This is a genomic window from Enhygromyxa salina (assembly GCF_000737335.2).
GTDB lineage: Bacteria > Myxococcota_A > Polyangia > Nannocystales > Nannocystaceae > Plesiocystis > Plesiocystis salina_C.
Genome location: NZ_JMCC02000068.1, coordinates 1 through 51,969, shown reverse-complemented (window position 1 = coordinate 51,969; position 51,969 = coordinate 1). Strand labels below are relative to the sequence as shown.

Annotated in this window: 39 protein-coding genes and 1 pseudogene; 29 read left to right on the top strand and 11 right to left on the bottom strand. The window is 67.6% G+C overall.

From position 1 onward, the window contains the following. The first annotated feature begins 141 nt into the window (after positions 1 to 141). On the top strand, positions 142 to 2,109 hold the full coding sequence (locus DB30_RS24715; RefSeq protein ID WP_052553239.1) for a hypothetical protein: 1,968 nt from the start codon (positions 142 to 144) through the stop codon (positions 2,107 to 2,109). Here the strand turns inward: DB30_RS24715 and DB30_RS24710 are convergent, their stop codons facing one another. Together DB30_RS24710 and coaE are read right to left on the bottom strand one after the other, a co-directional pair. After that, positions 2,110 to 3,261, bottom strand: a complete 1,152-nt coding sequence (locus tag DB30_RS24710; RefSeq protein ID WP_052553236.1) for a CoA transferase — start codon at positions 3,259 to 3,261, stop codon at positions 2,110 to 2,112. Then, positions 3,258 to 4,547 carry a dephospho-CoA kinase gene (gene coaE, locus DB30_RS24705; protein ID WP_052553235.1) on the bottom strand — a complete coding sequence of 430 codons (1,290 nt, stop codon included), beginning with the start codon at positions 4,545 to 4,547 and terminating at the stop codon, positions 3,258 to 3,260. Before coaE ends, DB30_RS24710 begins: the two co-directional genes overlap by 4 nt. 574 nt (positions 4,548 to 5,121) lie before the next feature. On the opposite strand from coaE, the gene yihA reads away from it, so the two are divergent. The 10 genes from yihA to DB30_RS24655 all read left to right on the top strand — a co-directional run bounded on the left by yihA (position 5,122) and on the right by DB30_RS24655 (position 15,540). Further along, positions 5,122 to 5,826, top strand: coding sequence for a ribosome biogenesis GTP-binding protein YihA/YsxC (gene yihA, locus DB30_RS24700; protein ID WP_052553232.1), 705 nt, complete (start codon positions 5,122 to 5,124; stop codon positions 5,824 to 5,826). Next, a complete protein-coding gene (locus tag DB30_RS24695) occupies positions 5,823 to 6,260 on the top strand; it encodes a GNAT family N-acetyltransferase (protein ID WP_146660461.1) in 438 nt (145 codons plus the stop codon). Before yihA ends, DB30_RS24695 begins: the two co-directional genes overlap by 4 nt. 77 nt (positions 6,261 to 6,337) lie before the next feature. Further along, positions 6,338 to 7,138 carry a dihydroorotate dehydrogenase electron transfer subunit gene (locus DB30_RS24690; protein WP_146660460.1) on the top strand — a complete coding sequence of 267 codons (801 nt, stop codon included), beginning with the start codon at positions 6,338 to 6,340 and terminating at the stop codon, positions 7,136 to 7,138. A gap of 26 nt (positions 7,139 to 7,164) precedes the next feature. Next, positions 7,165 to 8,160: a dihydroorotate dehydrogenase gene (locus DB30_RS24685; protein WP_146660464.1), complete on the top strand. Its 996-nt coding sequence runs from the start codon at positions 7,165 to 7,167 to the stop codon at positions 8,158 to 8,160. Further along, positions 8,160 to 8,552 carry a P-II family nitrogen regulator gene (locus tag DB30_RS24680; RefSeq protein ID WP_052553228.1) on the top strand — a complete coding sequence of 131 codons (393 nt, stop codon included), beginning with the start codon at positions 8,160 to 8,162 and terminating at the stop codon, positions 8,550 to 8,552. The genes DB30_RS24685 and DB30_RS24680 overlap by 1 nt, the downstream gene beginning before the upstream one ends. A gap of 64 nt (positions 8,553 to 8,616) precedes the next feature. Continuing rightward, complete coding sequence (gene glnA, locus DB30_RS24675) at positions 8,617 to 10,038, top strand: type I glutamate--ammonia ligase (protein WP_052553227.1); 1,422 nt, start codon at positions 8,617 to 8,619, stop codon at positions 10,036 to 10,038. Between the two features lie 155 nt (positions 10,039 to 10,193). After that, entirely contained in the window at positions 10,194 to 10,976 is a 783-nt protein-coding gene (gene asd, locus DB30_RS24670) for an archaetidylserine decarboxylase (RefSeq protein ID WP_052553224.1), read from the top strand. Further along, a complete protein-coding gene (locus DB30_RS43435) occupies positions 10,973 to 13,096 on the top strand; it encodes a methyltransferase domain-containing protein (protein ID WP_052553222.1) in 2,124 nt (707 codons plus the stop codon). Before asd ends, DB30_RS43435 begins: the two co-directional genes overlap by 4 nt. Before the next feature lie 685 nt (positions 13,097 to 13,781). After that, positions 13,782 to 15,098 carry a sigma-70 family RNA polymerase sigma factor gene (locus DB30_RS24660; RefSeq protein WP_052553217.1) on the top strand — a complete coding sequence of 439 codons (1,317 nt, stop codon included), beginning with the start codon at positions 13,782 to 13,784 and terminating at the stop codon, positions 15,096 to 15,098. Positions 15,099 to 15,201: 103 nt separating this feature from the next. Next, positions 15,202 to 15,540, top strand: coding sequence for a hypothetical protein (locus DB30_RS24655; RefSeq protein ID WP_052553215.1), 339 nt, complete (start codon positions 15,202 to 15,204; stop codon positions 15,538 to 15,540). A gap of 4 nt (positions 15,541 to 15,544) precedes the next feature. On the opposite strand, the gene DB30_RS42435 is transcribed toward DB30_RS24655, so the two are convergent. From DB30_RS42435 to DB30_RS24640, 4 genes and pseudogenes are all read right to left on the bottom strand, one after another. Then, the gene (locus tag DB30_RS42435; protein ID WP_052553213.1) at positions 15,545 to 16,210 is read right to left on the bottom strand and encodes an FHA domain-containing protein; all 666 of its coding nucleotides are present in this window, start codon (positions 16,208 to 16,210) and stop codon (positions 15,545 to 15,547) included. A gap of 168 nt (positions 16,211 to 16,378) precedes the next feature. Next, positions 16,379 to 16,960: pseudogene (locus tag DB30_RS43165) on the bottom strand (zinc-ribbon domain-containing protein); the annotation flags it as partial. 7 nt (positions 16,961 to 16,967) lie between these two features. Next, the gene (locus DB30_RS24645) at positions 16,968 to 17,771 is read right to left on the bottom strand and encodes an FHA domain-containing protein (RefSeq protein WP_052553211.1); all 804 of its coding nucleotides are present in this window, start codon (positions 17,769 to 17,771) and stop codon (positions 16,968 to 16,970) included. Positions 17,772 to 18,068: 297 nt separating this feature from the next. Continuing rightward, positions 18,069 to 21,686: a tetratricopeptide repeat protein gene (locus DB30_RS24640; RefSeq protein WP_052553209.1), complete on the bottom strand. Its 3,618-nt coding sequence runs from the start codon at positions 21,684 to 21,686 to the stop codon at positions 18,069 to 18,071. Positions 21,687 to 21,901: 215 nt separating this feature from the next. On the opposite strand from DB30_RS24640, the gene DB30_RS24635 reads away from it, so the two are divergent. Further along, a complete protein-coding gene (locus tag DB30_RS24635; protein WP_146660455.1) occupies positions 21,902 to 22,318 on the top strand; it encodes an FmdB family zinc ribbon protein in 417 nt (138 codons plus the stop codon). Next, complete coding sequence (gene folD / locus DB30_RS24630; protein ID WP_052553204.1) at positions 22,315 to 23,175, top strand: bifunctional methylenetetrahydrofolate dehydrogenase/methenyltetrahydrofolate cyclohydrolase FolD; 861 nt, start codon at positions 22,315 to 22,317, stop codon at positions 23,173 to 23,175. Before DB30_RS24635 ends, folD begins: the two co-directional genes overlap by 4 nt. 39 nt (positions 23,176 to 23,214) lie before the next feature. Here folD and DB30_RS24625 read toward each other — a convergent pair whose 3' ends face one another. The 3 genes from DB30_RS24625 to DB30_RS24615 form a co-directional block, all read right to left on the bottom strand. Then, positions 23,215 to 23,937 (bottom strand): TIGR02266 family protein, encoded by a 723-nt coding sequence (locus DB30_RS24625; RefSeq protein ID WP_052553201.1) that lies wholly within the window; start codon positions 23,935 to 23,937, stop codon positions 23,215 to 23,217. A 132-nt stretch (positions 23,938 to 24,069) separates the two neighbouring features. Next, complete coding sequence (locus tag DB30_RS24620; protein ID WP_052553199.1) at positions 24,070 to 25,011, bottom strand: ParB/RepB/Spo0J family partition protein; 942 nt, start codon at positions 25,009 to 25,011, stop codon at positions 24,070 to 24,072. Continuing rightward, positions 25,008 to 25,784 (bottom strand): ParA family protein, encoded by a 777-nt coding sequence (locus DB30_RS24615; RefSeq protein ID WP_052553197.1) that lies wholly within the window; start codon positions 25,782 to 25,784, stop codon positions 25,008 to 25,010. The genes DB30_RS24620 and DB30_RS24615 overlap by 4 nt, the downstream gene beginning before the upstream one ends. A 261-nt stretch (positions 25,785 to 26,045) precedes the next feature. On the opposite strand from DB30_RS24615, the gene DB30_RS24610 reads away from it, so the two are divergent. Continuing rightward, positions 26,046 to 26,204 carry a hypothetical protein gene (locus DB30_RS24610; protein WP_153258398.1) on the top strand — a complete coding sequence of 53 codons (159 nt, stop codon included), beginning with the start codon at positions 26,046 to 26,048 and terminating at the stop codon, positions 26,202 to 26,204. Positions 26,205 to 26,303: 99 nt separating this feature from the next. On the opposite strand, the gene DB30_RS24605 is transcribed toward DB30_RS24610, so the two are convergent. Then, a complete protein-coding gene (locus DB30_RS24605; protein WP_052553194.1) occupies positions 26,304 to 27,611 on the bottom strand; it encodes a lamin tail domain-containing protein in 1,308 nt (435 codons plus the stop codon). Between the two features lie 36 nt (positions 27,612 to 27,647). Further along, positions 27,648 to 29,558, bottom strand: coding sequence for a sigma 54-dependent Fis family transcriptional regulator (locus DB30_RS24600; protein ID WP_052553192.1), 1,911 nt, complete (start codon positions 29,556 to 29,558; stop codon positions 27,648 to 27,650). Positions 29,559 to 29,754: 196 nt separating this feature from the next. Between DB30_RS24600 and lon the strand changes: the two genes are divergently transcribed. The 15 genes from lon to DB30_RS24525 form a co-directional block, all read left to right on the top strand. Beyond that, positions 29,755 to 32,124, top strand: a complete 2,370-nt coding sequence (lon, locus tag DB30_RS24595) for an endopeptidase La (RefSeq protein ID WP_052553190.1) — start codon at positions 29,755 to 29,757, stop codon at positions 32,122 to 32,124. Positions 32,125 to 32,319: 195 nt separating this feature from the next. Next, on the top strand, positions 32,320 to 34,254 hold the full coding sequence (gene dnaK, locus DB30_RS24590) for a molecular chaperone DnaK (RefSeq protein WP_052553188.1): 1,935 nt from the start codon (positions 32,320 to 32,322) through the stop codon (positions 34,252 to 34,254). A 148-nt stretch (positions 34,255 to 34,402) separates the two neighbouring features. Next, positions 34,403 to 35,269: a nitrilase-related carbon-nitrogen hydrolase gene (locus DB30_RS24585; RefSeq protein WP_052553186.1), complete on the top strand. Its 867-nt coding sequence runs from the start codon at positions 34,403 to 34,405 to the stop codon at positions 35,267 to 35,269. 17 nt (positions 35,270 to 35,286) lie between these two features. Then, positions 35,287 to 36,768 carry a dihydropyrimidinase gene (hydA, locus tag DB30_RS24580; protein ID WP_052553184.1) on the top strand — a complete coding sequence of 494 codons (1,482 nt, stop codon included), beginning with the start codon at positions 35,287 to 35,289 and terminating at the stop codon, positions 36,766 to 36,768. Positions 36,769 to 36,771: 3 nt separating this feature from the next. Then, a complete protein-coding gene (locus tag DB30_RS24575; RefSeq protein ID WP_052553182.1) occupies positions 36,772 to 38,274 on the top strand; it encodes an NCS1 family nucleobase:cation symporter-1 in 1,503 nt (500 codons plus the stop codon). A gap of 83 nt (positions 38,275 to 38,357) precedes the next feature. Continuing rightward, positions 38,358 to 39,857: a CoA-acylating methylmalonate-semialdehyde dehydrogenase gene (locus tag DB30_RS24570; protein ID WP_052553180.1), complete on the top strand. Its 1,500-nt coding sequence runs from the start codon at positions 38,358 to 38,360 to the stop codon at positions 39,855 to 39,857. A 104-nt stretch (positions 39,858 to 39,961) separates the two neighbouring features. Further along, a complete protein-coding gene (locus DB30_RS24565; protein ID WP_052553175.1) occupies positions 39,962 to 41,287 on the top strand; it encodes an aminotransferase class III-fold pyridoxal phosphate-dependent enzyme in 1,326 nt (441 codons plus the stop codon). A 127-nt stretch (positions 41,288 to 41,414) separates the two neighbouring features. Next, on the top strand, positions 41,415 to 42,329 hold the full coding sequence (locus DB30_RS24560; protein ID WP_146660453.1) for a penicillin-insensitive murein endopeptidase: 915 nt from the start codon (positions 41,415 to 41,417) through the stop codon (positions 42,327 to 42,329). A 223-nt stretch (positions 42,330 to 42,552) separates the two neighbouring features. Beyond that, positions 42,553 to 44,415, top strand: coding sequence for a serine/threonine protein kinase (locus DB30_RS24555; RefSeq protein WP_052553172.1), 1,863 nt, complete (start codon positions 42,553 to 42,555; stop codon positions 44,413 to 44,415). Between the two features lie 674 nt (positions 44,416 to 45,089). After that, complete coding sequence (locus tag DB30_RS24550) at positions 45,090 to 45,635, top strand: MerR family transcriptional regulator (protein ID WP_146660451.1); 546 nt, start codon at positions 45,090 to 45,092, stop codon at positions 45,633 to 45,635. Positions 45,636 to 45,962: 327 nt separating this feature from the next. Beyond that, entirely contained in the window at positions 45,963 to 46,340 is a 378-nt protein-coding gene (locus tag DB30_RS24545; protein ID WP_240480319.1) for a sigma factor-like helix-turn-helix DNA-binding protein, read from the top strand. Positions 46,341 to 46,544: 204 nt separating this feature from the next. Continuing rightward, complete coding sequence (purH, locus tag DB30_RS24540; protein ID WP_052553168.1) at positions 46,545 to 48,161, top strand: bifunctional phosphoribosylaminoimidazolecarboxamide formyltransferase/IMP cyclohydrolase; 1,617 nt, start codon at positions 46,545 to 46,547, stop codon at positions 48,159 to 48,161. Between the two features lie 15 nt (positions 48,162 to 48,176). Continuing rightward, the gene (gene purD / locus DB30_RS24535; RefSeq protein WP_052553166.1) at positions 48,177 to 49,472 is read left to right on the top strand and encodes a phosphoribosylamine--glycine ligase; all 1,296 of its coding nucleotides are present in this window, start codon (positions 48,177 to 48,179) and stop codon (positions 49,470 to 49,472) included. Positions 49,473 to 49,517: 45 nt separating this feature from the next. Then, the gene (locus DB30_RS24530) at positions 49,518 to 50,840 is read left to right on the top strand and encodes a DUF1015 domain-containing protein (protein ID WP_052553164.1); all 1,323 of its coding nucleotides are present in this window, start codon (positions 49,518 to 49,520) and stop codon (positions 50,838 to 50,840) included. A 10-nt stretch (positions 50,841 to 50,850) separates the two neighbouring features. Beyond that, a partial coding sequence (locus DB30_RS24525) for an ATP phosphoribosyltransferase regulatory subunit (RefSeq protein WP_052553162.1) occupies positions 50,851 to 51,969 on the top strand: 1,119 nt, incomplete at its 3' end.

Genomic DNA, 51,969 nt, shown 5'->3' with positions numbered 1-51,969 from the left:
GGGAGCGAGCGAAGCGAGTGACCTGCGAAGTGCGAAGGCGGCTGTGGGGGTCTAAGAAGGCCTGCGAAGTGCGAAACTGGCTGTGGGGGTCTAAAAGGTCCCGGGTTGACAGTGTGGTGGGGGCCGACGCACCGTCTAGCCATGCAAGCCCGGTTTGGTGAACGCGCGCGGTGGTCGGTACTGATCGGGTTGGCGACAGCCGCGTGTCTGGTGGTGGCGCCCGGCTGCAAGACCACCAAGCGGGCGGAGGACAGCAAGCCGCTCGTCGACGGTATCGCGCTGCCGGAGCTGAGCAGCAAGCAGGCCGAAGAGGTTGGCGCTTGGGTCGCGGCGGCGTACGCAGGGTCGGGTGGGGAGGCGCCAGCGGTGCTCCGCGAAGGGCAGGGCAGCGCGTACGTGGCGTTGCGGGATCGGGGCAAGCTGCTCGCCGAGGCCTGGGGCCCCGACGGTGATCTCGCCAACAGCCTGTCCAAGGCGCTCGCTAGCGCGAAGGCGGGCGTGCCAGCGGGTGCGAGTCCGGACACTGTCGAGATCGATCTTGCCCACTCGTTTCGCACCGTTGAGAAGCCCAGCAAGAAGGAGCTGTACCGGGCGGCCTCCGGCAAGCGCACGGGGATCCGCGGGCTCGAGCTCAGCCACGGTGAGCACACCGAGCGCACGGCTCCAACCAAGATGCTGGCCGCTGGCGAGGGCTTCAAGCAGGTCGTCAATCGCTTCTTCAAGCAGGCCGGCGTCGACCACGACGGCTTCGCGGCGGGCGGCAAGGCCCGCGTGTTCGAGAACCAGCAGCTGCTCGTCAAGCTGCCCTCGGGCGAGGGCATCAAGCTGCTGCGCGGCAACGTCTACGTCGAGCCGCGCGAGGTGACGCAAGCCAACACCCAGGCCACCGTTGATCTGTTGATCGGCTGGATGCTGACTCACCTGCACGAGGACGGCCGCATGACGTACATGTGGCTGCCAACGATCAGCGGCGAGAAGCCCAACGACAACAACATGATCCGCCAGTGGATGGCGACCAACGCGTTGATCAAGATCGCCGAGCGCCGCGACGACCCGCAGCTGTGGGCCCGGATCGCCAAGAACATCGACTACAACCTCGAGCATTTTTACAAGCAAGAGGGCGAGTTCGGGACGATCGAATTTCAGGGCAAGGTCAAGCTCGGCGCGGTCGCGCTGGCCGCGATGGCGATCGTCAACCACCCCGAGCGGGCGCGCTGGCAGACCCAAGAGCACGGCCTGCGGCGAACGGTCAACGAGCTGTGGTCCGAAGACGGCTCGTTCAATTGCTTCTTCAAGCCCCGCACCAACGGTGGCAAGAACGCCAACGTCCAGAACTTCTACCCCGGTGAGACGCTCTTGCTGTGGGCGCAGCTGTACCGGGAGAGCCGCGATCCGGAGCTGTTTCGCCGGTTCGTGACCAGCTTCCGCTACTACCGGGCGTGGCACCTGGATCCCAGCGATCCCAAGCGGCGTCGGCCCTCGTTCATCCCCTGGCACACCCAGGCCGACTTCATCTTGTGGGAGGCCCTCCGCAGTCCGCCCGCGGATCCGCCCGCGGTCGAGCCGACGCCAGAGGGCGGGGAGCCGCCCGTCGCTGAGGCCGCGCCGAAGTTGACCCCTGAGGGCTGGCCGGTCGGGACGACCCCCGAGACCCCAGTCGAGTTCGCGCCCGAAGAGCTCGTCGCCTTCGTGTTCGAGATGAACGACTGGCTGATCGACAAGATGGAGGTCTGGGAGGAGTCGGCGTTCGACGACGAGAAGGGCCGCTTCTACTCGCGCGAGACCGACTACGGATCTGCCCACGCGTCGTCGACGGGGGTCTACATCGAAGGGATCATCGACGCCTACGAGATGGCCAAGATCGTCGGCGACAAGCCCCGCGAGGATCGCTATCGCAAGGCGCTGTCGCGGGCGATCCGCAGCGTCATGCAGATCCAGTTCGTCGACGACGTGGACATGTATTACGTGACCGATCGCGAGCGCACCAAGGGCGGTCTGCGAACAACGGTGATCCGCAACGAGATCCGGGTCGACAACGTGCAACACGTGCTGATGGGCGTGCTCAAGGTCGTCGACCGCTTCGCCGCGACCGACTACGGCACCGACTGATCAGGGCTGCGCTTGGTTGGGCTCGGCCTCGAGCTCGCGGAGGATCGCGTCGTCGTGCTCGCCGAGCCGGGGCGCAGCGCGAGCGGGGGTGCGGCCGATCGACGGCAGCGCCGGGCCGGGGACCGTGAGCACGCCGCCGCCGGGCATGGGCGTGTGCTCGAGCAGGCCGGCCGATGCGATGATCGGCTCGCTGCGGGCGTCGTCCAGATCGTGTACGGCGGCCACCGGGAGATCCTTGTTGGCGAAGGTGGCGAGCCACTGCGAGCGTGGTTGGGTCGCAAACAGCTCGGCCACGGCGTCGGCTGCGGCGCGCCCACGCTCACCAAGATCGAGGCCCGCGGAGGCGAGCTCGGGCCGGCCGATCGCTTGGCACAAGCCCTGCCAAAATTTTGGCTCGAGACATCCAACGCTCAGCAGCTTGCCGTCGCCGCAGCGATAGCAGCGGTAGCACGGCACGCGGCCGGCGAGCACGGTCTCGAGCACGCCATCGCCACCAGCGGCGCGGTCGGCCCAGGGCCAGGTGAGCAGGGGCAAGCTACCCGACAGCAGCGGCTGGTTGAGCTTGGCCCCGCGACCGGTGGTAGCCCGACCGACGAGGGCGGCGAGGACCGAGGACGTTGCGAGCAGGCCGGTGTTGATGTCGGCGACCAACACCCGGGGGATGTCTTCGCCGCCGCCGTGCGTCAGGCGTGAACCTGGCAGCTGCCCGAGCAGGCCCGTCAGCCCGGTGAGGTTGAGATCGTGGGCGACGCGCCGATCATCGTCGGCGTAGCCAGGCAGTGAGCAGCTGATCAGACGCGGACACTCGCGCTGCAGCTGGTCGAGATCCAGGCCCCAACCCTGGAGGGTCCCTGGGCGAAAGCTCTCGAGGAACACGTCGGCGCGGTGCAGCAATCGCCGCAGGCGCGCGAGCCCTTGGGGCGTGCGCAGATCGAGGCGCAGCGACTCCGCGCCGCGGTAGTACACGCAAAACCCGACACCGATCCCACCGACCAGCGGCGGGGCGTGGCGCATCATGTCGCCGTGGCGATCCTCGATCTTGATCAGCCGCGCGCCAAGATCGATCAAGCTGCGGGCCAGCACCGCTCCGGGGAGCATGCGAGTGCAGTCGACGACGAGTGTGCCCGCGAGCGCGCCAGCGCTCTCGCTCACGTGGGCTCCTCGTCGTTGCCAGCGTTGTGACCGCTCCGCTCGCCGAGCAGATCCGGATTGAGCGCCTTGGCGATGTCGGGGGCCGACAGCTGGGGGCTCGTGGACGCGCGTGGACGACCGCTGCGCGTCGCTGCCACCGGTCGCGCGGACGAGTCCTGGTCTCGCGTGGTTCCGCTGGTGGGCGCCGGGATCACGGGAGGCGCAGGGCTTGGGGATGGGCGCTTCGAGGCAGCGGTGGGCCCACCAGCGGGAGCAGCGGGAGCGGCGGGAGCAGGCGCCGGACTGGCACCCTGGGGGGCGACGGGCGTCGCGGGGATCCACGAGCTCCCGCTACGATGTGAACCCGCCGTGGGGATCGGTGTCGTAGGTTGGAGCTCGACCTCGAGCTGGGGCACCGAGCCCGCTGCAGCGGTGGGCACCGGCGCAGAACCCGGCGCGTGTTCGCTGGTGACCGAGAGCTCGAGGTGATCGACCGAAGGGGAAGGGGAAGGGGAGGGCGCGGCTTCGGGTGACGCGACGCTGATCGGGCTCGTTGGCTCGTTGGCGACCTCCTCGGGGGACAAGGTGTCGATCTCCGCCTCGTCGAGCACCTCGTCGACTTCGACGACCTCGAGCTCGGCGTCGAGCACCTCGACGACCTCGAGCGGATCTTCTCCGGTGTGCACGCGCTGCTCGGCGCGCAGCGGAATTCGCAAGAAGCGCGAGAGCAAGTATTCGACCTCGCGGCGGAGGTCGTCGAGGTCGCCGTCGTTGTGCACGACGTAGTCGGCGCGCTCGCGCTTCTCCTCCTCCGGCATCTGCGTCCGCATGCGGGCGAGCACGTCGTCGGTCGTGAGCGCGTCGCGGTCCTTGACCCGAGCGATGCGCGTGTCAGCCGTGGCCGCGACCAAGATCACCGCTTTCATCTCGTCTTGCTGGTCGAGCTTCTTCTCGAACAGCAGCGGGACCTCGTAGACCATCACCGGATGGCCAGCCTTCTCGAGCGCGTCGAGGACTTGCTCGTAGCGCTCGCGGATCCGCGGGTGCAGGATCGCCTCGAGCTGTCGGCGCCGCTCTGCCGTAGCGAACACGATCTTGCCCATCTTCTTGCGATCGAGCTCGCCGCGCTCGTCGAGCACCTCGGGGCCGAACGCGTTGACGACATCCGCGAGCCCGGGGCTGCCCGGCGCCACGACCATGCGCGAGAGCTCGTCCGCGGACACGACCGGGATCCCGTATTCCTCGAGCATGGATGCGACCGTGGATTTGCCGCTGCCGATCCCCCCGGTGAGTCCGTAGACCTCCATCGGGCCTAGAGTAACGCTTTTTTTGGACCCCCACAGGCGGCTTCGCACTTCGCGGGTCACTCGCTGCGCTCGCTCCTGGGGGGGCGTTTGTTCGCGGGGGTATGTGTGGCCCCCTAGGAGGGGGCTCTTGTCTGGGCACCTGTAGCCACCGGGTACCGCTCCATTTGCGTGACGTCCTTTGTAAACTGGCGGAGCCGTCCGTGATCCCACATGTATTTTAGACTGCGCCGACTGCAGCCGCTTCGCGTCTGGTCGCTGGCGCGTCTGGTCGCTTCGCGTCTGGTCGCTTCGCTCCTCGGGGCCAGTTGTGTGCAGGCGTATGTGGCCCCCTTCCGGGACTGAAACGGGCTCGCGGCGTCCGCGAAACCACGGCGGTTCATGTTGGGCCCATACGCGACGCCAGCGTCCGCCGAAGTCACCCGAGCCCCCTCCTAGGGGGCCACACATACGCCTGCGCACAAACGGCCCCGAGGAGCGAAGCGACCAGACGCGTCAGCGGCTGCAGTCGGCGCAGTCTAAGGTGCATGTGGGGGTCAAAACTAGACATGGGTGGAAGGGTGGCCGACTCTCGGCCGTGGCCAAGTCTGGCAAGACGCTTCGTCCCCCGCGGTGGCAGGTCAGCCGGGCCGCGTTCGAGCTGAGCGCGCCGGGGCTGAAGCAGTGTCCCGAGGCGACCCTGCCGGAGATCGCGGTCGCGGGGCGCAGCAACGTTGGCAAGTCCAGCTTGCTCAACGCCTTCACCCAACAGACCGGGCTCGCGCGGGTCAGCCGGACGCCGGGGCGCACCCGACTGTTGAACTTTTTCAAGCTGCAGCTGCGCGGGCCGGCCAAGCGCACGGTTGATCTTCGCTGGGTCGACTTGCCCGGCTATGGCTTCGCCAAGGCGCGCCGTGAGGTCCGCGATACGTTTGGCCCGATGATCGAGGGCTACCTGCGCGAGCGGGACAACCTGCGTGCGCTGCTGGTGCTGGTCGATGCCCGTCGTGGGCCCCTGGACGGGGACTTCGAGCTGCTCGAGTTCTGCGCCTCGGTCGAGCTGCCGTGCTTGGTGTGCGTGACCAAGTCCGACAAGCTCGGTGCCGCCGAGCGCGGCCTGCTGCCCAAACAATTCTCGGCTTCGCTCGGCATCGACCCAGGTGATGTGTTGCTGACCTCGGCCAGCTCGGGCTTGGGGTTGACGGTCCGGGATCGCGGGGGCGGGCTGGGGGACGAACTCGCGCGCCTCGGTGACGATGCCAGCGAGGCGCCGAGCGAGACCCCGAGCGAGGCGTCGCCTTGAGCGTTCGGGTGGCGACGCTCGAGGATCTGACCACGCTCGATGCACTCGACGCGGCTTGTTTTGCGCGACCGTGGGGGGCAGCGGGCTGGCGGGCGGCGATCGAAGGCGGTGGGATCGTCCTGTTGGCCGGTGTCCCCGCGCGCGGGCTCGCCTGCGCGCAGGTGATTCTCGAGTCCTGCGAGCTGCGCCGGATCGGCGTGGAGCCGGGGGCTCGTCGGAGCGGACTTGCGAGATCTCTCTTGCGATCCGTCATCGCTCACGCACGTCGAGCTGGCTGCGAGCGGATCCAGCTCGAGGTCGCGGAGGGCAACGTCGCCGCTCGTTCGCTGTATCGCGCCCACGGATTTGGCAGCGTCGGCCGGCGCCCAGGCTACTACCGGGATCCGCCTGACGCCGCCTTGTTGATGGACCTCGAGATCGGTCCAAAGTCGTGATGCAGTGAGCAAGAAGGTGTGCGGGAGCATGCGCGCCGAGAGTGGACGACGGCCGTCGCATCGCATATGACTCGCCCGTGGTCACGACCCAGTTCCAGGTCGAAATCGCGGCAAATCGCCGATTGACCGGGGGGTACTTCGTCCTCGAACTCGCGTCGGAGCGCGCGAACCCCGTCGCGGATGCCACGCCTGGACAGTTTGTGATGCTGCGCGGCGACTGGGGCCGGGATCTGCTCAACGGTCGCGCGTTCTCGGTGCTCGAGCCGATCGATCGCCATCGCTTCTCGGTCCTGCTCAAGGTGTTTGGCCGTGGCACCGCGCTCATGCAAGACATGCCGGTGGGGGCGCCGATGACCGTCACGGGTCCACTTGGCCAAGGATTTCCAGCGCCGACCGAAGGTCGCACCCAGCTGCTGGTCGCGGGCGGTGTCGGGCTTCCGCCGCTCCACTTCTTGGCGCGGACCTTGGCCGCCACCAAAGCACCAACTCCAGAGATGTTTTACGGCGGCCGAACAGCCGACGATCTGGTGCTCACCGACGATCTCGAGCGTTGGGGCATCCCGACCGTGCTCGCGACAGAAGACGGCAGTCGGGGGGTGCACGGCCGGGTCACGGCGCCGCTGCTCGCTCGCATCGAGCTGGCCCAGGCCCGCGCCGAGCCTGTCGAGCTGCTCGCGTGCGGCCCCACGCCGATGCTGCGCGCGCTTCGTGAGATCGGCCTGGCCCACGAAATCCCTACCTACCTGTGCCTCGAAGAGATGATGGCCTGCGGGTTCGGGGTGTGTCTGGGCTGCGCGGTCCCGGTCTACGGTGACAAGCCCTACAAGTACTGCTGCACAGACGGGCCCGTGTTCGAAGCGGCGCAGGTGCGCTGGTGAGCGACGCCGGCCCAAGCCTGGCGGCGATCGCCCCCGAGCAGGTCGAGCTGGGCTGCGCGTTTGGCCCGCTGGCGCTGCGCAGCCCGATCCTCACCGCGTCGGGCTGCTTCGCCTACGGTCAGCAATTCGAGCAGTTCATGGATCTTCGCCAGATCGGCGGGCTCTCGACAAAGGGCATCTCGCCGCTGCCGCGCCACGGCAACCCGCTGCCGCGCATCTACGAGACCGCGTCGGGCATGCTCAACTCGATCGGGCTCGAGAACGTGGGCTGCGAGGTGTTCTTGACCGAGAAGCTGCCGTTCTTGGCCGGGCTCGGCGTCAGCGTGTGGGTCAATTTCTTCGGCACCGACTTCAAGACCTACGTCGAGTGCGCGCGGACCCTGGGCGAGGGCGCTGGCGGCGGCATTGATGTGCTCGAGATGAACATCTCGTGCCCCAACATCAAGAAGGGCGGGATCGAGTTTGGGACCGTACCGGAGGTCGCGCATCGCCTCACCAAGGCTTGCGTCGAGGTCACCGACATCCCGATCGTCGTCAAGCTGACGCCAAACGTGTCCGACGTGGTCGGCATGGCCGACGCCGTCAAGCAAGCGGGCGCAGCCGGGGTCTCGCTGATCAACACGATCACGGGCATGGCCGTCGATGTTCGCAGCCGTCGCTCGCGGATCGCCACGACCTACGGCGGCCTCTCGGGCCCGGCGATCAAGCCGGTCGCGCTGCGCATGGTCCACCAGGTCGCCAGCGCCCTGCCTGGGTTTCCGATCTGCGGCATGGGCGGGATCCTCTCGGGTGAAGACGCGCTCGAGTTCCTGATCGCGGGGGCCCATTGCGTCCAACTCGGGACCATTAATTTTTCTGATCCCGGCGCCGCCGTGCGCGTCACCCACGAGCTGCGCGAGCTCATGGCCACGCTCGGCATCCGCAGCGTCGCCGAGGCCGTGGCCACCCTCCAACCGCACCCAGCCGAGCCCGTGTTTGCGGCCGCTCGACCGGCCGCTCAACCCGAGGGGGAGCCGAGCTGATGTCCAACCACGCTGATCACGGGCAGGGCCTCGATCAAGGCCTCGATCAGGGCCTCGTCAAGATCGAAGCGATGATCCGTCCCTTCAAGCTCGACGACGTCAAAGAGCGCCTGACCGAGCTCGATGTCGGCGGCATGACGGTGACCGAGGTCAAGGGCTTTGGGCGCACGGGCGGCAAGACCGAGTTCTACCGCGGCTCGGCCTACGTCATCGACTTCGTGCCCAAGATCAAGATCGAGATCGTCATCCCCGCCGCGCGCACCGAAGAGGTGATCGCCGCGATTCGCGAGGTCGCGGCCTCGGACCGGATCGGTGACGGGAAGATCTTCGTGCTCCCCGTGCTCGAAGCCGTTCGCATCCGCACGGACGAGCGCGGCGAGTCAGCCCTCTAGATTCATCCAGCCAAGCGAACTAGCCAAGCGAACCGGCCAAGCGAACTAGCCAAGCGAAAAGCACATGAGCGAACAAACGCCCAAGGACGTCATCGACTTTATCCGCGAGCAGGAGATCCGCATGGTCGACCTGCGCTTCATCGACATGCTCGGTGCTTGGCAGCACTTCACGGTGCCCGCCCACGAGCTGAGTGAGGACGCCTTCGAAGAGGGCTTCGGCTTCGACGGCTCGTCCGTGCGCGGCTGGAAGACCATCAACGCCTCGGACATGCTCGTGATCCCCGACGCGAGCTCGGCCAAGGTCGATCCGTTCATGGAGGTCCCGACCCTCGTGTTGCTTGGCAACGCGGCCGACACGATCACGCGCAGTGACTACGAGCGCTGCCCTCGGTCGTTGGCCGCGCGCGCCGAGGAGTACCTGCGCTCGACCGGGATCGCCGACACCTGCTTCGTCGGGCCCGAGGCGGAGTTCTTCACCTTTGACGATGTCCGCTACGAGACCTCGCCGCAGCGCAGCTTTTACGCGCTCGACTCGGACCTTGGCCACTGGAACAGCGCGCGCGAGGAATTCCCCAACCTCGCCTACAAGATCCGGCACAAGGGCGGCTACGTGCCCGTTCCGCCCGCCGACGCGCACCACGATCTGCGCACCGAGATGGTCCTGACCCTCGAGGAGCTCGGGATAGTCGTCGAGCGGCAGCACATGGAGGTCGCAACTGGCGGCCAAGCCGAGATCGACATCCGCTATGACTCGCTGCTCAGCCAGGCGGACAAGATCACGTGGTTCAAGTACGTGATCAAAAATGTCGCGCGGCGGGCCGGCAAGACCGCCACCTTCATGCCCAAGCCGCTGTTTGGCGACAACGGCAACGGGATGCACACGCACCTGTCGCTGTGGAAGAACGGGCAGCCGCTGTTTGCCGGCGAGCAGTACGCCGGCTTGTCCGAGCTGGCGCTGCACTTCGTGGCGGGGATCCTCCACCACGCACCCGCGCTGTGTGCCTTCACCAATCCGACCACCAACAGCTACAAGCGCTTGGTCCCGGGCTTCGAGGCGCCGGTCAACCTGGCGTACAGCTCGCGCAACCGCTCGGCCGCGATTCGGATCCCGACCTACAGCAGCTCGCCCAAGGCGATCCGCATCGAATTCCGCACGCCCGATCCCGCGTGTAACCCCTACCTCGCGTTCTCCGCCCTGATGCTCGCCGGTCTCGACGGGATCCAAAAGCGGATGGATCCGGGGGAGCCGCTCGACAAGGACATCTACAGCCTCACCCCCGAGGAGCTCGCCGGGGTTCCTTCGGTCCCTGCGTCGCTCGAGGGGGCTCTCGACGCGCTCGAGGCCGATCACGAGTTCCTGCTCGCTGGCGACGTGTTCTCGCGCGATCTCCTCGACGCGTGGATCTCGTGGAAGCGGACCAACGAGGTTGGTGAGGTTCGCTCGCGACCCCACCCCCACGAGTTCTCGCTGTACTTCGACTGCTGAGAGCTCGTCCGCTGAGCTTGCGGGAGGCGCCGCCGCTCGGATACGCTTGGGCACCCATGCGCAGCTCGGACCTCTCACTGCGAGGCCGTATCGCGGCTGCCCTGATTGAGCGCACGCCGCCTAAGGTCGCGTTGGCGGCGAGTCAGGCCATGGGAATGGCCACTCGCCTGCCGCTCCCTGCCGGGGTCAGTCGCGCGGCGGTCTCGGCCTACTCGCGCTACTTCTCGGTCGATCTCGCTGACGTCGACCCGGACCAGCTCGCGCAGGGCTTCCCCAGCTTCGACGCGTTCTTCACCCGCGGCCTGCGCGACGGCGCCCGGCCCGTCGACAAGCGGCCAGAGGTTCTGATCTCACCATCCGATGGCCGCCTCCGCGAGGTCGCCGAGGTCGAGGCCCAAGGGGTGGTGGTCGCCAAGGGGCACGCGTACGCGATCGGTGAGCTCATCGGTGACTCCGAGCTCGCCGCACGCTTCGTCGGCGGGCTTCAGGCGGTCATCTACCTGCACCCACGCGACTATCATCGCGTCCACGCGCCGATCTCGGGCGTCGCGACCCGGATCATGCTGATCCCCGGCCGGCTGCTGCCGGTCAACGACGCGGCCGTCGCCCGAGAGCCCAGGTTGTTTGCTGTCAACGAGCGTCAAGTTCATGTCATCAGGACCGACCATGGAACCGTCGCAGTCGTCATGGTCGCCGCGTTTGGGGTCGGTCACATGAGCTGCGGATACCGGCAGGTCGACGCCCACCCAACCCAGACGCAGTCGCTGGAGCTCGAACCGCCGCCGTTCTTGGCCAAGGGCGACGAGCTTGGTGTGTTCCACCTGGGGAGCACGGTGGTGTTGTTGACGGAGCCCGGCTTCGAGCTCGTCGATGGGCTTGGGCCCGACTCGCGCCTCGAGTTTGGCCAGGCGCTGCTGCGACGCAAGGAGCCGTCATGAGCTGGACAGTTGCGGATGATGCTTGGCTCGTCGGGGCCGGGGCGGCCCCCGCGGAGGGCCCGATCGATGCGCTGGATGAGCGCCTACTCTCGGCACTCTGGGTTGGCAAGCCAGCGACCGAGCACGTGGATGCCCCGGCCGACGACGCTCCTGGACCGGCGATCCCCGATCCCGAGCAGGACGCTGCGGCTGCTGGAGTCCCGCCGCCACCCCACAGCGCAGCGTTCGATGAGCATCAGGAGCGGCCGTCGTGGGAGAGCGGTTCGTATGCCGCCGACCCGGAGGAGCAAGCCCGAGAGCAGGAGCAGCAGCTCGTGCCCGAGACCGACGACGCGCCCGCGCAGACGGTGTCCAACGCGGCTCCGGCGGATGGGGGAGAGAGCTTTCACATTCCGGCGCTGTCCCTGAGCGCCCAGCCCCCTGGTCCGGATCCCGCGCCCGCGCCAGACGAGGTGGAGACCACCCCCGAGGTTGCCACGCCTGCCCCCGAGGAGGCCGCGTTCGTCATTCCAAACTTGAGTCGGCCGGTGGCGCCAGCCGTCGCTGCGCCAGCCGTCGTTGCGCCAGCCGTCGCTGCGCCAGCAGTCGCTGCGCCGGCCGTAGTTGCGCCGGCCCCGGCGCAGCATCCCGTGCTCGACGCCTCTGGTGAGGAGCCGATCGCACCTGCCGCTGCCGACGCTCCCGAGTTGGCCGCGGCCGATGCCGAGCACCCTGTTGGAACCGGTGCCCCAGAGGTTCTCGAGCGCGTCGACTCGTCCGAGCTCGAATTGCTCGCGGATGATGACGAAGACTCAAAGACCAGCGAGGACAGCGGTCCAGATGCGTTCGCTGGCTTTGTCATCCCGATGCTCGCGCGGCTGGAGCAGAGCCCATCGGCCCCGCTCGCCCCCCCAGTGGCGCCGGTCCGGCCTGATGCGGCCGCGCAGGCGCCTGACCCAACGATCGCCGAGGCGGGGGCGCCCGCCGAGCAGCAGAGTCGCGACACACCAAGCAGCGGGCTGAGGCCGCCAGTGGTGGGAGCAGGCGCAACCGCGGTCGTGATCCCATCTCTGACCCGCCAAGAGCCAGCTGTTGCGCCGCCTCCTCCACGCCCGCCGGCGATCCCTACGGCAGACGCGGACCACGAAGAGGAGATCGACCCAGACGAGGCCGAGAGCCTCGAGGCCGAGGGTCTGGAAGTCGAGAGCCTGGAAGTCGAGAGCCTCGAAGTCGAGAGCCTCGAAGTCGAGAGCCTCGAAGTCGAGAACCTCGAAGTCGAGAACCTCGATAGCGCCGATCTCGAGGAGGTCGATCATGGGACGCCGACCGCCGCCGCCGAAGAGGTCAAGCCGCCGACACCGCCCGAGGCGAAGCCTCAGCCGAAGCGGCGCAAGGCTTGGTACGACGACGTCTTCGCCGAGCACTTCTTGGCCCTGTATCCGTCGAGCTGGGAGGAGACCGCGGCGCGAGACGCCGAGTTCATCCACGCGCAGCTGGGGCTTCCCGAGGGCGCGAACGTGCTCGACGTTGGGTGCGGCGAGGGAGCCCACGCCGTCCAGCTCGCCAAGCTGGGCCTGCGCATGACTGGGCTCGACAATTCGCTGGCGCTGCTGCTGTCTGCCGCACAGTCCAAGGAGCTCGCCGGGATCGAGGACGACAGCGTCGTGTTCATGCACGGCGACATGCGTCGGCTGCCCCGTGATCGTGAATTCGACGCGGTCGTGTGTGTTGGGTCGACCTTCGGCTACTTCGAAGAAGAACAGAACCGCCTGTGCTTGCAGGAGATGTACGAGCGGCTCCCCACCGGGGGCAAGCTCTTGCTGCACGTGTTCAACCGAGACTTCGTCGCGCCGCACCTGCCCTCGAGGAGCTGGTGGCAGGGCAAGCGGTGCATGGTCATCGACGAGGCAGAGATGAACTTCTTTGCCAACCGTCTGCGGATCCACCGAACGATCATCTTCGACGACGGGCGGCAGCACGAGCACTACATGTTCATGCGCGCCTACACCGTGCAAGATCTCGGCAAGGCCATGTCCCAGATCGGTCTGCGCGTGATCGAGGTGTCCGGCAGTCGTGACACCCGGGGTCGGTTCTACGGTAGTGCATCTCCCGACATCTGGATGGTCGCGGAGCGAAAGTGATCTCTCCAAAAGTCGCTGCCGGCGGCGGGGCTGGCCGAGGGGTGGGGGAGCAGGGGCGAACCAGTGTCCAGGCTGGGTGGCGGCAGTAGTAGCCGGGCAGCGAACCGAGTGACAAATGTGTCGTAGATCGACGCCAGTGTGTCGAATTGCCATTGTCCCTTGGATCCAAAGAGAGCGTTGCCGCCTGGCACGAAGCGCCGAAAATGTGACGATTTCATGCACGGCGCGCGGGCCGGCTGGGCGAGTTGGAGCCGCCAATGCCTGCGTAGACTTACCTAGGTAGGTCATCGAGCCGTTTCTCGGGACCCTTCGCTCGCCGCGCGCGCCGATCGATCCAGAGCCGGCACCCGCGGTGGCACAGTGCTCGCACCGTCGTTCGCCGTTGCCGAGAACCAACTTCACCGCTGTTGGATCGTCCTACATCGGGGTACCTCGTCCCCGGCGAAACCCGACACGCGCTGTCGTGTCAGTGAAGCACCCCTGTTCGCGTTGGTCCACCGCGCCGAACACTTCGCCACGCTCGAGCGTCTTTGCGAAGGCATCGTTTCTCATCGGGCATGTTAACTCGGGCATAAAGATCGAGACCAACGGTTCCGCGCCCACCTTCTGTCCCAGGCTCATCGGAGCCGCACCCGCGTCCACCCGGCTCTGGCAAGCGCCTTGTGCGCAGAAATGAGAGAACATCATGGCACGTCGCAAGGTCACCCGCGGAGCACCCCCGCAGCTCGCTCGCTCATCGCGTACCAAGACCTGGCCCAAGGGCGCGGGCAAGACCACCGGAAAGAGCGCTGCTCGGGCCAAGAGCGACGCGGACTCGGCCAACTTCCTCAGCGTTTATTTCCGCGAGATGTCCGATCTCGACGTGATGAGCGCCGAGCAGGAGCTCGAGGCAGCAACCCGGATCTTTGGGCTTCGCAGCGCCTATTGGCAGGCGATCCTCTCGTATCCACCCTTCATTGACGCGATCGTCACCGCGATCGAGCAGCAGATCGACAACGACGAGGTTCCGTCGAAGGAGCTTCGGGCCGTGCGCAAGTCGTCTCGCAACCTGCGAGATCGCGAGACGCGGGCCCACAAGGACGCCTTCGACGCCGCCATGCTCGCGCTCACCGAGCGCATGCTCGACCTCGACACCGACAACATCGTCGCGGATCAGCTCGCGGCCGACGTCAACGCGATCGAGGCGGGCACCCGTCACGGGTTGCAGCTCGAGGTCAAGCCGCCGCGCGACGGCAGCCGGCCCTTCGCCGAGTACGCAAAAGACATTCGTGTCGCGGGTCGGCGCTTGCGTTCAGCCAAGAACGCGTTCGTGAAGGCCAACCTCCGCCTCGTGGTGTCGATCGCCCGGCGCTTCAACCACGGCCGGATGCCGCTTCAGGATCTGATCCAAGAGGGCAACATCGGGCTCATGAAGGCGGTGGATCGGTTCGACTATCGCAAGGGGTTCCGGTTCTCGACCTACGGCAGCTGGTGGATCCGTCACGCGATCAGCCGCGCGATCGCAGACAAAGGTCGGCAGGTCCGACTCCCGGTCCACATGATCGACGCGTACCACAAGGTCAACAAGGCGCGCCGAGAGCTCGAGGCCAAGTTTGGCCGCGAACCAACCCGCGAAGAGCTGGCCAAGCACACGGGGCTCGCCCTCTCGAAGATCGAGAAGATGGGGACGATGCTGGTCGACAGCCCGATCTCGATCGACAAGCCCGTGTCCGATGACGACGGTCGGCGAGTGGGTGACTTCCTCGAAGACGAGAACGCCGAGACCCCGGGTGAGGGGCTGGAGGCCGATGCGCTCAACGAGCAGGTCAAGCGGCTCGTGTCCAAGCTGCGACCGATCGAGGCCGACATCATTCGCAAGCGGTTTGGCCTGATCGACGAGGACGAGCTCACCCTCAAAGAGATCGGTGGGCAGTACTCGCTGTCTCGCGAGCGCATTCGGCAGCTTCAAGAGCAGGCGCTCGGGAAGATCCGGCGCGAGCTCAAGCGCCTCGAGCTGATGTAGTCGGCGCGTGGTGACCACGTCGGGCACGGTGACATCGAAGGGGTGTCACCGTGCCCGATTTCATTGACGCGCGCCGAACTTCCACGCCCTGCTAGACTGCGGCGTGTCCTGGTTGCGGGGTCGAGCGCTGCTGATCATCGCGGTCGTGCTCGCCGGCAGTTGTGTGTCGCAAGAGATCACGCTGGCGCAACAGCGTCTGGCGCAGTCCGGCGGGGAGCTCGAGTTGATCGGGGACCTCAACGGCCATGGCGCGGCGATCGTGCTCGTCGACGGTGTCGCCGCTCACTCGGCGGTGCTCGACGGACAACGCTTGAGCGTTCAGGTACCCCCGTTGCCGCGCGCCGGCCTCGTCGACGTCGAGCTGGTGTTCGCGGACGGGACCCACGAACGACTGCTGGGTGCGCTCACGGTGAGCGCACCCAGCCTGAATGTCAGCGACTGAAGATCTACGTGAGCTCGATTCGGAACAGCTGCTGGCCGATCAAGATCAGCGTGCCTGGCCGAATCAGCTGGCCCGGACGGACCCGCATGTAGGTGCCGTTGGAGCTGCCAAGGTCTTCGAGAAACACTCCGTCATCATCGCCAAACACGCGGCAGTGGCTACCTGAGACGTAGCCATCGTCGGGGAAGGTGATCTCGCCGTTCTCCCGGCCGATCGCCACGCCTTCGCTCTTGACGGGGTACGCCGCGGCGATGCGGTCGGGGCTGACCATCACGCTGACGCGACCCCAGTAGCCTGGGTTGGGGCTCCCCATGCGCTCGGTGCCGTCCGCGGTGGGCGTGGGCTCCGGCAGGTCTTCGTAGAGCAGGAGCTCTTGACCGACCCGGAAGAAGTCACGGTGCTGAAGCTCCGCGCGGCCCTCGAGCTTGAGATACACGCCGTTGACCGACCCGCTCGCATCGATGAGCAGCCCTTCGTGCGTCGCGGTGAGCTCGGCGTGACGGGGATCGAGGTAGGCGTCGGAGTCAAACGGTGGGCCGTGTTCGCGGCCGATCGTCTCTGGGCCACCCTCGATGACGAGCACGCCGCCCTCTGTCCCATCTTCGCGCAGCAGCACCATGCGGATCGTGGCGATCCCTCCTGCCATCGCGGGTCGCTGGCTCGCGTCCATGAACATGGTCTTGGCCGCGGGCGCGATCGGTTGCGCCGGTGGGTTGTGCTGCGGCGGGGGAGGCGACTGGGGTGACGACTGGGTAGGCGCGGGCCCGACCGATGTGTTTGGCTGGGGAGGAGCTGGCGCCTGAGCGGGCGGCGGGGTGGGAGCCGCCTCGAGGTTGTTTCCACAGGCCCCGCAGAACTTGAACTGGGGAGGGTTTACCGTCCCGCAATTCGGGCAGCTGCGAGGTCCCGACGAAGGCGCTGCTTGTCCACCGTAGGGTTGCCCGGCGCCGCTCGCTTGTCCGTAGGTGCCCTGCTGTGACTGACCGTACGGCCCTGGCTGGGGCGGCTTTGGCGGGGCTGGAGCCGGGGGGGCCTCGGTCGGTCCGTAGGCTTGGGGCTGCGGAACGGGGGCCGGGGGCGCTCCGGTCGGTCCGTAGGCCTGGGGCTGCGGAACGGGGGCCGGGGGTGCGCCGGGAGGCGAGCCGTAGGCCTGCGGCTGCGGCTGCGACTGCCCTGGGGCCGGGGGCGCCGGCGGCGATCCGTAGGCTTGCGGCTGCATCGGCGCAGGAGCGGGCGCTGCTTGCGGACCCGGAGCCGCGTACTGCGGCGGGCTGGGGGCCATGGGTGGCGGCACCACGCTTGGCGGCGGCGGCTGCACGGGGGCGGCCGCCTGACCAGGCGCTGGCAGCTTGGCACCACAGCCAAGGCAGAACTTGTAGTGGTCTTGGTTTTCCTTGCCGCAGTTGGGGCAGACGATCACAGGTGCCTCATGAGATCTCGACGCGGAAGAGTTGCTGACCGACGAACAGATAGTCGCCGTGGAACAGCTCCTGTGCACCCTTGATGCGCACGAAGGTGCCGTTGCGAGAGCCGGTATCGGTGAGCAGGACCTTGGCGTCGTCGGAAAGGTCGAGCTTGGCGTGGTGCCCGGAGATGAACCGGTCGTCGGGGAAATCGAGATCGTTGGCTTCGCGGCCCATGGTCATGGTCGTCGCGTTTGCTGACTTGACCAAGCCCTGACCGCCGCCAGCGAGGAGCTGAATCACACGAAACGCCCCGTCGGGCCGCGGGCTGCCGTAGAAGTAGGTTCCGGCCTCGTTGGCGCCGTACTCGGGCAGCGCCTCGCTGTCGAGCTCGAGCAGCTGCTCGCCCACGAGGAACAGATCGCCGTGGTCGAGCGGTGTCGGCCGCTTGATGCGAACGAACACGCCGTTGTTGTTGCTCAGATCCTGGACGAACAGCCGACCGCTCTGGACCGAGAACTTGGCGTGCTCGGGGGTCAAGAACACGTCTTCGCTAAACTTGATGTCGCCCTGGGTGCGGCCAACGATGTGGGTTGTGCCGCTCAAGTGGTAGGTGACGCCGTCGCCACCTTCGCCCTTGATGACGACGAGCCGGGGTGCCACGGCTTGCTGCTGCAGCGCCCCGAAGAACATCGTCTTGACGGCCTGCTTGTTGTCGTCGTCGAGCGGCTGGCCAGTGTTTGGATCGAAGCGAAGTGGAGGCGCCGCGGCCGGTGGTGCCTGGGGTGGAGGCGCCGCGGCCGGTGGTGCCTGGGGTGGAGGCGCCATCGGTGCGGGTTGATTTTGCAGCGGCGAGCCTGGACGTGGTCCCGGCGCCGGCGCGTGCACCTGCGCCGCAGGAGCCAACACGGTGCCACAGCGACTGCAGCTCGTGGTCCGGATCATGTTCAGTTGGCCGCAGACCGGGCACGCGAGGCCTAGTTCCATGTGCCCGAATCCTCGCGCTGCACGCCAGACCTTGTCAACCAAGGCCGGGCTCGCAGATCGCGGGGGCCCTCGATCGACGCGGGTGTTCAGGTGTTCGGGCCGATGCCTGGTTTTGGTTGCGTGGGCGCGGAGCGGCCCTCACTTGGGGATCTCGACGGTTCCACGCACGAGCGGTTCGAGGCACAGCTGCGTTGGGCGTTCTTTGTTGGTTGGGGCGTCGCTGGGGAGTTGGCCGCATGCGCGCGCGGCCTCTCGAGCGGCGCTCAGCTCTGCGCGGGTCCCCGCGATGCTGGCCTGCCACGCAGCGAGCACCTGAGGAAGGCGAGCGGCGACGGCTGTTGGCGACAGCGGATCTACCTCGGGCGCGAGGTGATCGACGAGCCAGCGCTCGACGACGGTGTCCCAGTTGCGCTGGCGCGAGGCCGGCGGCGAGGCGACTCCGCTGGCCGGCGGATCGCTGCCGAGTAGCCGGGCGAGGCTGGCGATCGCTGCATCGCGCGGCAACCCGCCCGCGCCGAAGTACACCCGAAACAACGCTTCGATACCGTCATCTCGGATCTTGGCGGGCTCGACCTGCCCGATCCGCCAGGCCGCGATCGCTGCGATGAAGGGGTCGGCGTCCTGCAGCTGGGGATGCAGGCGAACGACGCGAAAGTCGGGTGTGAGCGCTGCGGCGGCGAAGGCACACGCTCGCCGGACCGATGCTCGTGAGGAGTCACGCGCGATGCGATCGATGATGATCAGATCTTCCACGCGGTGCTCGTCACGAGACAGGCGCGCGAGGCCAAGGCACGAGAGGGTGATCGCTACCTCGTCATCTTGGCCGCGGATCCGCTGACGCAGCGGCTCGGCGGCGGCCGGATCGCTGCTGCGGGCCAACGCCCAGAACGCCGCCGCGCGGACGGGGCCGTCGACCCCGCGATCGGAGATGATCTCGGCCATCACCGGGATCGACTCGGGATCGTCGAGCTCCCCGGCCGCGTGCGTCGCCGCGACCCGGGCGGCGATGAAGCGCTGGCGGACAGCATGGGTGGCGTCTCGCGGGGGCTGCAAGTTGGCGCCGGTACGGGCGAGGTGGACGGCGGTGTCGGGCAGGCCGAGCTCACCGAGGTGCTCCGCGGCGCTCATGCGGTTGTTGATCGAGCCACGCGAGAGCGCGGCGACCAGCGGTCGACGCATCGCGGCGACGCGGTCTTCGTTGCGAGCGTTGCCGCCAGCGCGCAGCCATGCTTCGACTTGGGCAAGGTCCACGCGATCGAGGGTGGAGAGCAAGAAGTCGCGGGGTTCGTCGGCGTTGGGTTCGCGCTTGGTTCGTTTGACGGCGAGCTCGAGCACTTCGTTGATTGACTCGGTGACCTCGGCGAGATCCAGCGCGCGGGCTCCGGCTTCGCGCATGAGATCGCTGGGCCCACCGGACTCGAGCAGCTCGCGGAAGCTGGCCGCCGCGCCTGGGACGTCGCCCGTCGTCAGCTGAAGCTCCGCCAAGCGCATGCGCGTGCGGGCGTGGTCGGGCTCGGCCTCGAGCACGGTCTGATAGCACCACATGGCCTGATCGATGTCGCCGCGGCGCTCGCTGAGCTCGCCCAGACGCAGCAGCGCCCGGACCCCGCTCGAGCCTTGCCCGAGCGCCCGCACGGCCGCTTCTCGGGCCTGTTCCGGCTTGTCGAGCTCGTGCGAGAGCTCGGTCAACATGACGAGCGCGTCGACCTCCCGCGCGGGGGACAGCGGCAGCAATTTCTCGAGGGTGCGGACGGCTTCGCCTGGCTGCCCGGCGCGACGCTGGGCGATCGCCAGCTCCATCAAGCGGTCGGGATCGGCGGGGAACAGGTCGCGCAGCTTGGTGAACATCTGCACGGCGTTGGGGTAGTTCTCTTCGCGCGAGTACAGCTCGGCGAGGAACAGACCTGCCTCCAGGGCCGCAGGGGAGGCGCCGCCGTTCAGGGCGAGCTCGGCGGCGGCGATCGCTGCCGCTCGCTTTTCCGCGCGCTTTGGCAGCCCAGGCCCGACCAAAAGCTCGACGATGCGCGTGCGTGCTTCGGCGCGCAGCAGCTCTTGCGTGGGGTCCTGCGCGACGTCCCGAACCTTCTCCCAGATCTCCAGGGCGCGGTCGGGTCGGTTGCGCTCTTCTTCGAGCATCGCCTGCAAGCGCAGGTAGGTCGGCTCGCTCGGCTTGGACCCGAGCGCCTTCTCGAGCGAGTCGAGGGCCGTGTCCCGCAAGTTGCGATCGATCGTCGCGTGGTCGGCGAGGATCTCCGCGTGGCGGTACCAGCCCTTGTGGCTTGGGCGGACCAGCTTGGGTAGCTGCTCCCACTGGGCGAGCGCCTCTTTGCGCTGGCCCATCTCCCATAACTGCTCGCCAAGGGCGATCCGGGCGTCGGCGCTGCGGCCTGCGATCTTGACGAGCGACTGCGCCGTGTCGAGCGCGAGGTCTCGCTCGTCGACGTTGTTGTAGAACTCGATCAGCAGCAGCAGGGTGTCGCTGTCGCGGGAGCCGTTTTGACGGATCTCTGCGGCGATCTCGAGTCCCGTGTCGCGCTCGCCGTTGGTGAGCAGGCGCTCCGCCATCTCGAGCCCGAGCCGGACTTCTTCCGAGCTGCGGCCCTTGAGCTCGCGATACTGTTCGAGCGCGGCGGCCGACTCGCCTTGCTCTTCCAGGGCTTCGATCAACGCAGCCCGGGCGACTGGATCGCGCGGGGCGAGATCAATCGCCTGCTTGAGCGCGGGGATCGGGTTTTGTCCGGCGGCCTTCTGCGCGCGCGCGAGCGCCTGCCAAGCGGCGACCTCTTTGCCGTGCTTCGCGTCCTCGAGCCACTTGCGCAGCTCGCTGACGAGGATCTCGGAGCGGGCTTCTTTGCGGTAGCAGGTCTCGAGGTCGTCCCACCAGCCCTCACGCTGATCGGCGCGGCCGCGGGCGGCGTCGTCTAGAAGCTCCCACAGCAGCTCGGCGGCATCGCCCGGGTGACCGGCGTCGATCATGGCGCGGGCCCGCTCGGCGACGAGCTCGCTCTTGGCCTCACCCTTGGCCTTGGCGATCGCCTTTTGGTAGGCCCCATCGGACTCTTCGTGGTTGCCGGCTCCACGCGCGGCCCGTGCGACCCGAACGATCGCGCTGACGTCTTTGGGCAGCTTGGCGGCGAGCTGTTTGGCGAGGTCGAGCGCGCGCTCGTGCATGGAGGCGCGGTCGGCCAATTTGTAGGCGCGCTCGAGCAGGCGCTCGGCTTCTTTCGAGTCTGCCTTGGCCTCGAGCTCGAGGGCGTCGATCGCCTCGGCCCACGACTTGGCTTGCTCGAGGGCGTCGATGCGCATGTCGAACACCCGCTTGTCCCACTTGCCGGACTTGCCGTGCAGCTTGGCCAGCCGCGCGGCAGCGGCCGTGGGGTCGCCCTGCAGCATGTCGGCCTGGGCGCGCAGGATCTGGAGCGCGACGTTGCTAGGCGCGCGATCCGAGGCCGACTCGATCCGCCTGATCAGCCCGCCGCGGCCAAGCGCCTTCTCTAGCGCGCGCCATTGCTTGCCGTCGAAGGGGTTGGCGCGGAGCTTGTCGAAGCGTTGTTTGACGAGCTTGTCGTCGTCCGGCTGGGTCTCGATCGTCCAGTCGTCTGGCGGGGCGGCGGCCACGGGCAGCGCCAGCGCGCTGCCCAAGCCGATCAAGCCGACCAAGCCGACCAAGCTGATCAGCTTGCTGGCCGGCCCGACGCGTCGGCGGTCTGCACAGCGAAGAGGGAGAGGCCGGTTCGGGTGGCGCGAGCGCGGCACAGGGCGATCCTAGCAGGCGTTGGGCGGGCGTGCGGCGGTGTCTGAGCTTCGCCGCCCGAGGTCCGTCGAATTCAATTCAGGGTGCTGGACGCGCGAGTGCGTCGATCGGTTCCGGGCCAATTGGTGTTCATTCCGCGCGCGATGCGAGAATTCACCCTTGGCCCCACGACCGGACGGGGTTGACCTGGCGGCCGACGAGCCTACTCTCGGCGGCGATGCCGATCTATCGCTATCGTTGCGAAGCATGTGGTGCGCATGAAGAGCACCTTCAAAAGATCAGCGACCCCCCGATCGAGAGCTGTGCGACCTGTGGCCAGCCGCTGAGCAAGCTCATGACCGCGGCGGCTTTCCACCTCAAGGGTGGCGGTTGGTACAACGATCTGTACGCAAGCGCCAAACCTGGTGACGCCAAGCCAGACGCTGGCGCGGCGAAGTCTGGGGCCAGCTCTAGTGGGTCGGCCTCGGACAGCGCAGGCAAGAGTTCGAGCACGGGCGCGAGCGGGACTTCGTCAACGCCGGCTTCGTCGCCGTCTTCATCTTCATCGTCCGGCTCCGGCTCCGGCTCCGGCTCTTCTTCGGGGGGGTCCGGCTCTTCCTCGGGCGGCTCATCGAGCTCGAACTCGGCAGCATGAGCAACGCGATGATCCTCGATGGCAAGGCCCTGTCCTCCCGCTTGCTCGCGCAGCTGCGTGAGCGCGTCGAGGCCAGCAAGGCGCGGGGGATCGCGCCATGCCTCGCCGTGGTCCTCGTCGGAGACGATCCGGCCTCGAACATCTACGTGCGCAGCAAGGAGCGGAAGGCGGCCAAGGTGGGCATCGCAACCCGCGACCATCGGCTGCCTGCGTCGACTTCGACTGCCGCGCTGCTGCAGCTCATCGCCAGTTTAAACGCTGACGCCACGGTCCACGGGATCCTGGTCCAGCTGCCGCTGCCGGATGGGGTCGAAGAGCAGCGGGTGCTGCAGGCCGTGGATCCGCGCAAGGATGTCGACGGCTTCCACCCCGACAACCTGGGCTTGCTGATGCTGGGCACCCCGCGCTTCGTCGCCTGCACGCCGCAAGGGTGCATGCGCTTGATCGAGCTCGCGGGGGTCGACCCGGCAGGCAAGCGCGCGCTGGTGGTCGGCCGCTCGAACATCGTCGGCAAGCCGGTCGCGCAGCTGCTGCTGCACGCGAACGCGACCGTGACCATGGCGCACTCGCGCACCCAAGATCTCGAAGCCGAGGTGCGCCGCGCCGACATCATCGTCGCAGCCGTCGGTCGTCCAGAGCTGATCCGCGGCGAGTGGATCCGCGAGGGGGCCTGCGTGATCGACGTTGGCATGAACCGGGTGGACGACGGCGGACCCAAGCCCAGGCTGCTCGGTGACGTCGAGTACACGGCCGCGGCGGCGCGAGCTGGCTCGATCACCCCGGTCCCGGGCGGCGTGGGTCCGATGACGATCGCCTGCCTGCTGGCCAACGTCGTCACCGCTGCCGAAGCCGTCTGAAGCTGCGCGCTCGCGACCTGCGAGGCGGGCGGGGAAGCTCTAGCAGTCTGGGATCGACGTGCGGATGAACTGCACTTGCCCGAGGGTCTCGAGCACCTTCAGCTGCAGCTCGCGCTTGTCGACTGGCGTTGGAACCACGCTCGCATAGCGGCCAACGCGGGCCCGCAGATCTGGATCGCGGGCGTCACACAGCGCCAAGATCGGGGGTGGCTCGGGGCGCTGGCGAAGATCGACGATCAAGTCCACGGCGTTTGGCGGATCGCCGTCGACGTCGACGACGACCAAGTCGACTTGGCCGATCGTCTGGGCGACCCCGGGACGCAGCGCCAGCTGCCGGGTCTGACAGGTCACCAACGAGCGCAGCAGCGCGTGGAGGTGGGCGGACGCGTGGTCGCTGCGACCGATCAGGTCGATGCTCAGCGGCTCGGCGTTGGTCACCAAGGTGTCGATGTGATCGCCGAGCACCGCGTCGACGTCTGCGAAGCTCAAGCCCATGCCTGCTGGACCTTCGTCGTTGTCTTCCGCCCGACTCCAACGGACGCGAGCGCGCAGCACCACTGGCACCGCGCGTCCGGGGACCCGCAGCGAGAGCACCAGCTCGGTGCCAACGGGCTCGGGCTGACGGGTGCTGACAAACAGCCCGCCGCGGGACAAATTCGTGCAGTAGGAGACCAAGAACTGGCCCGCGTTGCGGTACTTGACCTCGAGGACCATCCCCACGCGGGGCGCTCGTTCGAGCTTGGTGCCGCTCTCGGTCGTCAAATCCAACCTCGATCTGCACTGCCCCGGTCGCGGCGAGATTGGTTGGGCTCGCACCCATGGACCCCGCGGATCATGGCGTCAACATAGCAGCCTCGATGCCGACGGCGACAAAAACTACCGTCGGTGGGCTGCTCACTTGTCGCCCAGCAAGTGGTGAAGCAAGCGTTGCAACTCGTCGAGATCCGCGTAGGGGAGCTCGATCGTGCCAGGCCCCTTTGGCTTGCTGCCGGTGCGCAGACGGGCCTGGACGCCCAGGTGCCGACGAATTCGTGCCTCGAGGTCGCGGACGATGATCTCGTGACGTTTCTTCTCGTCGTCGGGGACGGGCGCGGGTGGTTCGGGGCGAGCGCGACGTCGCACCTCGGCCTCGGTCTGGCGCACGCTCATGCCCTTTCGGACAACTTCGAGGGCGAGCTCGCGCATCTGGGCGGGGCTCTCGAGACCCAGCAACGCGCGGGCGTGCCCCATGCCGAGCTGACCCTCTATGATCAGATCTTGAACCTTGGATGGGAGCTTGAGCAGGCGCAGGGCGTTGGCGACGCTGCTGCGATCCTTGCCGACCCGGCTCGCGAGCTCGACCTGCGTGTACCCGTGAAGATCGATGAGCGCCTCGAAGGCCCGCGCTTCTTCGATCACGTCGAGGTCCGCTCGCTGAAGGTTCTCCACCAGCGCGATCTCGAGCCGTTCCGCTTCGGGGGTGTCGCGGATGACGACGGGGACGGTGTGCAGCCCCGCTAGCTGGGCTGCCCGCCAGCGTCGCTCACCCGCGAGGATCTGATAGGCCGGCCCCGATCCCGAAGCTGAACGCTCGAGCGGCGTGACGACGATCGGCTGGATGATCCCCTGGGCGCTGATGCTCTGGGCCAGCTCGCGCAGCCGCTCGTCATCGAAGCGCTTGCGCGGTTGCTCGCGGTTGGCCTCGATCGCCTCGATCGCCAGCTGCTTGGGGATCCCGCTCGGGCCGTCGCTCGCGACCTGCCCCGCCTGCTGCGAGGGCGTCGGGGCAGGGGCCGGCGGCGGGGGGATCAGCGCCCCGAGCCCGCGGCCGAGCGCTGGGCGCTTCGGTCGACTCACGACTGCCCCGCCTGCCGTCGCTCGAGCAGCTCTTTGGCCAGCGTCAGGTAGGCCTGGGCGCCCTTGCTCTCGATGTCATAGAGCAGGGCAGGCTTGCCGAAGCTCGGGCTCTCGCTGAGTCGAACGTTCTGCGGGATCATGGTCTCGAACACCTGCCCAGGGAAGTGTGACTGGACCTCCGTGACCACCTGTTGGGCGAGGTTGGTGCGCCGGTCGTACATGCAAAACACGATGCCCTCGAGCGCGAGGGTAGGGTTGAGGGCCGCCTTGACCCGCTCGATCGTACCGACCAGCGCGCCGAGTCCCTCGAGCGAGAAGTACTTGGCCTGCATGGGGATCAGCACCGAGTTGGCGGCGACCAACGCGTTGAGGGTGAGGATCCCGAGCGAGGGTGGGCAGTCGAGGATCACGAAGTCCCAATTGAAGTGCGCGCGCCCGCGGGCCCGCTCGCACGCGGCGGCGAGCACCGACTCGCGCCGCTCGAACCCGACAAGCTCGATCTCGGCCCCCGCGAGGTCCGGGGACGCGGGCACCACACTCAAGGTTGGCAGCTCGGTCGCGTGGACGACCTCTTCGAGCTCGGCTTGGCCGAGCAGTAGATCGTAGCTGCCGCGAGTGGCGGCGCCGCGCGGGTAGCCGACCGAGGAGCTGGCGTTGCCCTGCGGGTCGAGATCGATGAGCAGCACGCGACGCTCGGCCGCGGCCAAGCTCGCCGCGAGGTTGACCGCCGTGGTGGTCTTGCCCTCGCCGCCTTTTTGGTTGCTGATCGCCATCACGGCGGTCCGCGTCGCGCGGGCGTTCGCTGGCTGGGGTGACGCGGTGCGTGTCTTGGCCGGGGGCACGGGCGCCCATCCTTACCACTGGCCGCCGAAACGGGCAGGCGAGAATTGTGAGTAGGTTTTTTGCCTACATGTGGGTCAAGGTCTTACTGTCTCCTCGTCGCCACCGAGTCCCGCTCGAAACGGCCAACAGACCGCCAAAACAACGTTCGAGCCAGCGACCCCACCTCTCGACCTTTCAGGAGCACGACCAGCATGTACTTCCGCCGCCGTTTCAGCAGCTTCGAAGAATTCCAGCGCGAGTCTTTTGACTATGGAGACCGCGAGTTCGGCAAGGACGAGCTCGAGCTGATCAAGGAGCTCGAGGCCGCCGACGAAATCTACTCCCGTCCCCAGCGCGACCGCTGGGAATGAGGCGCGCACCTCTCGCTTGGGTGCTCGTTGGGTCACGAGCATCCGGTCATCACGCTGCCAGCCCGGCGCCACGACTGTGGCGCCGGGCTGTTTTTTTGCTCACTCACCGGGGGTGGGTGGCGCCGAGATCCAGTTCTGCGGCTCGTCGTCGGCGATCGGGTCGAGGCGATGGAGCGGCTGCTCATCAGCGGGCAGCGGCTCGCCCGCGGGGTCGGACCAGACCCGGTAACTGCTGATCATGTCGTTGTTGGGAGCCCACAGGACCACTGGCTCGGTGTTGGTTAATCCACCATCTGCGATCGTGCTGTCGTCCGTGGCCAGGACCAGGCCAAGCCCGAGCGGGCCGAGGTAGCCCTGCCCGACGAGGAGCGCGCGGGCACCGGGGGCGAGGCAAGTTGGTGAGCCGCAGCCGCCGTCACCCGCGAGGTACTCGAGCGGATCGACGCCGGGGGCGTCGTGGGCCAACGCGTCGCCGATCCGGCACCCAGAGAGTTCAACTTCTACATTAGATAAATTAATGATCTCTACGAATTCATGAAGCTTTTCGTCTGAGGCAGGGCCTGGTGGATTGGCCGAGACCTCGACGATCTGCAGGGCCCCTGGCGGGATCGGCACCGGCTCGACGGGTGCCTTGTCGGGGTCGTTGTCGTTGACGAGACCCGGTGATGGGGCGCACTCCGACCAGTCCGAGGCGTCGTCGTGGTCGGCGCTGGGATCCTTTCGACACAGTGATCGGCCGCCGCCTGGGCTCGCCACGGGCGCGCCAACCCACGCGTCGGGGCGGGGGTCGGGTTCGGCGCCATAGACTAATTCGTCGACGACCTCCGATGCCCCGCCGACCGCGATCAGGCCATCGACGTTGCGCAGTCCGCCCGAGTGGAGGAAGCCAACGAAGGTCGCCGCGTCGACCACGCGCATGGTGGCGAGCGCGGGGTCTGCGTCGGTGGCCCAGCGTTGCACGACCAGCCGCGCCTGGGGGGCGAGGCTGAACCCGACCAGCCCGAGCTCGCTCGCGTCGAGCACGGGCCAGCTGCGCGCGTCGATCTTCAGGCCGTCGAGGATCATTGGTTCAGCGCTGATATTTTGTAGCTCGATGAACTCCGGCGAGTCCGCGCCGCCATCTTTGCCCGGGGGGTCGACGAGCACTTCGGTGATGCGCAGCTGCGCGAGCGAGGGGTCGACGTGGGTGCCGCCGTCGTCGGCTTCACCGGCAGTCCCAGCGGGCCCGGGCATCCCGGTGTCGTCGTCGGGAAAGCTGGGGATGGGGGTGCCGTCGAGCGGACCCCAGGTGTCGACGCCACCCAGATCTGCGAGCGGTGCGCTGAGCTCGTCGAGCTCGGGTGGCTCGAGGCATGCGCAAGTGATCAGGGACAGGACGGAGGCGGTGAGGCGGGCTGACGCGGGCATGCCAAGCTTGTCGGCCCGCGATCGCCGGTGTTGCGGTCAGCTGCTCTGATCTTTGAGCTTGCGATAGAGGGTGGTCCGATCGATGCCGAGCAGCGCGGCCGCGCGGGCCTTGTTGCCCCCCGTGGCGACGAGCGCGGCGGCGATCGCCTGGGTCTCGAGCTCGGCGAGCGGCAAGATCGTGCCCACGGTCGCGCCGATCCCGACGCTGGGTGCCTCGCCCACCACCGCGCCAGTGGGTGGCCCGGCCAGCTTCAGCTCGGGCGGGAGATCATCGAGCTCGAGCTCTGGTCCGTCTCCCAGCACCAGCGCGCGCTCGACGACGTTGCGGAGCTCGCGGACGTTGCCCGGCCAGCGATAGTTGCAGAGCACCTGCAGCGCGTCCGCGGCGATCCGGTCGACGTGGCGTCCCATGTCGTCGCCCAGCACCTCGCAAAAGTGCCGGACCAGCTCGGGGATGTCGTCGCGTCGCTCGCGAAGCGGCGGGAGCCGGGTCTGGATCACGCTCAGGCGGTACAGCAGATCCTCGCGAAATCGACCTTCCGTGACCCGTTGTCGCAGATCGCGGTGGGTCGCGGCGATCAGGCGCACGTCGACGTTGACCTCTTCGGTGCCGCCAACCCGGGTGAAGCTGCGGCTCTCGAGCACGCGGAGCATGCGGGCCTGGGTCGCGGGCGCCATCTCGGCGATCTCGTCCAGAAACAAGGTGCCAGTGTGGGCCCGCTCGAACACGCCTTCGTGACGGCTGACGGCGCCCGTGAACGCGCCTTTCTCGTGGCCGAAGAACTCGCTCTCGAGCAGATTTTCAGGCACCGCGGCGCAGTTGATCGCAATGAAGGGCCGGCTCGCGCGGGGTGACAGGGCGTGGATCATGCGGGCCGCGAGCTCTTTGCCCGTGCCGCTCTCACCGTTGACCAACACGGTGGCGTTGGTCGCCGCGACGCGCTCGAGGAACACGTGAAGCCGCTTGATCGCCGCGGAGCCCCCCACGATGCGGCCGGGCTCCGCGGAGCCGCGCTGGGCCAGCGCCGCCCGCATTTGGCTGCGCTCGTTGGCGCTGTCTCCAAGCGCGTCGAGCAGCTGGGCTGCGCACACGAGCAGCGTCAGCGCGCTGTCGTCCCCGCGATTTTGCACGGCTTCCTTGGCACCCCACTCTGCGTAGAAGATCAGGTTGCGGGCCGGAGCCGCCATCGCGCCCAAGATCCCGCGAACCTGGACCGAGCGGCGGTCCGCGAGCTCTGGCTCCGCGAGGACGTCGCGCACCAGCACCGCGCGGTGCTCGGACAAGACCCGGTGCAGCAAGGTACGCGAGATCGCGAGATCGACGACGGGGCCGGAGGTCGCGGCGGCGAGGATGTCGGTGCCATCGGAGCTCAACAGCAGGGCCCGGGCGACCGGGAGCGCCTCGATGGCCCACTCGCTGGCGGTCCTGTACACGGCTTGCAGCGATCCGCAGCGGGCCAGGCGATCTCCGAGGGCGGCCAGCGCAGCGAGGCGGGTCCGCCCAGTCTGGCGCACGTCCATCTCGATCGTCCCGCGGCCGTCGGCGCTCGTCGAGCCCGCTGTGGCCTCTGGGCGGCCGGATGGGTCCACGCCGCCTCGCGCAGCCGCGCCGTCCAAAGAGCCAGCCACGCCGCCCAGATCAGGCTCGAAGCCGAGGGTCGTGTTTCCAACCGTCAACGCGGCGCTGGGATCGAGCAGCTCCCCGCCCGATAGGGTCCGCCGCTCGCCATTGAGGACGGTCCACACTGGATTGACGCCTGCGACCTCGATCACGCGGACGCGCTCGTCGTCGCTGAGCTGCAGGCTGAGGTGGTGGCGCGAGACCGCGAGGTCTCCGAGCTTGAGGCCCTCTCCCTCGCCGCGGCCGACGCTCAAGGCCTCGTCACGTCGCAGCCCGACGCCGTGGCCGACGTCGGGGCCGGCACGAACGATCACGCGCAGCGCCATCAACTGTGGTTCTACCCGATGGCACGGACAGCCGATAGGTCTGTCATCGGCGATCGGCTCGAGGGTCGCGCGACAGCGCCCTTCGGATCACGAGACACGCTCCTGGATGCTGTTTTGGCCCCGTTCTTCGCAATTTGCTTGGTTGACAGCAGGGGCGCCAATGATACGTTTGGGCCGCTTTCCGGGGCCACCCCACATGACCAACCCGCAGTCGCAGATCGAAGAACTCAAGGACCTCCCCGAGGTTGTCTCGTTGCTGCCGCTGCGCAACTCGGTGCTGTTCCCCGGCTCGATCATCCCGATCGACGTTGGCCGACCCAAGTCGGTCAAGCTCATTGAAGAGGCGATCGCGTCCGAGCGGCCGGTGATCGGGATCGTGATGCAGCGCGAGTCTCGGACCGAAGAGCCGGGCGCGGAGGACCTGCACGAGGTTGGATGCGCGGTCCGAATCCTCAAGGTCATCAAGCTCGCGCGCGACAACTACTCGGTGATCTTGCAAGGGGTCATGCGCATCAAGATCGACCAGCTGGTCTCGAACGAGCCGTTCTTGCAGGCCCGGGTGACGGAGCTGCCGGAGATCGAGCCCTCGCCGCTCGAGGCCGAGGCGCTCGTCGCCAACATCAAAGAGACCGCCAAAAAGCTGATCTCGCTGGTCCCCGAGCTCCCGCGCGAGGCCGCGGCGCTGCTCGACAGCGTGACCGCGGCGGGCCAAGTCGCCGATCTCGTCGCCTCCAACCTCGACATCGAGCCGGCCGAGAAGCAAGAGGTGCTCGAGGCCTTCGATGTCTCGTCGCGGCTGCGCAAGGTCCTGACCTTGTTGACCCGCCAGCTCGAGATCCTGGAGATCCGCGAGCGCATCAACACGCAGGTCCAAGAAGAGATGGGCCACTCGCAGCGCGAGTACGTCCTGCGTCAGCAGCTCAAGGCGATCAAGGGCGAGCTGGGCGAGATCGACGACGAGCACGCCGACGCCGACGAGTTCGAGCAGAAGATCGCCGACGCGAAGATGTCGGAGGAGGCGGAGAAGACCGCGCTCAAGCAGCTCAACCGGCTCAAGCAAATGCAGCCGTCGAGCGCCGAGTACACGGTGACCCGCACCTATCTGGAGTGGCTGGTCGATCTGCCGTGGAGCACCTCGACCGAGGATCGGCTGGAGATCTCGGCGGTCCGCGACGTGCTCAACGAGGACCACTACGATCTAGAGAAGGTCAAGAAGCGGATCCTCGAGTACATGGCGGTGCTCAAGCTCAACGCCAGCAAGAAGGGGCCAATCCTCTGTCTGGTGGGTCCGCCCGGCGTGGGCAAGACGTCGCTGGGCAAGAGCATCGCCCGGGCGATCGGGCGCAGCTTCGTTCGCATCAGCCTGGGCGGCGTGCGCGACGAGGCCGAGATCCGCGGGCATCGGCGCACCTATGTCGGCTCGCTGCCCGGTCGGCTGATCCAAGCGCTCAAGCGGGCAGGGACCAACAACCCCGTGATCGTGCTCGACGAGATCGACAAGCTCGGCCACGACTTCCGGGGGGATCCCGCCTCGGCGCTGCTCGAGGTGCTCGACCCCGAGCAAAACCACAGCTTCTCGGATCACTACCTCGAGGTCGCGTTCGATCTGTCCCGGGTCATGTTCATCGTGACCGCCAACACCATCGATCCGATCCCGCCCGCGCTGCGTGACCGGCTCGAGATCCTCGAGTTGCCGGGCTACACGCGGCAAGAGAAGCTGGCGATCTCGCGTCGGTTCTTGCTGCCCAAGCAGATCGGCGAGCACGGGCTCGAGCGCGACGAGCTCACGCTGCGCTTCGCCGACGACGCGATCATGGAGATGATCGACAGCTACACGCGCGAGGCTGGGGTCCGCAATCTCCAGCGCGAGATTTCGTCGGTGGTCCGCGGGGTCGCGGTCAAGTTCGTAGAGGGCGAGGTCGAGGGCGAGGTCGAGATCACGGCCGAGTCCATCCCAGACTTTCTTGGCCCGCAGCGCTTCTTGCCCGAGATGGCCGATCGCACCGCGTCGCCCGGCGTCGCGACCGGCTTGGCGTGGACCCCGACCGGCGGCGAGATCATGTTCATCGAGGCGACCGCGATGCCCGGCAAGGGCGGGCTCATGCTCACCGGCCAGCTCGGCGACGTCATGAAAGAGTCGGCCCAGGCGGCGATGAGCTACCTCAAGAGTCACCTCGAGACGCTTGGGATCCCAACCGACGCGCTCGAGGGCCGTGACATCCACATCCATGTGCCGGCGGGGGCGATCCCCAAGGACGGTCCCTCGGCTGGGGTCGCGATTTTTTCGGCCCTCGTGTCATTGCTCACCCGTCGTTGCGTGCGGGCCGACGTCGCGATGACAGGCGAGATAACGTTGCGCGGGTTGGTGCTGCCGGTCGGCGGGATCAAAGAAAAACTGCTGGCGGCTCATCGGGCCGGAATTCGCCGAATTATCCTGCCAGACCGCAACGAGAAGGACGTCGTCGACATCCCCGAGGAGATTCGCAACGAGATTGAGATCGTCCACGCCAAGCGCGTCGACGATGTGCTCGCGGCGGCCCTCGAGGAGCCCGAAGAGCCGAAGTGAGGCCTGCCGCTCGCGGCATGTCGGGCCAGATTGCACGGCGTTGACATCCCAAGTCGGCGTCTTAGGTTCCGCGCCGACCACCCCAAACCGGCTTCCAGCACGATCCGTGCAGCCGACCATGACAGATGGTCGCCGCGGGTCCACCAGCCAGGGCGCACGCCCTTCGCATCTACAACCAGAAAGGATCTCATCATCATGGGCAAGATTATCGGTATCGACCTCGGGACCACCAACTCCGTCGTCGCCGTGATGGAGGGCAACGAGCCCAAAGTCATCACCAACGAAGAAGGCGGTCGCACGACCCCGTCGGTCGTCGCGTTCGAGGCCAACGGCAACGTGCTCGTCGGTCAGCAGGCGCGGCGCCAGGCCATCACCAACCCCGAGAACACCGTGTTCTCCGCCAAGCGTTTCATCGGTCGGCGCTTTGATGAGATCGAGAGCGAAGTCGGGCGCGTGCCCTTCCACGTGGTCAAGGGCAGCACCGGCGCCGCCGAGTTCGACGTCCGCGGCAAGAACTACCCGCCGCCCGAGATCAGCGCCCGGGTGCTGATGAAGCTCAAGAAGGCGGCCGAGGACTACCTCGGCGAGCCGGTCAACGAGGCCGTGATCACGGTCCCGGCCTACTTCAACGACTCGCAGCGGCAGGCGACCAAGGACGCCGGTCGGATCGCCGGCCTCGAGGTCAAGCGCATCGTCAACGAGCCAACCGCGGCCGCGCTGGCCTACGGCCGGGCCAAGGGCACCGAGGGCGAGCAGATCATCGCGGTCTACGACCTTGGCGGCGGCACCTTCGACATCTCGATCCTCGAGGTCGCCGAGAACGTCGTGGAGGTCATCTCGACCAACGGCGACACCCACCTTGGCGGTGACGACTTCGACGATCGGATCATGGATTGGCTGATCCAAGAGTTCAAGAAGGACACCGGCCTCGACATCAGCGCCGACAAGCTGGTTCGCCAGCGCCTCAAGGACGCCGCCGAGAAGGCCAAGATCGAGCTCTCGCACGCAACCGAGACCGACATCAACTTGCCGTTCTTGACCGCTGACGCGACCGGCCCCAAGCACCTGCAGATCAAGCTGTCGCGGGCTCGCTTCGAGTCGATGGTCGACGACCTGGTCAAGCGCAGCATCGAGCCGGTCAAGAAGGCGCTCGCGGACGCCAAGAAGGACAAGGGCCAGATCGACGAGGTCTTGCTCGTCGGCGGCTCGACCCGCATCCCGATGGTCCAAAAGGCCGTCGAGGAGTTCTTCGGCAAGGGTCCAAACAAGGGCGTCAACCCGGACGAGGTCGTTGGCCTTGGCGCCGCGGTTCAGGCCGGCGTGCTGTCCGGTGATGTCAGCGACATCGTGCTCGTCGACGTGACCCCGCTGTCGCTCGGGATCGAGACCCTTGGTGGCGTGATGACGGTGCTGATCCCACGCAACACCACGATCCCCACCCGCAAGTCCGAGACCTTCACGACCGCCGCCGACAACCAGCCCAGCGTGGAAGTCCACGTGCTGCAGGGCGAGCGCAAGATGGCCAACGACAACCGGCCGCTCGGCAAGTTCAGCCTGGTCGGGATCCCGCCAGCGCCGCGCGGCGTGCCGCAGATCGAGGTCACCTTCGACATCGACGCCAACGGCATCGTCAACGTCTCGGCCAAGGACAAGGCCACCAGCAAGGAGCAGAAGATCACGATCACCGCCAGCTCCGGCCTGTCCGAGAAGGACATCGAGCGCATGGTCGACGACGCCAAGCAGCACGAGGACGAGGACAACAAGCGGCGTGAGGCGGTCGAGAACCGCAACCAGCTCGACGCGACGATCCTGCAGATGGAGAAGCTGCTCGGCGAGAACGCCGACAAGCTGCCGGCCGAGGCCAAGGTCGAGGTCGAGTCGGCCCTGACCGACGCCAAGGCGGCGCTCGAGTCCGACGACACCGATCGGGTGAAGGCGGCTCAAGAGAAGCTGACCGCGGCCTCGCACAAGCTCGCGCAGGCGATGTATGGTCAAGGTGGCGAGCCGGGTGCAGAAGCCGGCTTCGATCCGGGGGCAGCTGGCGCGGCGCCGGGCGCCGACGCGGGTGAGCCCGCCAGCGGCAGCGACGACGGTGACGTCATCGACGCCGAGTTCGAAGAGAAGAACTGATCCTCAACCCCCACAGCCGACTCTGGCTGAACAGCAGGGAGCCCATCTTGGGTTCCCTGCTTTTGTTTGTGGTTGTCCTGGATTCTGGCGCGCACCCCACTGTAAGGTGGGGCAGCCTCCAACCCGAAGACCAAGCGAGATATCGAACATGGCCGAGACTGTACGCTGCGGGCTGATTCAGTGCGCGAACCCGATCAATGACGAGAGCCGCCCCGTCGCCGAAATTTGCGAGGCGATGCTGCAAAAACACCTGCCGATGATCGACGACGCCGGTGCCAAGGGCGTGCAGATCCTGTGCTTGCAGGAGATGTTCAACGGCCCGTATTTCTGCCCCAGCCAGGATCCACGCTGGTACGAGTCGGCCGAGGCCGTGCCGGGCCCAACCACCGAGCGGCTCGCGGCCTACGCCAAGAAGCACGAGATGGTGCTGGTCGTCCCGATCTACGAGAAGGCCATGCGCGGGGTCTACTACAACACCGCGGCGGTGATCGACGCCGACGGCACCTACCTCGGCAAGTACCGCAAGCAGCACATCCCGCAGGTCGCGGGGTTCTGGGAGAAGTTCTTCTTCAAGCCCGGCAACGGCGGCTACCCGGTGTTCCAGACCCGCTACGCCAAGGTTGGCGTCTACATCTGCTACGACCGGCACTTCCCCGAGGGGGCCCGCTGCCTTGGCCTCAACGGCGCCGAGATCGTGTTCAACCCCAGCGCGACCGTGGCGGGGCTCTCGCAGTATCTGTGGAAGCTCGAGCAGCCCGCCCATGCGGTCGCCAATGGCTACTACGTGGGGGCGATCAACCGGGTCGGCGTCGAGCCGCCGTGGGAGATCGGCAAGTTCTACGGGTCCAGCTACTTCGTCAATCCCCGCGGTGAGTTCGTTGCGACGGGGTCCGAGGACAACGACGAGCTGATCGTCGCGGATCTGGATCTGTCGGTGATCGATCAGGTCCGATCGACCTGGCAGTTCTATCGCGACCGCCGCCCCGAAGCCTACGACGAGCTCACCAAGATCTAGCGCGCACGAGCAAGCCCATGTCCAAGCAGGTACTGATCCGCGGCGGCACCTTGGTGACCGCCGATCACGAACGCCGGGGTGACGTGCTCATCGAAGATGGGCTGATCACCGGCGTCGCTCCCGAAATCGACGCGCCCGCGGGCGCGCGGGTGATCGACGCTGGGGGGGCCTACGTCATGCCCGGCGGCATCGATCCGCACACCCACATGGAGCTGCCCTTCATGGGCACCGTCGCGTCCGAGGACTTCTTCACGGGCACCTCGGCCGCCGCGGCGGGTGGCACCACGATGGCGATCGACTTCGTGATCCCCAGTCCCCAAGAGCCGCTGCTCGACGCCTACACCAAGTGGCGGGGCTGGGCCGAGAAGGCCGCTTGCGACTACTCGTTTCACGTCGCGGTGACCTGGTGGGACGACAGCGTCCACGCCGACATGGGCACCCTGACCGACAAGCACGGGGTCAACAGCTTCAAGCACTTCATGGCCTACAAGGGCGCGATCATGTGCGACGACGAGGTGCTGGTGAACAGCTTCTCGCGCGCGGGTGAGCTCGGGGCGATCTGCACGGTCCACGCCGAGAACGGCGAGCTGGTGTGGGCGCTGCAGCAGCGCGTGTTCGAGGCTGGGATCAGCGGTCCCGAAGGCCACCCGCTCTCGCGCCCACCCGAGGTCGAAGGCGAGGCCGCCAACCGGGCGATCCGCATCGCCGAGGTGCTGGGGGTCCCGCTGTACTTGGTCCACACCTCGTGCATCGACGCGCTCGAGGCCGTGACCCGGGCCCGGCTCGAGGGCCAGCGGGTCTACGCCGAGGTCCTCGCCCAGCACTTGGTGATCGATGACTCGGTCTACCGCGACGGCGACTGGGACCGGGCCGCGCACCACGTGATGAGCCCGCCGTTTCGGCCCAAGCACCACCAGCAGGCGCTGTGGGCCGGGCTGGCTTCAGGGATGTTGCAGACCACCGCGACGGATCACTGCTGCTTTTGCACGCCGCAAAAGCGCATGGGCGTCGACGACTTTCGCAAGATCCCCAACGGCACCAACGGCATCGAAGATCGCATGGCCGTGCTGTGGCACCACGGCGTGCGCAGCGGCAAGCTGACGCCAAGCGAGTTCGTGGCGGTGACCTCCTCGAACGCGGCGAAGATCTTCAACATCTACCCGCGCAAGGGCTCGCTGTCGGTTGGCGCGGACGCGGACATCGTGGTCTGGGATCCAAACAAGCACCGCACGATCTCGGCGGCGACCCACAACCAGAACATCGACTTCTCGATCTACGAGGGCATGGAGGTGGTCGGTAACCCGGTCTACACGCTCTCGCGCGGGCGCGTGGTCTACGACAACGGCCAGCTGAACACCGAGCGCGGGACCGGGCGCTACGTCAACCGCCCCTGTCACGCGCCGTATTGGGAGGCGCAGCAGCTGCGCAATCGGAAAGTGGGGGCTGCGGCCATGGCCTCGGTGGTCGACCGCCCGCGGCCCACGCCCGAGGAAGGGTAGGCGATGTCCCAGCCCGATCTCGCGCTGCACGATCCTGATCCGGGCTTGGTCAACGACGACATCCGCCCGGTCCCGCTCGCGGACCGGCACTGGTCGGTGATGAGCATGGCCAGCTTGTGGGTCGGCATGGTCGTGTGCGTGCCAACCTATATGTTGGCGGGCGGCCTGATCGATCAGGGCATGAACTGGGCCCAGGCCGTGCTCACCGTGATGCTCGGCAACGTGGTCGTGCTTGGTCCGATGATCTTGAACGGTCACCCCGGGACCAAGTACGGCGTGCCGTTTCCGGTGCTCGCGCGGGCCAGCTTTGGCATCAACGGCGCCCACGTGCCCAGCTTGATGCGCGCGCTGGTGGCCTGCGGGTGGTTCGGGATCCAGACCTGGGTGGGCGGCTCGGCGATCTTCCAGCTCTTGGACGTGATCGTCGGCGCGGATCTGACGGCGCTCGCCGATCTCCCGGTGCTGGGCATCAACGCCGCCGAGTTTGGCTGCTTCTTGGGGTTCTGGGCGCTGCAGGTGGTGATTATCCATCGCGGCGTGGAGTCGATCCGGCTGCTCGAGTCCGCGGCCGCGCCGTTCTTGATCGTGATGGGCCTGGCGCTGCTGGTGTGGGCCTACGTCAAGGCCGACGGGTTTGGGCCGATGCTCTCGACACCCAGCCAGTTCGGGCCGGGCGGCGCGCGCGAGGGCCAATTTTGGCAGGTGTTCTTCCCCAGCCTCACGGCGATGGTTGGGTTCTGGGCCACGCTGTCACTCAACATCCCGGACTTCACCCGCTACGCCAAGTCGCAGCGCGATCAGGTCCTCGGCCAGGCGATCGGGCTGCCCACCACGATGACCTTGTTCGCGTTCATCGGCGTCGCGGTGACCTCGGCGACCACGGTGATCTACGGCGCGCCGATCTGGGATCCCACGCTGCTGCTGGGCAAGATGGGCGGCGGCGTGACGGTCGTGCTCTCGCTGTTCGCGCTCACCATCGCAACCTTGTCGACGAACATCGCGGCCAACGTGGTCTCGCCCGCCAACGCGATGATCAACGTCAACCCGCGCAAAATTAGCTTTCGGATCGGCGGCTACGTGACCGCTGGGCTCGGCATCGCCATCTTCCCGTGGAAGCTGCTCGAGAGCACCGGTAGCTACATCTTCACCTGGCTGGTCGGCTACTCGGCGCTGCTCGGGCCGATCGGCGGGATCCTGATCATCGACTACTTTGTCCTGCGGCGGACCCACCTCGATCTTCAGGGTCTGTATCAGCGCAACGGGCCGTACCGCTACTACAAGGGCTTCAACCTCGCGGCGCTGGTCGCGTTCGCTATCGCGGTGGTGCCCAACGTGCTCGGGTTCCTGCACGCGGCGGGGATCCTCGACGCGGTCGCTCCGATCTGGGACACGATCTACGACTACGCCTGGTTCGTCGGCTTCCTGCTTGGCGGGGGACTGTACTGGGTGTTCATGAAGCTGTTCGCTGCAGAGCAGCTCACGGGTGCGCTCGAGCGCCCAGGCTGAAACAGGCTTTGCTGCAGACCGGGGCCCCAGTAGGCTCCCGCAAGCGGGCGAGAGACCTCGCCCGCGCTGAGAGTAACGACGCCATGAGTGAGATCCTCGGAAAATTCTCCACCCAAAGTTACGCGTTCACGCCCACCGCAAAGGTCAAGAACTGGATCGGCGGCGAGTGGCAGGACGCCGCGTCGGGCGAGTCGCTCGACGTGATCAACCCGCGCCACGGACAGGCCATGAGCAGCGCGCCGACGTCGGCCGCCGCTGACGTGGATCGTGCCGTGGCTGCCGCTGCGGCCGCCTCGGCCGAGTGGAAGCAGTGGCCGATGCGGGAGCGGGCCCAGGTGTTTTATCGGTTGCGGGGCTTGCTCGAGGCCGAGCGCGAGTCGCTGGCGTGGCTGGTCTCGCACGAGAACGGCAAGATCTACGCGCAGGCGCTCGCCGAGGTCGACAAGGCGATCGAGTGCGTCGAGTACGGCTGCTCGCTGCCCAACCTGGCCGCCGGCACCCAGCTCGACGTCAGCCGCGGGGTCAACTGCCAGGTCACCGATGAGCCGCTCGGGGTCGTCGCCGGGGTCACGCCCTTCAACTTCCCGCTGATGGTCCCCATGTGGATGCTGCCGCAGGCGCTGGTCGGCGGGAATTGCTTCGTGCTCAAGCCGTCCGAGCAGGTCCCGCTGTCCATGGTCCGACTCGCGGAGCTGTTCGTGCAGGCCGGGCTACCCAGCGGCGTGTTCAACCTGGTCCATGGCGGCAAGGCGACCGTCGAGGCGCTGTGCGATCACCCCGGCATCTCGGCGTTCGCGTTCGTGGGGTCGACCGCGGTCGCGCGCAGCGTGTACGGGCGGGCCTGCACGGCGGGCAAGCGGGCGCTGTGTCTGGGCGGGGCCAAGAACCACTTGATCGTGGTCCCCGACGCCGACGTCGAGCTCACGGCCGAGAACGTGGTGGCCTCGTTCACCGGCTGCTCGGGCCAGCGCTGCATGGCGGCCGCCAACCTGGTGGCCGTTGGCGACGTCGATCACATCATCGCGGCGATCGCCGAGCAGGCCGCCAAGCTGATGCCCGGCACCGACCACGGCGCGATCACCAACGCATCGAGCATCGATCGCATCAAGGGCTACATCGATCGCGCCGAGCAGGGCGGGGCCACGATCCTGGTCGACGGTCGCAACAAGCGGGGCGAGGAGGCCGGCGGCTACTGGATGGGCGCCACCGTCATCGATCACGTCGCGCCCGACAGCCCGGCGGCCAAGGACGAGATCTTTGGACCCGTGCTCAGCATCGTCCGCGTGCCCAACCTCGACGCCGCGATCGCGCTGGAGAACTCCAGCGGCTACGGCAACGCCTCGTCGGTCTACACCACCTCCGGGCACGTGGCGCGGGCGGTCATGAGCCGGGTCGAAGCGGGCATGTGCGGGGTCAACATCGGCGTCCCCGTGCCGCGCGAGCCGTTTGGATTTGGCGGCTGGAACGACTCGTTGTTTGGCCACGGCAACATCACCGGCTGGGACGGGTTCCGGTTCTGGACCCGGCCGCGCAAGGTGACGTCGAAGTGGGCGCTGCAGAAGGACACGACTTGGATGTCGTGAGCTGATCGAGCGCGGGGCGGGCCGGCAGGTCTGGCCCGCAGCGAAGATTTCGGTGGGCTTCGTTGTGACGCGCGTGGACGTGCTGGGCTAAAGTGTCCGCCGCCATGAGCATGACCAGCGAAGAGATGATCAGCGCCTGTCTCGAGCACACGATGTTCTCGTGGTCGGCGACAGGGAAGGTGGCCCCGTTGCCGATCGCGCGGTCCGAGGGCGTGTACATGTACACGCCCGAGGGGCAGCGGATCCTCGACTTCAACAGCCAGCTGATGTCCGTGAACATCGGCCACTCGCATCCAAAGCTGGTCGCGGCGATCAAGCAGGCGGCCGAGGGTCTGCACTACGTGTACCCCGGCGCGGCGACCGAGCCGCGCGCGCGGCTGGGCAAGCGGCTGGCCGAGCTGTGCCCCGGCGACATCAACAGCTTCTTCTTCACGCTTGGCGGCGCCGAGGCCAACGAGAACGCGATCAAGGCCGCGCGCCTGTACACCGGGCGCGCCAAGATCCTGTCGAGCTATCGCAGCTACCACGGGGCCACCAACGCGTGCATGCAGCTGACCGGGGATCCCCGGCGGCTTCACAACGAGCCCGGCGGCCCCGGCTACGTCCACGTGATGCCGCCGTGGCCCTACGAGTACAGCTTTGGCGCCGACGAAGCGCAGATCACCGAAAACCACCTGCGCTACCTCGAAGAGGTCATCACCTACGAGGGGCCCGATCAGATCGCGGCGATGTTCGTCGAGACGGTGGTGGGGACCAACGGGATCCTGCCCCCACCAGCCGGCTGGCTGCAGGGTCTACGGACCTTGCTCGACAAGTACGGGATCTTGTTGGTCTGCGACGAGGTGATGTGCGGCTGGGGCCGGACCGGCAAGCTGTTTGCGGTCGAGCACTACGACGTGGTCCCGGACATCCTGACCATGGCCAAGGGCCTGACGAGCTCGGCGGTCCCGCTGGGGGCCATGGGCGTGCGGGCCAAGATCGCGGATCACTTTCGGGACAACGTGTTCTGGGGCGGGCTCACCTACAACGCCCACGCGTTCGCGTGCAACGTCGCGCTGGCTGCGATCGACATCCTGATCGACGAGGGCATGGTCGAGAACGCGGCCACGCTCGAGCACGTCATGCGCAGCGAGATCGAGCGGCTCACGGCCAAGCACCCGTCCGTTCGCGGGGGCCGCTGCATCGGCTTGTTTGGGATCATCGACGTCCAGCGCAACGCGGCCGGCGACTCGATCGCGCCCTACAACGGCACCCACCCCGCGATGCAGCAGCTCGCCGGGTTCTTCCGCGATCAGGGGCTGTTCACGCTCATGCACTGGGGCAGCTTCATGTGCAATCCGCCGCTTTGCATCACCAAGGCCCAGCTGCTGGAGGGGTTCGAGATTATCGATCGGGGCCTCGACACCACCGACGCGGTCTTCGAAGCGTAGGCATATGAAAATCTGCTCCGAATTCAGGGTCGGGCTGCAAGGGCGACGACGTCAGCGGCGGCGGGGGCACCTCGACGGCCGAGACCTCCGGGCTGGCATCCAGTGGTGAGTGAGGCATGATCTAGCGATGGGTTCTGGCAAGGGGCGAGCTCGCGTGGCGGCGAGCGTGGTGACCAAGATGTTTGCCGCGCTCGCGCTCGTGGGTGTCGCCGCCTCCGTCGGCTGTGCAACGCCGGGCCACTGGACCGACTACACCTCGGTGTCGGTCGGTCGCGCCGCGGGTGGTCGGATCCATCGTCCGATCGAAATGCCGACCCGCGGCCCCGGCTACAAGGTGCCTGCGACCTGGCGCGAGCGCGGCAACCAGTGGGGCACCACCGAGCTCGTGGCCACGATCGAGCGGGCCGCCGCGAACGTGCAGCAGGGGCGGCGAAGGGTCACGCTTGGGGTCGCGGATCTGTCGCCCAAGCGGGGCGGCAAGACGATCTGGCACGCCAGCCACCAGAGCGGGCGCGACGTCGACTTGATCTTCTACGCCGTCAACGAGCAGGGCCGGCAGCTGCCCCCGCCCGAGGTCGAGATGGTCCACTTCGACGAGGATGGCCACCCCTTCGTCCCTCGCCACATGCGCGCGACCGGCTACGAAGAGCCAACCTGGTCGCAGCGCCGGTTTGACGACGCCAACAATTGGGCGCTGGTCGAGGCGTTGTTGTCCGATCGATCGATCCGCGTCCAGTGGATCTTCGTCAGCAGCAAGCTCGAGCAACGCTTGCTCCGATGGGCGGAGCGGCACGACCGACCCCGGTGGGTGATCGAGTACGGGCGCGAGGTGATGAAGCAGCCCTCCGCTCGGGCCCCACACGACGATCATTTTCACGTGCGTCTGTACTGCTCGCGGGCCGATCGTGAGCTGGGCTGCACGGACACCGGTCCGATCTGGCACCACGAAAAAAAGACCTACAAGTACGTGGGCCCCGAGCGCTACGAGCCAACGGTGACCAAGGCACTGCTCAGCCGACCCCTGTTCTTCCTGCACGGGTGAGTGGCCAAATGGCCAATCCGTCGGGCAGCGAACATTTTCTGCGAGGGCTGCAAACCCGACTCGCGCCGGCCGATACCGCGATGTGTGTGCTGCTGCTGCCCGTGTTTCATGTCCGCCACCACCACCTGTGCGGCACCGGTCCCAAAATGGGCCGGTTGCTCGCCCGCCGATCCGGCCGCGAGCGGTTGACATCTCCAAGCTCCGAACGCGAACCTACTGCCCGTTGAGGCGACTGGGCGACTACGAGCTGCTGCGCAAGATCGGCAGCGGCGGCATGGCGGAGGTCTGGATGGGCCGGCGCGCGGCGATGGCTGGCGCGAGCAAGGCCGTGGCGATCAAGCTGCTCGCGCGCGATCTGCTCGACGATCCCAGCTACCGCGACATGTTCATCGAGGAGGCGCGGCTGTCGATGCTGCTGACCAACTCCAACGTCGTGCAGGTGTTCGACGTTGGTGAGATCAACGGCGAGTGCTTCATGGTCATGGAGTGGGTCGACGGCCTCAACCTGTCGGAGCTGAGCCGCAAGATGCTCGCCGACGGCGAGCGCGTGCCGACCGTGGTCGCGGCCCACGTGATCGGCGAGGTCCTGCGCGGGCTCGCGTACGCCCACGCGCTGCACCATGACGGCGCCAAGGCGACGATCGTCCACCGCGACGTGTCTCCCCACAACGTGCTCGTGTCGGTCTCGGGTGAGGTCAAGCTCGCCGACTTTGGGGTCGCGCGGCTGGCCCGTGAAGAGACCTCCGGGATGCACGTGAAGGGCAAGCTGCGCTACATGGCGCCAGAGCAGCTGCGTGGCCGCTCGCGCGAGCCGACCGTCGATCTCTACGCGGTCGGGGCGATCCTTCACGAGCTGCTGGAGAACGAGCGGTTCCGGTCCACGCGCGACGAGGGCGACCTCTACTCGATGGTGCTCAGCGGCGAGCTCCCAGCCTTGACCGTTGAAGCCCCCGCCGAGCTCGAGCGCCTGCGCACCCGCCTGCTCGAGCCCGATCCTGCGCGCCGCATGCAGTCGGCTGACGAGGCCCTCGAGCTGCTCTACTCCTGGCCGGGCTACCGCAACAGCGCGCTCGAGCTCGGCAAGATGATCCGTCGGTGGGTTGGGTCTGGGGGCCCGCGCTCGGGGATCGTCAGCACCGACATGCTGCGGGCGGGGGAGGGCGTCGGTCCTTCCACAGCCAGCGTCGCGCAGACCGTGCCGGCAGACACTCGCCAGGGTTCGGCGCCGGCCTCGGCTGCTTCTTTGGGGGGGTCGCAGCCGCACGAGGCCGTGACCGCCGTGGAGTCCCCGCAAGAGAGCGGGCCCAGCGGGGATCGGGGCGCGACGCACACCTGGGTCGGGTCGGGTCACGACGAGAGCGGACCCACCTCGATGATCTCGGCCGAGCCAGCCCAGCGCGGCTCGGCGGGGCTGATGCTGGTCGTCGCCGCGATGACCCTGGCGTTCTCGTTTGGGGTGTTCGGGCTTGGGTTCCCGCTGGGGTGGTGGGGCGGTGGGGCGCAGTCGGCCACGGCGGGCGCCGGTGATTCGGCGAGCTCGGCGGACGGCGGCACGGAGACCGGATCGCAAGTTGCGATCGCGCAGAAATCCGACTTTCCGCCCGATCCCCAGCCTGATGTCGACGAAGCGCCAGACGCGGGGACAGCGGAGACGGGGACAGAGACTGGGACAGAGACTGGACCCGAGACGGGGACCGAGACCGAGACTGGTGGAGAGTCTGGCGAGGATGACGCTGGCGAGGATGACGCTGGCGCTGAGGACGACGGTGGCACCACCAAGACCACCAAGACCATCACCCGGCCGAAAAAAGAGCCGCCAGCACCGGCAGGGCCGCCAGCTGACGTCTACCTGCTCACCAACCAGGGCAGCGGCGGCTTCTTGTACGTGTACGTCAGGGTCGCGGGGCAGTCTTTTGCGCTCGAGCCCAGTCGCAGCATCAAGCTCGAGGCTGGTACCCATCGGGTCGACCTGCGCCAGGATGAAGCCGATCCGTGGAAAAAGGCCGGAAAGATCAAAGTCGAGGCTGGCAAGAACTACAGGGTGCGGGTGCTCAGCTCCTGGAAGGTCGTCCTCGAGAAGCTCTGACCTGCTGGCGTTCACTCGGCGGCGACGCGCGCGTCACCATTCGAATGTGCACTGTACCAACGGCCAATGCTGTGTGTGTTGCGCCCTGGTGTCCCTGAGGTCAATTCGCTCGAAAACCGGCACTGTAGGCCCAGAAACAGGTTTCCGCGCACAAAGAGCGGGTCAGACACACCTGATCAGTCGGTGTTTGGCAGGTGTTTTCTGTTACCTAAAACTGAAGATGTAATGATCTGTCCTTTTGGCCCACTGAACATGGATTCCCATTGCGCACAGTGTGCCTGTTTAAATCGAGTGACAAGATCCATTCAAGCGATCGTTGAGCGCGGCTGTGATCGCGTGGATCGATCGCTCGAGCGACGCTCGGAGGCCGCTCGCCCGAATTGCCTTGGCGTTTGTTCAGCACGCAAAAGTAGCTGAATTCTGCCACCTACGGCCACTCAGCGCGAGCGCCGAGAACCGACACGCTCGAAACTTCTCCAAAAATTTGAGAGGTCCGAGCGAAAGTGCTTTCTTCACTCCACTGAGTAGATTACACTCGGGCGCCACGACAGAGTCAGACCATAAAATAGACTCACACGTGAAGCCAACCCCGGACTGCTACTCGATATCCTCCTCTCCTCGCGCACTTCTTCCCTCGCGCATCTCTCCACTCTCTCCAGCCCGGGATCACGGCCATGACAGTCGCTCTATCCGAAGCGCAAGTGCGCGAGATCGAAGCCGCGAACGCGGACGGGCTCAGCTCTCAGGAGCTGGTTCGGGTGTTCAGCGAGCGACGAGTCCGGTTCAGCGAAGCGAACCTGCGCCGCTACGTGCAACTCGGCCTCGTGCCGCGCTCGCATCGGATCGGATCGAAGGGCAAGCACCAAGGGTCGCGCGGGGTCTATCCCGTTCGGGCGGTGCGCCGCATCAACTTGATCAAGAAGTTGATGGGCGAGCGCTACACGCTCGAGGAAATTCAGTCGAAGTTTCTCGCGTTCCAAGACGACATCGAGAACCTCGAAGAGGCGAGCAACAAGCTGGTCGACGCGTTCGAGGGCCGCTTGGTCGAGCAACCCGCCGGCCCCCGCCGCGAGCGCTTGTTCAGCGAGCTCGAAGCGATCAAGCGCGCGGCCAGTGAGCTGCTCGGCGCCGTCCAGCGCCTCGAGAAGCTGCTGACACCCGCCGCTGGCGTCCGTCGCCCCCGCGGTGGCGGAGTCGCCGACCCCACCGAACTACTCTGACCGCGCTGCATTTGACTCGTTCTTCGTTGGACTCCTTACGCTTCGTTTCACTTAGATCCCCGCCCGACCGCTCAGTCCGTATTCGTCGCTCACCGCTCGCATTGGATGCCTGGCTCGCCACCGAACGCGCGGCCACGGAACTCCTGCGCCCGAGCGCCGCGACGCCCCCGCAACCGCCCCCCGCAACCGCCTCCCCGCAACCCGCAGAGAACTCAGACCATGCTCGAGACCCGCTCCTCCACTTCGCCCTCCGCCCCCGAGATCATGCCGATCAGCGGCGCTCCCATCCCGCCGATCAAGCGTCGCACGCGTGCCAAGACCATTGCGATGAAGCGGCTGACCAAAGAGGAGCTGCGGATCGGCGCGCTGCTGTACCCCGAAAAGTCCTACTGGCGTCCGGCGAGCCGCGGCGAGTGTGCGAACGTTTCGCGCCCGTGCCCCTACGTCAGCTGCAAGTATCACCTGTACATCGACGTCAACCCGCGCACCGGCAGCATCAAGATCAACTTCCCGGATCTCGAGGTCTGGGAGCTGCAGAACTCGTGCGCGCTCGATGTGGCGCAGCAAGGCGGCATCACGCTCGAAGAGGTCGGCGAGATCCTCAACCTGACCCGCGAGCGCATTCGCCAGGTCGAGGTTCGCGGCTTGATGAAGCTCAAAGAGGCGGGCGGCGACGAGCTGATGAGCTACCTGATCACCTCGTGAGGGACGGCGGGGGGCTTCGGCGCGGGTGTGCCCGCCCAGCGCTCGACGCCACGAACATGCCCCGCGCTCGCTGCGGCTGCAGCTGCGGGTGCGCAACGCGACACGCTTCGAGACCTGCGTAATTACGCGGGTCTTCGTCGTGTGTGGGCTGTTTGGCCTGGCGCGCGCTGGCGAGCGGGGTGGGGGGTGTGGTACCGGGCGGGCGTGTCGACCTCAGCCGCACCCGTGCGTCGCGCGCTCGTCAGCGTCAGCGACAAGTCCAACCTCGCAACGCTCGCGGACATCTTGATCGCGCACAAGGTCGAGGTGCTCTCGACCGGCGGCACCCACAAGGCGCTGCAGGAGTTGGGGGTCGCGGTCGTGAAGGTCTCGGAGTTCACCGGCGCGCCCGAGATCCTCGACGGGCGAGTCAAGACCCTGCATCCCAAGATCCACGGCGGGATCTTGGCGCTGCCGACCGCGGCGCACCAAGCCGAGCTCGAGCTGCACGGGATCGCGGCGATCGATCTGGTGGTCGTCAACCTCTATCCCTTCTTGAAGACGATCCGGGCGCCCGGGTGCAGCTTCGAGGACGCGATCGAGAACATCGACATCGGCGGGCCAACCATGGTTCGCGCGGCGGCCAAGAATTGGGGGAGGGTGGCGGTGGTGGTGGATCCGAGCGACTACGGGGCGCTCGGCGAAGCGCTGGCGGATCACGCTGGCGTGCTGCCCGAGGGTCTGCGCCGGTCACTGGCCCGCAAGGCCTTCGCCCACACCGCTGGCTACGACGCCGCGATCGCCGACTACCTCGCGCGCCACGACGACGAGGGCCAAGCGATCGACGCGGCCGCGATCACCCCGGGGTTGTTCGTCAGCGGCGAGCCGCTCGCGGAGCTGCGCTACGGCGAGAACCCGCATCAGTCGGCGCGGTTTTTTCGGACGGACTACGCCGCCGCCGAGCAGACCGGGCTGGATCAGGCGGTGGTCCACCAGGGCAAGGCGCTGAGCTACAACAACCTGCTCGACGCCGACGCGGCGCTCGGTTTGATCCGCGATCTTCACGCTGGGCTGCCCAAGGGTGGCCGGGCGGCGGCGGTGTTCAAGCACCTGTCCCCGTGCGGCGCGGCGATCGGGACCGGCGGCGAGACCCTCGCCGAGGTCTACGTGCGCGCCCGCGAGGCCGACGCCGAGAGCGCGTTTGGAGGCATCGTCTCGGTCAACGAGACGGTCGACGCCGGCTTGGCCGAGCGCTTGATCGAGACCTTCCTCGAGGTCGTGATCGCCCCCGGCTACACCCCCGAGGCCCGCGCGCTGCTGGCCAAGAAGAAGCGCATGCGGGTGCTGGAGCTGCCGCAGATGTTCACCGCCGTCCCGGGCCCGCCGCCGCTGCGGCTGCGCTCGGTCGCGGGCGGCGTGCTCGTTCAGCGTGAAGACGTGATCGGCGTGGCCGCCCAGGACGGTCAGGTCCCGACCAAGCGGGTCCCGACGGCCGCCGAGCTCAGCAGCCTCGACCTTGGCCAGCGCGTCGCCAAGCACGTGCGCTCCAACGCGATCGTGTTGGTCCGCGACAACGTGACGGTGGGGATCGGTGGCGGCCAGACCTCGCGGGTCGAGGCCGTGCGCCAGGCCGTGAGCCGCGCGGGCGAGGGGGCCAAGGGCGCGGTCCTGGCCTCTGACGCGTTCTTTCCGTTTCGTGACAGCGTTGACGCGGCCGCGCAGGCGGGCGTCCGCGCGATCGTGCAGCCGGCCGGATCGATGCGCGACGCCGAGGTGGTGGCCGCGTGTGACGAGCACGACCTAGCCATGGTAGCGACCGGCGAGCGGCACTTTCGGCACTAGGCCAAGACTACGGACATGAGCACGATCTTGATTGTAGGCAGTGGTGGCCGCGAGCACGCGCTCGCGTGGCGGTGCGTGAGCGAAGGCCACCGCGTGGTTGCGAGTCCAGGCAGCGACGCGCTGGCGATGCTCGCGGACTGCTTCGAGTGCCCGAGCTTCGCCGACCTCACCGCGCTCGCCCGCCGCGAATCGGTGGATCTGGCGATTATCGGGCCCGAGGCGCCGCTGGTCGCGGGGCTGGCCAACGCCCTGCGCCAAGCGGGGATCCCCACGATCGGTCCCGACGCCGGCGCGGCCGAGCTCGAAGGCAGCAAGGCGGTCGCCAAGTCGTTCATGCGGGCCCACGCGATCCCGACCGCGCGCCACGTGACGGTGTCGTCGATGCCCGAGGCGCTCGCCGCCTTGCGCAGCTTCGCGGAGGCGCCCGTCGTCAAGGCCAGCGGGCTCGCGGCTGGCAAGGGCGTGACGGTGGCCGAGACCCACGCGCAAGCCGAGGCGGCCGTGCGCGCGTGCCTCGAGGGCGGTCGATTTGGCGCTGCGGGTGCCGAGGTCGTGCTCGAGCAGCGCCTGCGCGGGCAAGAGGCCAGCTTCTTCGTGCTCACCGACGGAACCGCGGCCGCGTGCTTCGAGGCCTGCCAGGATCACAAGCGGATCGGCGAGGGCGACACGGGCCCCAACACCGGCGGCATGGGTGCCTATGCGCCAGCGCCGATCGTGGACGACGTCGTGCGCGGGCGCGTGATGGACCAGGTGGTGGCCCCGACCCTGGCAGGGCTGCGCAGCGAGGGGCGACCGTTCATCGGGGTGTTGTTCGTTGGCCTGATGATCGACGCGGACAGGCAGCCCCACGTGATCGAGTACAACGTGCGGTTCGGCGACCCAGAGGTTCAGCCGCTGATGCTCGGGCTGCAGGTCCCGCTGGTGCCGCGCTTGTTCGCGGCCGCGCAGGGGGCCGCGGGTGGCGGGGCCCTGGTCGACGAGCTGCTCCCCGGTCGGCCCGCTGTGAGCGTGGTCCTGGCGTCGGCCGGCTACCCCGAGACGTCGACCAAGGGCGTCGAGCTGCGCGGCTTGGACGAGGCGATGCGGATCGCGGGTGATGACCCCGAGCTGGCGATCTTTCACGCGGGCACCCAGCGGGATGGCGCGCTGTGGCGGACCAACGGCGGGCGGGTGCTCGGGTTCTGCGCTAGCGGCGACGATCTGCGCACCGCGCTCGCGCGGGCCTACGGCCTCGCGGATCGCGTGAGCGTCGAGGGCGGGCAGCTCCGGCGGGACATCGCCGCCCACGGGCTGTCCGTGGCCCCCACATAGACCAGCATGGACGCTGGCCGCCGCGACAGGTATAGCGCGATTCCCATGGCCAAGATTCGCGCGTTCTCGGGCCGCCGTTATGACACCAGCAAAGCTGGGCCGGCGAGCAACTTGCTCGCGCCGCCCTACGATGTGATCGACGACGCCCGTCGGGCCGCGCTCGCTGGCGCGTCGGACCACAACTGCGTCCACGTGATCCTGCCCGAGGCGCCCGCCGGCAGCACCGATCCTCTCGCCAAGTATCGGGCTGGCGCCGAAGCGTTCGCGCGACTTCAGGCCGAGGCGCTGGTCGCCGATCCCGAGCCTGGCTACTACGTCTACCACCAGCGCTTCGAGTCCGAGGGCAGCACGTACGTGCGCAAGGGCTTCATCGGCTTGATCGAGCTGACCCGCTTCGGCGATGGGCCGGTGCTGCCACACGAGCGCACCTTGGCAGGCCCCAAGCAAGACCGGCTCGAGCTGATGCGGGCCTGCGACGCCCACCTCGAGCTGGTGTTTGGGCTGTTCGCCGATCCCGATCGGCGCTGGGAGGCGGCGGTTGGACCCGCGCTCGGCAAGCCCGATCTGGACGTCGACTGGGATGACGTCCACCACAGCCTGTGGCGGGTCAGTGATCCAAGCGCCTGCGCGGCGCTCGAGCAGGTCCTGGCCGACAAGAACATCTACATCGCCGACGGCCACCACCGCTACGAGACCATGTGCAGCTTTCGCGACGAGCTCGAGGCGGCCGGTCGCGGGGACGCGGCCCGGTTTGGCATGGTCTACCTGTCAAACCTCGACGACGACGGGCTCGTGGTGTTGCCGACCCATCGGCTGGTCCACGATCTCGCCAGCGGCGTCGACCTGCCGGCGTTGCTTGGCGATCTCGAGCAATGGTTTGACGTGAGCCGGGTCCCGATGCCCGCCAACGCGCTCGCGCTGCGGCAGCTGCTGGGTGACGCAGGCGCGCAGCGGGCTGCGTTTGGGCTGGCGATCCCCGGGGCCGACACGCTCGCGGTGCTGACCTTGCGGGCCGACTTCAACCCAGACAGCGCCGGGCTTGGCCAGCTCCCGGCCGCGCTGCAGCGGCTGGATGTCGCGCTGCTGCACGAGCTGCTGCTCGAGCGCGGGCTCGGCATCACGAAGCAGGCCCAAGCCGCCAAGACCAACCTTGGCTACGAGAAGTCGAGCGACGCGGCCTTGGCCCGCGCCCGCGGTCAAGCCGGCAGCGACGACGACACGCAGCTGGTGTGCTTCATGAACGCGACGCCCGTGCAGGACGTCGTGGCGGTGTGCGACAGCGGCGAGGTCATGCCGCAGAAGAGCACCTTCTTTTTCCCCAAGATCCCGACCGGGCTGGTGTTTCGCCCGATCGGCGACGCGAGCTGAGCGAGCTCGGATGTCCCGCGACGAGGCCAAGCCGCGCCGGCCCGCCGAGCCCGCAACCGTTGATACGAGCGTGTTCAGTCCGCTGCCGATCGGCGCGCGGGATCTGCTGCCGATCGCGGCCCGGCGTCGTCGGGCCCTGACAAACGAGCTGCTCGTCTGGTTCGAGCGCTGGGGCTACCGCGAGATCGTACCGCCGCTGATCGAGTACTTCGAGGTGCTGGGCCGTGGGCTTGGCGCAGAAGATCGGGAGCGCTGCGTTCGCTTCATCGAAGCCGGCACTGGCGGGGTGGTGGCGCTGCGCTCGGATGTCACCCCGCAGATCGCCCGCGTGGTCGCGCAGCGCGTCGGTGGGGCGGTCGCCGCTGGCGACAGCATGCGCCTGTGCTACGCCGCGACGCTCGTGCGGCTGCCCAACGGTCGGGACGATCGCGCCGAGCTGCACCAAGTTGGGGTGGAGTATCTCGGCGACGGAAGCGAGAGCGCCGACGCCGAGCTGATCGGCCTGGCTGACGCATCGTTGCTCGCGCTCGGCAGCTCGGCGCACCGCTTCGATCTCTCGCACGCGGCGGTGGTTCGGGACGCGCTCGCGTTCCTCGGGCTGTCGCCCACGATCGAGCGCGAGCTGCGTGATCACCTCGCGCGCAAGGATCTCGACGGGCTCACGCGGGTGCTCGAGCGGGCCGGGGTCGATCGGGCGTCGACCCAGGCGTTCGCGTCGCTGGCCGACTCGTACGGGCCGCCCGCGCTGCTCGCCGCGGCCCGCAAGCGGCTGCGATCGATCGGCGCGGGCGAGGCGATCGATCAGCTGCGCGAGGTCGTCGCCGCGATCGAGCGCGAGCACCCCAGCTGCGCGGCGCGGGTGCTCGTCGATCTGGGCGAGGTGCGGGGCTTCGACTACTACACCGGGCTGCGGCTGCGGGTGTGGGCGCCGGGGGTCGGCTCGCCGATCGTTCGCGGGGGTCGCTACGACGACCTCGTCAGTCGCTACGGCGCCGCGCTGCCGGCTGTTGGCCTGGCCTTCGATCTCGACGCGCTCGAGGACGCGCTCGCGGCCGCCGACATCCAGGTCGCGGGCGCCGAGCTGTCGGCCGCGCGCTTGATCGCCGTCGAGTCGAGCCCGCGCTTGGGC

Bases quoted from the DNA above. Each gene is read 5' to 3' on its own strand.
- DB30_RS24715 (WP_052553239.1), top strand. From the start codon at position 142: ATGCAAGCCCGGTTTGGTGAACGCGCGCGGTGGTCGGTACTGATCGGG.
- coaE (WP_052553235.1), bottom strand. From the start codon at position 4,547: ATGGAGGTCTACGGACTCACCGGGGGGATCGGCAGCGGCAAATCCACG.
- DB30_RS24680 (WP_052553228.1), top strand. From the start codon at position 8,160: ATGTCCAACCACGCTGATCACGGGCAGGGCCTCGATCAAGGCCTCGAT.
- glnA (WP_052553227.1), top strand. From the start codon at position 8,617: ATGAGCGAACAAACGCCCAAGGACGTCATCGACTTTATCCGCGAGCAG.
- asd (WP_052553224.1), top strand. From the start codon at position 10,194: ATGGCCACTCGCCTGCCGCTCCCTGCCGGGGTCAGTCGCGCGGCGGTC.
- DB30_RS43435 (WP_052553222.1), top strand. From the start codon at position 10,973: ATGAGCTGGACAGTTGCGGATGATGCTTGGCTCGTCGGGGCCGGGGCG.
- DB30_RS24660 (WP_052553217.1), top strand. From the start codon at position 13,782: ATGGCACGTCGCAAGGTCACCCGCGGAGCACCCCCGCAGCTCGCTCGC.
- DB30_RS42435 (WP_052553213.1), bottom strand. From the start codon at position 16,210: ATGGACGCGAGCCAGCGACCCGCGATGGCAGGAGGGATCGCCACGATC.
- DB30_RS24645 (WP_052553211.1), bottom strand. From the start codon at position 17,771: ATGGCGCCTCCACCCCAGGCACCACCGGCCGCGGCGCCTCCACCCCAG.
- DB30_RS24635 (WP_146660455.1), top strand. From the start codon at position 21,902: ATGCCGATCTATCGCTATCGTTGCGAAGCATGTGGTGCGCATGAAGAG.
- folD (WP_052553204.1), top strand. From the start codon at position 22,315: ATGAGCAACGCGATGATCCTCGATGGCAAGGCCCTGTCCTCCCGCTTG.
- DB30_RS24615 (WP_052553197.1), bottom strand. From the start codon at position 25,784: ATGGCGATCAGCAACCAAAAAGGCGGCGAGGGCAAGACCACCACGGCG.
- DB30_RS24610 (WP_153258398.1), top strand. From the start codon at position 26,046: ATGTACTTCCGCCGCCGTTTCAGCAGCTTCGAAGAATTCCAGCGCGAG.
- DB30_RS24605 (WP_052553194.1), bottom strand. From the start codon at position 27,611: ATGCCCGCGTCAGCCCGCCTCACCGCCTCCGTCCTGTCCCTGATCACT.
- DB30_RS24600 (WP_052553192.1), bottom strand. From the start codon at position 29,558: ATGGCGCTGCGCGTGATCGTTCGTGCCGGCCCCGACGTCGGCCACGGC.
- lon (WP_052553190.1), top strand. From the start codon at position 29,755: ATGACCAACCCGCAGTCGCAGATCGAAGAACTCAAGGACCTCCCCGAG.
- dnaK (WP_052553188.1), top strand. From the start codon at position 32,320: ATGGGCAAGATTATCGGTATCGACCTCGGGACCACCAACTCCGTCGTC.
- DB30_RS24585 (WP_052553186.1), top strand. From the start codon at position 34,403: ATGGCCGAGACTGTACGCTGCGGGCTGATTCAGTGCGCGAACCCGATC.
- hydA (WP_052553184.1), top strand. From the start codon at position 35,287: ATGTCCAAGCAGGTACTGATCCGCGGCGGCACCTTGGTGACCGCCGAT.
- DB30_RS24575 (WP_052553182.1), top strand. From the start codon at position 36,772: ATGTCCCAGCCCGATCTCGCGCTGCACGATCCTGATCCGGGCTTGGTC.
- DB30_RS24570 (WP_052553180.1), top strand. From the start codon at position 38,358: ATGAGTGAGATCCTCGGAAAATTCTCCACCCAAAGTTACGCGTTCACG.
- DB30_RS24565 (WP_052553175.1), top strand. From the start codon at position 39,962: ATGAGCATGACCAGCGAAGAGATGATCAGCGCCTGTCTCGAGCACACG.
- DB30_RS24560 (WP_146660453.1), top strand. From the start codon at position 41,415: ATGGGTTCTGGCAAGGGGCGAGCTCGCGTGGCGGCGAGCGTGGTGACC.
- DB30_RS24550 (WP_146660451.1), top strand. From the start codon at position 45,090: ATGACAGTCGCTCTATCCGAAGCGCAAGTGCGCGAGATCGAAGCCGCG.
- DB30_RS24545 (WP_240480319.1), top strand. From the start codon at position 45,963: ATGAAGCGGCTGACCAAAGAGGAGCTGCGGATCGGCGCGCTGCTGTAC.
- purD (WP_052553166.1), top strand. From the start codon at position 48,177: ATGAGCACGATCTTGATTGTAGGCAGTGGTGGCCGCGAGCACGCGCTC.
- DB30_RS24530 (WP_052553164.1), top strand. From the start codon at position 49,518: ATGGCCAAGATTCGCGCGTTCTCGGGCCGCCGTTATGACACCAGCAAA.